Origin of the sequence: Streptomyces sp. NPDC002476 (assembly GCF_042889785.1) — a bacterium.
Classification (GTDB): Bacteria; Actinomycetota; Actinomycetes; order Streptomycetales; family Streptomycetaceae; genus Streptomyces.
Genome location: NZ_JBIARH010000020.1, coordinates 1 through 57,443, shown reverse-complemented (window position 1 = coordinate 57,443; position 57,443 = coordinate 1). Strand labels below are relative to the sequence as shown.

Here is a 57,443-nt window from a genome sequence, read left to right as displayed (position 1 = left end):
CGCCCGAGCGGGATTCGCCCATGTGGTCGCGACGGCACTGAAACTCGCCTTCCGCTCCGCACGCGGCGTCCTGGTGTGCCATCTGGCGGTGGCCCTGGTGACGGCGATCGCACCGGTCGCCGCCACCTGGCTGGTCGAGGACGTCCTGGACGTCCTGGCCACGGAACCCACGGTGCGGGCGATCGCGCGGCCCGCCTGCGCCCTGGCCGCGATCAGCGCGGTCATGGCCGTCACCCCGCAGATCGGCGGCTACCTCCGCGCCCGGCTGACCCGCGCCACCGGGCTGCGGGCGCAGGCGCGGCTGCACGCCTCGGTCGACACGTTCACCGGGCTGCGCCGATTCGAGGACCCGGCCTTCCTGGACCAGTTGAGACTGGCCCAGCAGGCCGGGGGGCTCGCGCCGTCCCAGGTGGTCGAAGGCGCGGCCGGCATCGTCCGGAGCATCGTGCTGCTGGTCGGTTTCGTCGGATCCCTCGCCGTGCTCCATCCCTTGCTGGCCGTGGTGGTGACCGTGTCCGGGGTGCCGGTGCTGTGGGCGGCACGGGCCGCCGCACAGGGCGCGATGACGGTCGGCGACGTGTCCATGCTGCTGACCGCGGTTCCGGCCGTGCAGAGCGGCATCGGCGGGCTGGCCGGCGAAGTGGGCCAGACCCACCACTCGTTGACGCTGTTCCGGCACTACGTCACCGTGGTCGGCCTCGCCCCCGACCTGCCCGCCCCGGGCCACCCGCGTCCCGCCGCCCCGTCGGCGGACGCGATCGAGTTCCAGGATGTCTGGTTCCGCTACGGGAAGGGGCTCCCGTGGATTCTGCGAGGCGTCACCCTGCGGCTGGAGCGGGGCTCCGCCGTCGCACTGGTCGGCGTCAACGGTTCCGGGAAATCCACGCGGGTCAAACTTCTGTGCCGCTTCTACGACCCCACTCGGGGCCGCATCCTGTGGGACGGCACCGATCTGCGCGACATCCCCGCGGCCGAGCTGCGGACCCGGATCGCCGCCACGTTCCAGGACCCCATGCGCTACGAACTCCCGGCTCTGGAGAACATCGCCCTCGGTGAGCCGAGCGCGCTGCGAGACCCCGGGCGCTGCGAGGAAGCGGCGCGCTTCGCCGGTGTGCACGAGGACATCGCCCGGCTGCCCCACGGCTACCGGACGCTGCTGAGCCGTACGTTCCGTACCGCCGAGGAACACGGGACGAACACCCCGGCCGGCACGGCCGGAGCGGCGGGGCGCACGGGCCCGGCGGCCGGCCGTCCGTTCACCCTTCAGTCCCGCGGCTATGTGGAGGAGCACCCCGCACCGGAGGCCGGCACGGCCGTCACCCCGGCCGCCACGGACTCTCCGGCCACCACGAGCACGGCGGAAAGCGACGGCGCGGCGCTGGCCGTTCCCGCGGCCCGCAAGTACCTCCTGCTGCCCGACGTCAGCGGCGGCAGCATGAGACCCACCTACCAGGACGGCGACCGTCTCCTGGCCATCCGGGCACCCTCGCGGCTGGTGCGCCGCGGCACCGTGATCGCCCTCCGCCTGGAGCCCGCCCCGTCGGACCGCACCGATGCCGACCGGTCCGTTCCCGACCGCCCCGCTCCCACCTGCATGATCAAGCGTGTGGCGGCACTGGGCGACGAACGGCCGCCGCCGGAGACGGCCCCGGACCACCCCGCCTCCATGGACGTCGTCCCGCCCCGCCATGTGTTCGTCGTCGGCGACAACCGGACGAGCAACTGGGACTCCCGCCACACCGGCCCGGTCCCGCTCGCCCGGCTGACCGGAATCGTGCTGTTCCGGGTACGGTCGGCCGGCCGAGCCGGTCCGGGAAGACGCTGAGGTGCTTTCTCCGCGCCGAGGGGGCCCACGGCCCCGCGCAGGCTCCGGACGCCCGCCCATTACGCTCGTAGGCATGCAGAGCCTGGCGATGATCGACAACTGGCCCGTCCCCACCGCGGCGGCTGCCGTCGTACGAGCGGACGGCACCGTCGTCGGTACGCACGGCCCGACCGCGCACCGCTTCCCGCTCGCCTCGGTCACGAAACCGATCGCGGCGTACGCGGCGCTCGTGGCGTACGAGGAGGGCGCGGTCGAGCTGGACGAACCGGCCGGTCCCGAGGGGTCGACCGTACGTCACCTGCTCGCGCACACCAGCGGGCTCGCGTTCGACGAGCACCGGACCACGGCCGCGCCCGGCACCCGCCGCCTCTACTCCAACGCGGGCTTCGAGGTGCTGGGCGACCACATCGCCAAGGCCACCGACATCCCGTTCCCGGAGTATGTGCGCGAGGCGGTGCTGGAGCCGCTGGGGATGACGTCGACGACGGTGGACGGCTCACCCGCGAAGGACGGCGTCTCGACCGTCGACGACCTCGTACGGCTCGCGGCGGAGCTCCAGGCACCCCGGCTGCTCGACCCGCGCACGGTGCTGGCCGCGCAGACCGTCCAGCACCCCGGCCTGAAGGGTGTGCTGCCGGGTTACGGCCACCAGAACCCCAACGACTGGGGGCTCGGCTTCGAGATCCGGGACCACAAGTCGCCGCACTGGACGGGAAGTTCGTCCTCGCCCGCGACCTTCGGTCACTTCGGGCAGTCCGGCACCTTCCTGTGGGTCGACCCGGTCGCGGGCGCGGCGTGCGTCGCCCTCACCGACCGGGCCTTCGGCCCGTGGGCGGTGGACGTGTGGCCGGCGTTCACGGACGCGGTGCTCGCGGAACTGCGCCCGGGCCACTGAGGCACGCCGCCGTCTCCGCCCGCTCCGCCCTCTTCACGGGCAGGCACTCGAACCACACCGTCTTCCCCGCACCGTCGCGGCGGGATTCCGCGCCCCAGCGGTCGGTGACGGCGTCGACGAGGACCATCCCCCGCCCGTCCTCGGCCAGCGCGTCACCGACTGTCACACACGGCAGTTCGGCGCACTCGTCCGCGACCTCGACGCGTACGCCCCCGTCCGGGAGCCGGAAGATGAACGTCTGGCAGATGCTGCCGGGCACGTGCCGTACCACGTTGGCGATCAGCTCGGTGAGCGCCAACTCCGCCGCGTCGGCCACGTCGAGAAGCCCCCAGTTGGTGAGGTACAGGCGCAGGATGCGGCGCAGATGCCGGGCGGAGTGCTCACTCATCGCGAACGCGGCGCGGTAGGTCGGCTCCAGCGGGTCCCCGGTTCGGGGGTCGGTTGCGTGATTCACGTCACCAGAGTGCAGTGGTGTGACTACGGTCGGCCACGTACGGAAACGAACGCCGCGAGGCGTTGAACGCCGGAGGTGCCGCCCGCCGTGGCCAACATCCAGAAACTCGACCCCTGCGCTTCCCCGTTGGACTACTACGGCTCGGAGTTGCGCCGCCTGAGAGAGGCCAACAACCTCAAGCAGGGACAGTTGGGCGACATCATCTTCTGCACGGGGTCGCTGATCGGCCAGATCGAGACGACGAAGAAGGTCCCCACCCGCGACTTCTCGGAGCGGGCGGACGCGGCGCTCGGCACGGACGGGGTGTTCTCCCGGCTGATCGGACTGGTCCTGCGCAGCCAACTGCCCACCTGGTTCCAGCCGTACGCCGAGATGGAGTCGCGCGCCGCCTACATCTCCACGTACCAGGCGCAGTTGGTGTACGGGCTGCTGCAGACGGGCGACTACGCGCAGGCCGTACTGGCCACCGGCATGCCGGACGACCTCGAAGGTCTGGTGGCAGCCAGGTTGGAACGCCAGCGCATCCTGGAACGGGAACGGCCGCCGCTCACCTGGGTCGTGCTCGACGAGGCCGTGCTGCACCGGCCGATAGGAGGTCGTGAGGTGATGCGGAAGCAACTCCAGCGGCTGTTGGACCTCGCCGACCACCGCTGGATGCGGATCCAGGTGCTGCCCTTCGCGGCCGGTGAACACGCAAGCCTCGCCGGGTCGTTCAACCTCCTGCGTTTCGACGACGATCCCGACATCGTCTACACGGAGGACGTCATCTCCGGTCATATGACCGCCAGCCCGGACACCATCAGGGAGGCCACGCTCCGTTACGCTCACTTGCAGGCCGCAGCCCTCTCCGTCGAGGATTCGGCGGCCCTGATCACACGCGTGATGGAGGAGCGTTATGCAGACCCGGCCTGACCTGAAGAACGCGCGGTGGCGCAAGTCCAGCTACAGCGGAAACACCGGCGGCGACTGCGTCGAGTGCACCGTCGTGGGCGGTGCGACCTGGCGCAAGTCGACGTACAGCGGAAGCACCGGCGGCGAATGCGTCGAAGTGGCAGACGGCCTCCCCTGCGCCGTCCCCGTCCGCGACAGCAAGAACCCCGACGGCCCCACCCTCACCATCGGGGCTGCTGCCTGGCAGCACTTCGTCGACGGGCTCCGCTGAGCCCGTCGCAAGCGCGGAACGGAAGGGGGCTCGGGTGATCAGTGGTCACCCGAGCCCCCTTTCTCGCAAGGGCAGTGAGCCGTTTCCAACCTGACGGGTGGTCGGATGGGTGACCCCGGCGGCGGGCGTGAAGAAAGCTCCTGGTAGACGGGTTCACGACCAAGATCACCAGTCCGCCAGGAGCTTCCGCGTGCTTGTCTACCCGTCCGGCATTGATCTGTCCAGCCGCGCCCTGCAACACCTCTCCGGTCTCCTCGCAGGTCATCGCCGCCGGATCGGCTCCCGGTGGCGTCGCCTCACCTGTGGCCGGCAGGCCCTGCTCGTCCTGGCACACCTGCGCTGCGGCGACACCAACGCCCGCCTCGCAGCAGGTTTCCACGTCGGGATTGCGACGGTCTACCGGTACATACGCGAGGCCGTTGACCTCCTGGCCGCTCTCGCACCCACGCTGGAACAGGCCATGACGGCCGTGCGGAAGAAGGCGTACGTGATCCTCGACGGCACCGTGCTGCCGATCGACCGCATTGCTGCCGACCAGCCCTACTACTCGGGGAAGAAGAAGCACCATGGGATGAACGTGCAGGTCCTCGCGGATCCAGCCGGCCGGCTGATCTGGGCCTCGGACGCGCTACCTGGAGCCGTGCACGATCTGACCGCGGCCCGGACCCACGGCATTCCCGCCGCCCTGACCGCCGAAGACATCAAGTGCTGGGCGGACAAGGCGTATCAGGGCGCAGGCCCTGCTGTCCGTGTCCCGTTCCGGGGCAGGATTCTGCGCGGCTGGCGCCGGCGTCACAACCGCGATCACGCCAAGATCCGCAGCGTCGGCGAACGCGCCATGGCCACCCTCAAATGGTGGCGGCTCCTGCGGAAGCTCCGCTGCAGCACCACCCGGATCACCGGCGTCGTCCGTGCTGTCGTCGCCCTCGAACTCGCCACCTGATCAAGATGAAAAGGCTCCATGACAGCCATACCCGGAACCCCTGGGCCTAGCCGATCTTACGAATGACCAGTTCAGTCCCACATCAAGAAGGTAGGGCTCCATGATCCACAAAAGCCGTGCTCGTCTCATGTCCGGGTATCGACGATCAACCGGTCAAACCGGGAGCGACGGGATTCTCCCCGGGGCCCTGGGGCGCCGCTCGTCGTTTGAACGCTGATCTATTTGACCAGCCACTCCGATCCCGTCCACGACGTGCGAAGGTATTGCTGCCCCGAGAAGACAACATATTCCTTCGGGATGTCCGGCATCTGCATCACGGCGTCGATTCCTGCCGCAAAGCTCGGGTAATGGCCGAGCCCTCCCCATTCGCTCAACGGCTTTGGTTTCTGGACCACGATATCGTCATGGTGTCCGTCGTTCACTTTGAGGCGAAGGTAATGTGAACCCGAGAAGACCCAATATTCGTTGTCGTCATCCGGCGTCCTCGTTACGGCATCAATCTTCTTGAATGATGGAGAAGTGTTGTCGAGGGAACTCCAGCCACTCAGCGGGCTTGGCTTCGAATCTTTTTTCGGAATCCTGGTATCCATATGGGGCCAATTGTTGGCCACGTTGATGCGAAGAAAACGTGAACCCGAGAATATCCAGTACTTGTTGCGGTCGTCCGGCCACTGCATCACGGCATCGATCTTCTTGAACGGTGGAGAACTTTCGCCCTCGACTGCCTGGAGGGAACTCCAGTCGGTCAAGGGTCCTGGGTTCTGCACCACTTCAGCGAGATTTCTCTCCTTGCGGGTCACCTGGATGAGGGTGAAATTTTTCCCGGAGAAGAGCCAATACCTGTCTTTTTTATCCGGCGTCTGCATTACGGCATCGATTTGTTTTGTGAACCCTGCTTTATCGAAAGGGGGAAAATCTCGATTATTGAAAGCGAACAAATCGCTCAACGGTCTCGGGCCCTGCGCCTTCTTGCCGTCCGTGCCGGTGAGGCGTACGGCGACGAGTGCGCCGGCCGTCGCGGCAAGTGTGGCGCCGCCGAGTAGGACCGTGCGGCGACTCGGTGTACGCGAGGTGCCCAGTACCTTCTTGGCGTCGGCCGCGGTACCGACGTTAATGGTGAATTCCTGCCGAAGGTCCCCGCCGACGTAGTTGCCGTCCGCGCCCTGCGTGGTCTCGGGTTGACGGGCTGTGCGCCGACGGAACGTCCCTCGGGGTTCCCTCTGCGGCTCACCCATTTTGGTCCTGCCGGAAATCTCCCTTGACGTTGTTCCGGTGCGCTTCCTGCGCTGTGGGCCCGGTGGCCGCCTGGGTCAAATTGCCGTCGATCTCGTTGTCATCGGCCCGCTGGCTTCTGCCCTGCTCCGGTGCCACAGGGAGCCACCACTGCACCACGGTCCCCACTACGAGTAACACCGCCGCAGAAGTCCACCACGCCGTTGATCGGTGATCAGTGAGGAATCCGGTGGCCACGTTTACCGCTGCGGCGACTACCACCGCCCCCACCGCTCCCACGAAACGCTGTACGACTGGAATCATTCATGCCCCCGAGCAGGACCGAACACCCCGACACGACGGTCGTGCAGGGAACCGGTCGGCCCACGGGTGCGGGCCGACAGTGCTGGACCCGGACACCCACCAGCTGTCGGCACGACTCACGTAGGGGAGGCTTCCGCCCATCCGGATCCCTATCTGCCGACTATAGGGCCACAGCAGGGGGGACGTCCGGCTGATGGAACATCTGGCCTTCGGTCATCGACTTGGCCGCCTGCGTCTACTCCCGCGCAATCGGCGAATGACGGGTCGAATCAATTCATACCCCACTCCGAACCGAACCGTCCTCGCGTCGGTACAGCGCCACGGATTCGGCCGCTGATGGTCGGCCCAGCCGGCGCCGCTTGGGCAAGACTTCGCCACAGAGCCACGAATAATTCTCTTCACTCCCCTGGTGGGGTGACCTCACGCCCCGCGAAGTGCGTCGCGTTACTGCGAGTGATCCATGGTTCGAGTCGGGCGTCGGGGATATCTGATTCCTTGGCGCCTTTCACGTGCTTGGCAATTGTCCCCAGGAGTAGGTGAGAAAGTGATCATTGGTAAGTCGGTGTCACGAATAGCATGTCAACGGAGTTCAGGTCCGATACCAACGTCACTGTCAGCGCGGAAGCCGGAGTGAAGGAGCCTTTTCATCTTGATCAGGTGGCGAGTTCGAGGGCGACGACAGCACGGACGACGCCGGTGATCCGGATGGTGCTGCAGCGGAGCTTCCGCAGGAGCCGCCAGCATTTGAGGGTGGCCATGGCGCGTTCGCCGACGCTGCGGATCTTGGCGTGATCGCGGTTGTGACGCCGGCGCCAGCCGCGCAGAATCCTGCCCCGGAACGGGACACGGACAGCAGGGCCTGCGCCCTGATACGCCTTGTCCGCCCAGCACTTGATGTCTTCGGCGGTCAGGGCGGCGGGAATGCCGTGGGTCCGGGCCGCGGTCAGATCGTGCACGGCTCCAGGTAGCGCGTCCGAGGCCCAGATCAGCCGGCCGGCTGGATCCGCGAGGACCTGCACGTTCATCCCATGGTGCTTCTTCTTCCCCGAGTAGTAGGGCTGGTCGGCAGCAATGCGGTCGATCGGCAGCACGGTGCCGTCGAGGATCACGTACGCCTTCTTCTGCACGGCCGTCATGGCCTGTTCCAGCGTGGGTGCGAGAGCGGCCAGGAGGTCAACGGCCTCGCGTATGTACCGGTAGACCGTCGCAATCCCGACGTGGAAACCTGCTGCGAGGCGGGCGTTGGTGTCGCCGCAGCGCAGGTGTGCCAGGACGAGCAGGGCCTGCCGGCCACAGGTGAGGCGACGCCACCGGGAGCCGATCCGGCGGCGATGACCTGCGAGGAGACCGGAGAGGTGTTGCAGGGCGCGGCTGGACAGATCAATGCCGGACGGGTAGACAAGCACGCGGAAGCTCCTGGCGGACTGGTGATCTTGGTCGTGAACCCGTCTACCAGGAGCTTTCTTCACGCCCGCCGCCGGGGTCACCCATCCGACCACCCGTCAGGTTGGAAACGGCTCAGTGACTGATCATTTCGGAACGAGGCTTGAAGCCGCCTCAAGCGGATGAGGCCGCAGGCGAGTTGGGGCAGACCGAAGAAGGCCGACGCATACCTCGTAGTGGGTCCGCAGTCGTTTGAATCGGCGGAGTCGGACGAAGTCGGCTCGACGACCCAGCGGTCTTTTCCAGGCCGGAACCGTGGGCGATGCCCTTGCGGGCGCTCTTGGGGCCGCAGATGCATTCCACCGCCCCACCCACAGCCAAGCTCTCACCGAAATCATTGTAAAATGATCAGTTATAGAAACGGCCTGACATGGAGAATCAGACAGGATTCACAAGCGGCGCCGATTCGAATAAGTACCACAAAAGAAGAAGGGGACACCCCGTAGGGCGTCCCCTATTCAGCAGACTTCACCCTCGGCGAACTCAGTGAATCCGGACCGAAATGACCTTGTGGACATGCCCGGGGTTCCACACGTTCCACTTCTGAATGGTGACGGTGTCGAGCCTCGGGTTGTTCATGTCCTTCTGGTACTGGAGGGTCACGACATTGTTCCCTGATTCGACCCAGTTGACGCCGTAAATGGCAACGGGCATGGATCCGGCGTTGGCGAAACAGAGCGTGTCACGGCCGTCGTTATTGTGGATCGCCAGGTAGCCACTCTCGTTGCAGGCCGTACGGTTGATCAAGGCGCCGACGCCCGAGGAAGGCGCGGCCGCGACGGGAACGGCTGTGGCGACCATCGCAGCCACAGAGGCGGCTGCGACACCGACGAAACGACGCACGGGCAGCTTCATTTCTTCCCTTTCTCCTACGGTTCAGGAGCCCCTACTCTCGCACGCGCAGCGGCCACCCGGGAGTGCGCCTCTCAGCCAATTTCACGTGCCAACGATCTCTTTCCGGCCTCCGGTCGAATCCTGCCAGTCGGTGGCACCGCAGCGAGTCCTCCAAGAAAGGAAATTTCGACCAAGAGAACCGTTTCCCCAGACTTTTCGAGCACTTGCTCAACTGGCTGATATTGACGTGTCCGGTTCCGGCCTTTACTCCCTCACCTCCCCCCCCTACGGCAGCACGCCGGGAGATCGGTTCTCGCCCGTGGCACCATCTACTTGAGGCAGTTTCAAGCCTCGTCCTGAAACAATCGGTAAGCGATGGAAGCATCCGCCCTATTCCGGTTAGGGCCCGGGTGATCGGTGGTCCCGGACCCCTTCCGCTCCCCGTGGTGCACGGGGAAGCGCGGGCACCGGACGGCGGGCGCCGCTACTCGGACGCCCACGAGCATCGGGGCCATGCCATCCCGCCGATCCGCCCCCTCCGCTGCCGGGACCATCGGGATGGGTCCGCATACGCCGACGCCGATACTGATCGGCTTCTTCGCGGCATAAGGCCGGGGGTGGGACCGTCTGTCCCGCAGGACCGCCCTGCAAGCCTCAGCCCGACGCCCCGACTTTCGGTGAGGTCACAGGAACGGCGGCTTCAGCAGACCAGAAGTCGGAGCGCACGTTGGGCGCAGGAATCTCACCCAAGGGGTACTCAAGGCCACTGGGCTTGGTCTTGGGATCGGAAACCTCAGACTTCTGCACGCACGGAGTGGCGACCTCGAAAGCGGCCTGTCCCTGGTTCCCGAAGACCAGACTGATCCCGAACCCATCACGCGACTGAGCGAAGATGGCTGGGCGCTCCTTGCTCTGCCTCACCGCAGTGATCTTGTAACCGCTCTTCTTCCAGAAGCGTTCGATCACGCCCAGAAAGTTGCCACGCCGCTGCTCGGAAATGATCGTCATGACCTTCCGGCGGCGGGACACGTCGCAACTGCCGACAGTCGTGACGTAATGAACCCACTGGATCTCGGGCACGACAGCCTTCATTGCCGCGTCCAGCATCGCATCCGCACGGTCAGCCGCACCCTGCATGTCCATGACTGCCGTATCCCTCCCGCCCTCTCGCCCGCCCTTCAGGATTCCGCACCCGGCCAGCAGCACACCTGCCAGCGCTGCCGAAAGAAACGTCCGCACAGCGCGCCTTACGTGCTTCACCTGTATTCTTCCTTGATTACGTCTTCGGGTTTCCCTGCGACGATCGCCGCAATGTTCGCCGCGGACACCATGTCTTTCTCCGGCGTGAAGTACTGGGAGTGGGCATCGAAGCCGCCCATCTCAAGAATGGGCTTGGACCCGGGATCGACTTTGAATCGCTGCGCCCCGAAAGCCTCACTGGCCGGGTCCTTGCCGAAGTAGATGTCGTCATCGCCCCTGTCGAAGACATCGCCGTACAATAAGACCCCCAAGGGGCCGGCGAGAAGAACCTCGCCCTTCGTCGGGAGATGGGTAACCGGGTCATTCTCTGCGGAGCCGACGAAAACATGCTCCTTGCCGACACTGAAATCTTGTGCCTTGTCGAAGCCGACTCCGGGACTACCCAGCAAGATGACATCGTCCACTCCTGGAATACCGTCGGCCTGCTTGGCCGCGGTTCCCACCGTGAGAGATCCATAGGAGTGGCCTATGGCGGTCAGGTGAGGGTCACCGTTCTCGTTGGCGGCTTCCAGTCCAGCCATGAAATTGTTGTAGGCGGGTGCGCCTTTCTCTGCATCGCCGGTGCTCATGACATCGAGACTTTGCGGAGCGTCGTAGCCAAGCCAGACGATCGACGCGCTGGACGGATCAGTGTCTTGAGCACCGAGGGCCGTATCCTGGGCGCGCTTCATCGTACCCTCGACAAATTCCTTGTCGAGTTTTGTCCCCAAGCCAGGAACGTACGCCGATACGTTCCGTGACGTGTCAGGGTTTCCGTAGGCGACGATCGCGCGGCCGTTTCCGTCGTCCCCGATACCCAGCAGGAACATCGGGGGATGGCTGGGTTTTTTCAGTTTTTCTTCGATCAGCCGCAGCGCGTCCAGCTTCGTACGCGCCTCATCACCATCCTGTCCCGCCAACGAGTCGATGAGCACCGGCAGGTAGTTGCGGTTGGCTTCGTCACGCGCTGTCGCCGGAACACCATCGAGACTGCCGACCAGGTCCGGGGCGATCTCCAAGTACTCCTGCCGCTGCTCGTCGCTGAGGCCGTCCCACCAAGCCTTGCTCTCGAACGGGGTCTTGCTCTGCGGAATACCTGCATCCAGGTACTTGTCCGCAGCCGTGCGCACCGCATCCGTGTCACGGAAGACGTCTTCCACCATCGCCTTCGTGACATCAAGGCCCTTGGCCGCCTTGAGCTTGTCCAGCGTCCGTGCGTACCTGCTGTCAATGTCGGCAGCAGCGCGAACAGCCCGCGCAATCCGGTCCGCGATGGCCTGCGCCTTCTCCGCGTTCGGGTTGAGCGGCTTGAGCGGCGAACGCGCATTCCCGCCCCATCCGGGTGGTTCGAGCGGAAGGCGCGCACTGCCCTGCACCTTGCCGCCGGGGGCGTCCTGCTCCCCGGTAAGCGTCTCGGCCACGGCTGCCGGGTAGCTGATGGAACCGTCCTCGTGGACGGAGAACTTCAGCGCAGCGGCGTCTTCAAGGGCCTGTTTCAGTTGGTTCTGTGGCTCGGCCAGTTCGGACACCAGGCCGTTCAGGGCCGTACGAATGAGGCCACACTCGGTGTGCAGGTACTGGAAGTTGCGGCTCAACCGCTTCAGACGCCCGATCGCCGCTTCAGCCGACTCACTCTCCTGGGTCTCGCGCAGTTTCGCCGACATCGCACTATCGACCTCTGTGCGACTGGCATCCGACCTTCCGGACACCTCGTTCCATCCGTCCCCTGCGTCATCGAATTCGGACGGCTTCAGGTCCCGTAACTGCAACCAAGTGAGTCCTGCGGCGGTCACCGATGCTCACGTCCCGCTTGGGTGGCCTTGAGAGACTTCCCCACCGCAATGTCGGTTTCACCCATTTCCTTAGCGACCTTCTGCAGAGCGCCTTCGAGGTAGTGACACTCGTCCCTCACCGCTGCGAGGCGCTCCTCCCAGGACTTCAGAACGTTCTTGAGCGAAGACGCAGAGGCAAATCCGGCCGCACCCGACACAACGCCTTCATGGCGGAGGTCGAGACTACTGCGGCTCCTCTCCGTACTCGCCCGTAATGCACTGGCGGTACTTGAAGCATTCGTCCACGGGCCACCGCTGTGCTTCAGGTTCCCGGTTCCGACACCTGCCGTGTCTGGTGTCAAGGAGGCCAGCGAGGCAAGAGTCATCCGAGCTTCACCCCCCTCCGACGTTCCCGAATGCGTCGTCGGATCGAACAGTTCCTGCCGGCCCGGCGGATAGGACACGGACGCCACCCCACTCGTCTTCCCTTATGCGAACGCGAACGGTGACACTATCTCAGCTTCCCAGTCGGCGAACACACGCAAAGCGGATTTGCGCCAGAATCAACTCCCGCTCTGTAGCAAGGGAGTACGAGCCTTCACAAGAGTTCGGCATCTCAGTTTCAGCTTTCGCGGAGCCGACGCCTGGCAGTCGGGTGGTCGTGGTCGACGCCGTAGATCCGGTGGCGCGGCATCTGCTCGTCGTGTCATCTGCGGAATCGTGAGAACCAGGTCCCGTTGGCCTTCTGCTCGGGCATGGCCTGCCCCTGCACGGAATCACCAGTAAGGGCTGTCCCGTAATCCCCGGCGGGCGCGCGACGACAGCTGCGGCACCTCGCCGTGTTGTCGGAACATCCGCATACATCCAGTATGCGAACGCCCCTCCGCCTTGCGATGCAGCACACCTGACGCCGTACGCCGGTCCACCACGGATTACGGGACAGCCCTTACCCGGGCCATGTTCGAGGCCTTCGCTCAGTGCTCCGCCGAACGGCACCGTCGGCGCGCTCACGAACTGCGGGAACGCGGGCACGCTCTGCCCGGTGCCGCGGCCGCGGTGTCGGCGCTCGCGGCGACGGACGGCGTCGTGCAGACCGTCGTCACGGGGAACATCCGGCCCGTCACCGAGACTGAACTCGTCGTGTTCGGCCTCGACACCCACGTCCTGTTCCCGTACGGCGGATACGGCGAAGACCATGACGACCGTGCCGAACTCGTCCGCACGGCCATGACCCGGAGCGCGGAAGCGCTCGGCGGCCCGATCAAAGCGGCGAATGTCCTGTTGATCGGGGAAACTCCCGCTGACGTGGCCGCCGCACGTTCCGCGGGAGTCCCCGTCCTCAGCGTCGCCACCGGCCGCTCAACACTGCACACCCTCGCCGAAGCCGGAGCCGCACACGTCATCCCGAACCTTCAGAACCTCCCGGCGCTCTTTGTCGCGCTCCGCCGATGAGGAGTTGCCGGAGGGTGTCCTTCTCCGGCGCGACGTACACCGGCCGCCGGCCCTCTGTGCGGTCGAGGGCGAACCAGCCCACGGCCTCGCGCAGGAACGCGGCCGGGTCCGGCCAGGCCGGCGGAACGTGGACCTCGCGCAGGGTGTCGATCAGGTCCGGGAAACGACTTTGGGGCCTCGGTCGGGGCGTGGTGCGGCTGGTTGGCCGCTACTGGCCGTGATTCCTGCTGGGGTGTGGAGACAGTTCCGGCGTGTTAGGTGCTCTGCGATCATGTCGAGATGTCAATCGCTGTCTCCGTACCGTGCCCGACGTGTTCGGGGCGCGCCCGCCCCGCCTGGTCGCAGAGTCCTGCGCCGCGCTGGGCCGCGCTGGCCGGCACAGCGTGTGTGGAGTGGGCGGACGGCACTCTTTGCAGCCTGCCGCTGGACTTGCGTGAGCCGTTCCCCAGGGCGGAGTCGCTGCCGCTGCCCGGCGAGGAGCGGGTGGTCAGGGTAAACGGTCCCTTCCTCGCCGATGGCCGAGCCCCGTTCTGGGCGCTGTTCGAGCCTGCTCTCGCCGCGCTGAACGGGCTGGACGAATATCCGGACTTGATGCGGAACTGTGCGATGACCGCTTGCACGCCCCTTGCCGTGCTCGCCCGGGGAAACGGGTACGCCTGGTTACGAGTCCGAGTGGAGGAGGTCACGAAGCTGGTCGAGGTCGCAGACAGATTCCCGCCCTCGACTGCCGGGTCATTGGAAAACTTACTCCCTCCGGATGGGGCCGGGCTGACGACCAGCCAGGCCGCTTCGGACGGCCTGCGCTACTACGACTGGTCGCTTCAGAGCGACATCGGGTGCTGGGCGGTGTGCACCGACGACGAGCACGGCATGGCGATCCTGCTCTACGGGCAGTGGACTTTCGATCAGGACGACGTCGCTCTTGGCCATCGCCCGCTCTCCCCGTCCGAGACCGCCCTACTGCGGGCCGCGTGGCCGGACCTGCGTCCCGGCCGCAGCTGATGATCCACTGCCCGAGGGCCAAGAGCGGCAGCCACAGCCGGGCGGCGGCACGCCATGCTGTCGCGTAACCGGGGTGCTGTTGTGCTTGCCGATTGGTTCCGCGAGCACTCCAGCACCCTGACCACCCTTGATCCCGAGCAGCCCCTCGACGACCTCGAAGTGCTCCGGGAGATCGTCGACGATGCCCGGGTTGTGGCAGTCGGTGAGGGCGCCCACTTCGTCGAAGAGTTCTCGCACGCACGCCAGCGGGTGCTGCGCTTTCTCGCCGAACGCTGTGGATTCACCGTCTTCGCCATGGAGTTCGGCTTCAGCGAAGCCTTCCCCCTCGACCGGTGGCTGCTGGGCGAGGGCGACGACGGGGACCTGGCGAAAGTATGCCGGGCCGCCGCCGAATGGAGCGCCGCAGATCTCATGCACTGGCTGCGCCACCACAACCGCACCAGCGGACACCCCTTGCGCTTCGCCGGCCTCGACATCCCCGAGGCCGGCGGGGCGCTGCGACCTGCCCTGGAGCCGGTGGCCGAATACCTGCGCGATATCGACCCCGACGCACTCCCCCTCGTCGATACGGTCCTGGAGATCAGCGACCGGTTCCTCAAGGGCTGCGGTTCCGGCGCCACGGCCGCGCCCGCATGGGCCGGCCTGGAGACCGCCGAGCACAACAAACTGACTGCCGTACTGGCACGGCTGTTGCTGCGGCTGTGCGCCGTCGAACCGCTCTACGTCTCCCGCAACAGCCAGAGCCGCTTCGACATCGCCCGGCGCCGGGTGGAAGCGGCCTGCCACACCGACTACATGTTCCAGGCGGGAAACGCGCTGATGTCCGGTCGGGGCCTGGCCGCGGACCTGTCGGTGCGAGAGATCTACCTGGCCGAGTCCCTGCGCTGGCACCTGGACCACGCCGAACCGGGGACCCGGATAGTCCTTGCGGCACGACGACAACGCGGGAGGCGGAGTCGCAGGGCGTCGGGAGCCCGCTCCCTACTGCTCCCCAGGTCGTAAGCTGCGGCGGTCCGGTAACGACCTGGGGAACAATAGGGAGTGGATCAGCGAGCGGCGTCATGCGGCTTCGAATCCAAGGCGGAGGAGGGAGGCGACGCAGAGCGTCGGTGACCGACGACAACGCGGGAGGCGGAGTCGCAGGGCGTCGGGAGCCCGCTCCCTATTGCTCCCCAGGTCGTAAGTGTGCGCGGGAGGGGTTCGTCGTGGTGCAGCCGTTGGAGCAAGGGGATCCGAGCTTCCTGGGTGACTACCGGGTGGTGGGTCGCCTGGGCGAAGGCGGGATGGGGCGGGTCTTCCTGGGGCGTTCACCGAGCGGGCGGTCCGTGGCGATCAAGATGGTGCACGCGTCGCTGGTGCACGAGCCGGAGTTCCGGGCCCGGTTCCGTAGCGAGGTTCAGGCGTCGCGAGCGGTCGGGGGAGCCTTCACCGCCCCGGTGATCGACGCCGACACGGAGGCCGAACAGCCCTGGATGGTCTCCAGCTACATCGCCGGTCCTTCGCTCCACCAGGTGATCGCCGACCAGGGGGTCCTGCCGCCGGTGACGCTGGCCGCGCTGGCTGCGGGCCTGGCCGAAGCCCTGGTCTCCATCCACCGGGCCGGGCTGGTGCACCGCGATCTGAAGCCCTCCAACGTGCTGCTCGCCGACGACGGCCCGCGCGTCATCGACTTCGGTATCGCCCGGGCGTTCGACGCCACCAGCCTCACCAGGACCGGGGTCACCATCGGCTCGGCGGGCTTCATGTCCCCCGAGCAGGTCAACGGCGGCCAGATCACCGCGGCCAGCGATGTCTTCTCCCTGGGCGCGGTGCTGGCCTTCGCAGCCATCGGCGTTGGTCCGTTCGGCGTGGGGTCGGCGCCCGTCATGCTCTACCGCATCGTGCACGAGGCCCCGGACCTGGAGGCCGTCCCGGACCCCGCGCTGCGTGCCCTGCTGGCCGACTGTCTGGCCAAGGAACCGGCGCTCCGCCCCACTCCGCAGCAGATCCTCCGGCGGGTGGCCCCGGCCGTTCCCTGGGCCGGTCACATACCGGCGGCCGACCACTCGGCCGCCGACGGACAGGCCGGCGTGCCCACGCGGCGCGCCACCCTCGCGGAGATGTTCACCCAGTACAGCGGGATGCGGCTCTCCTCGTCGGTGGCGTCCGGCGGGCAGTCACCCGCGCCGGGTGACCCCCGCTGGTCCGTACGCCGCGACGCGACGGCCCCGGCCGCCTCCCAGGTTCCGGGCAGCGCTGCCGGAGCCTACGAGAAGGTGGCGGCCCCCGTGGCTCCGTCCTCCATATCCGAGTCCGGGCCGGTGCCTGGGCCCGCGCCGGTACCTGCGGGGTCCGTGCCCGGGTACGAGTTCGAGCCCGCGCTCAGGTCCGTGCCCGGGACCGGCTCCGGGCCGGTGCCCGCGGGGCCTCGCCCCGTCGGGGCCTGGCGGCTCGACGAACGTTCCGGAGTACGGGCGATGGACATCACCGGACGCCACCACGCCACGGCCACGGCGGTCAGGTGGGGTACGAGCCACGGTGAGGGCGCCGAGTTCAACGGGTTCAGCAGTGAAGTGGCCACCGATTCCGCGGTGATCGACACCGCGCGCGGCAGCTTCACCGTCAGCGCATGGGTCCGGCTCGGTGTGATCCCCCCGCACTTCGTCACCGCGGTCAGCCAGGACGGTGAGGAGACCAGCGGCTTCTACCTCCAGTACTCCTCCGACGAAGGCCGCTGGGCCTTCGCCCGCCCGGATCTGCGCGTCACTTCGAGGACCGAGCCGGTCGCCGGTGAATGGACCCACCTGACCGGTGTCTGCGACAGCTTCGCCGGGGAGCTGCGTCTCTTCGTGAACGGCGTCCAGGAGGGTTCGGTCCGCGACAGGATCCTGATCGTGTCCGAGGGGCCCTTCGTCATCGGCCGCGCCCGATACGGCAGGAGGCCGGTCGATCACTTCCCGGGCGGCATCAAGGACGTCATGGTCTTCGACCGTGCCCTCACCGAGGCGGAGATCAGCGGCCTGCTCCGGCCGTGATCCGGCTGGAGCCCCGGCACCGGCGCGCAGGCGCTCGCGTCGGGCGGCCCGGGCGGGGACGGCTCCGGGTGATCGGCCTGACCTCCTGACCGGCCCGGGGATTCAGGCGGGCAGTTCCCAGATCAGCACCTCGGCCGGTTCCTCTTCGGTCGGGCCCGCCGTCGCCGTCAGCCCCAGACCCGTCTCGCCCGTGATCCGCGCCGCGTCGCCGACGCCGAGTTCCGGGCCCTCCTCATCGCCGATCCGGACCGTGCCGGCCACCACGTGGACGTACACCCGCGCCGCGTCCGGCACTGCCGCGCGCTCCCCCGCGGCCAGTCTGCGCACGTGCAGCCCGGCGCCCGCGGCCGGGACGGCGTACGGGGTGTCGTCGGCGAGCTCCGGGAGGGTCGTGTACGCGGGGTCGCCGCCCGGCTCCAGCGGGGTCAGCCACATCTGGATGAACGTCAGCGGCCGGTCCCGGTCGTTGCGTTCGACGTGGCGGACGCCCGCCGCGGCGCTCAGGTGCTGGAGGCCGCCGGGCCGTACGACCGTGGCACGGCCGGTCGAGTCGCGGTGGGTCAGCTCGCCCTCGACGACCCAGGTGACGATCTCCGTGTGGCTGTGCGGGTGTTCGTCGAAGCCCGCACCGGGGGCCAGCCGTTCCTCGTTGCAGGCCACGACCGGGCCGAAGCGCACGTTGTCGGGGTCGTAGAAGGAACCGAAGGAAAAGGCGTGCCGCGTCTCGATGCCGGCCGCCTCGTCCCCGCCCCGGAACCGGTCCTCGGAACGCTGTACGGAGATCACCCGCCCACGGTAGCCCGTCACGAATCACGATTCGCCCCTCCGTCCGGATGCCGGTACGCAACCCCGGTACAGAACCCCGCTACGGAAACCGGTGTTGAAGCCTGTACGGGCCGCGCCCGCCGCGCGGACCTGCGGCCTCGCGGCCCCGCCGTACGACCCGCCACCGACCCGCCACCGCCCCGGCCCTCCGAGCACGTGGCCGGATAAGGCAGTCTTGTGTGCGTGTCCCGACCCGATCCTGAGCAGCCCGCTGCGCACGACGCCCACCTGCACGCCGCGACCCTGAAGCGGCTGGAGCAGTCCTCCGGCCGCCTGGCCGCCAACGCGATCGCCCGCATGGACGAGACGCTGCCGTGGTACCGGGCGATGCCCCCGGAGAACCGGTCCTGGATCGGCCTGGTGGCCCAGGCCGGGATCGCGGCGTTCACCGAGTGGTTCCGGCATCCGGAGACCCCGCAGGCGATCTCCACCGATGTGTTCGGCACCGCGCCGCGCGAGCTGACCCGGGCAATCACCCTGCGGCAGACCGTCGAGATGGTGCGCACCACGATCGAGGTCATGGAGGCCGCGATCGAGGAGGTCGCCGCGCCCGGTGACGAGTCGGCGCTGCGTGAGGCGCTGCTCGTCTACGCGCGGGAGATCGCCTTCGCCACCGCCCAGGTGTACGCGCAGGCCGCGGAGGCCCGTGGCGCCTGGGACGCGCGGCTGGAATCGCTCGTCGTGAACGCGGTGCTGTCCGGCGAGGCCGACGAGGGTGCCGTGTCGCGTGCCGCGGCGCTCGGCTGGAACTCGCCGGAGCACGTCTGCGTCGTCCTCGGCACGGCCCCGGACGGCGACAGCGAGCTGACCGTGGAGGCCATCCGGCGCGCCGCCCGGCACGCCAAGCTCCAGGTCCTGACCGGGGTGCTGGGCAACCGCCTGGTGGTCATCGCGGGCGGCAGCGACAATCCGCTGCAGGTCGCGAAGGCGCTGATCGGGCCGTACGCGGCGGGGCCGGTCGTCGCCGGTCCGGTGGTCCCCGACCTGCTGGCGGCCACCCGGTCCGCGCAGGCGGCGGCGGCCGGGCTGAAGGCGTGCCGGGCCTGGCAGGACGCGCCGCGCCCGGTGCTCGCCGACGATCTGCTGCCGGAGCGCGCGATGGCGGGCGACCCCGCCGCGCGGGACCAACTGGTGGAGGAGATCTACAGACCGCTGGAGGAAGCGGGCTCCGCCCTGCTGGAGACGCTGAGTGTGTATCTGGAGCAGGCGAGCAGTCTGGAGGGCGCGGCACGCATGCTGTTCGTCCACCCCAACACCGTGCGCTACCGGCTCCGACGTGTGACTGACGTCACCGGATGGTCGCCATCGGATGTCCGCTCGGCGTTCACTCTGCGAATCGCCCTGATTCTGGGGCGCCTGGCTGCTGGGGATACGCAGACCTAGACTTTTGTCGAACGTCAACAATTCCCCCTACGGTTCTTCGTCCCTGTCCTCACGGGCGTGGCGAACCGTTCACAAGAGAGAGTGTGAGGGTGCTCGTACTCGTCGCTCCCGGCCAAGGCGCTCAGACGCCCGGCTTCCTGACCCCCTGGCTCGATCTCCCCGGCGCCGCCGACCGCGTCGCGGCCTGGTCCGAGGCCATCGGGCTCGACCTCGTCCACTACGGCACGAAGGCCGACGCGGAGGAGATCCGCGACACCGCGGTGGCGCAGCCGCTGCTGGTCGCAGCCGGTCTGCTCTCCGCCGCCGCGCTCGACGCATCGCCCGACATCGTCGCCGGTCACAGCGTGGGTGAGATCACCGCCGCGGCGCTCGCCGGGGTCATCGGCGACGAGGCGGCGCTCCGTCTCGTACGGGCCCGTGGGCTCGCCATGGCCGACGCCGCCGCGATCACCGAGACCGGCATGGCGGCGCTGCTCGGCGGCGACCCGGAGGTCACGGTCCCGCATCTGGAGATGCTCGGGCTGACCGCGGCGAACGTCAACGGGGGCGGCCAGATCGTCGCCGCCGGCACCGCGGAGCAGCTGGCCGCGCTGGCCGAGGACAAGCCGGAGGGAGTGCGCCGGGTGGTGCCCCTCAAGGTCGCCGGTGCCTTCCACACGTGCCACATGGCTCCCGCCGTCGAGCGGCTGCGCGAGGCGTCGCTGGAGCTGAAGATCAGCGACCCGACCGTGACGTACGTGTCGAACGCCGACGGCAGGTCCGTGGCGACCGGTGACGAGGTCGTCTCCCGGCTGGTCGGCCAGGTGGCGAACCCGGTCCGCTGGGACCTGTGCATGGAGACCTTCAGGGAGATGGGCGTCACGGCGCTCATCGAGGCTTGCCCCGGCGGCACGCTCACGGGGCTCGCCAAGCGCGCCCTGCCCGGTGTGCAGACGCTCGCGCTGAAGACCCCTGACGACCTCGAAGCGGCTCGCGCGCTCCTCATCGAGCACGCGGGCGCCTAAGGAGCCCGAGAGCATGTCGAAGATCAAGCCCGCCCAGGGCGCTCCGTACGCGCGGATCATGGGCGTCGGCGGCTACCGCCCGACCCGTGTCGTGCCCAACGAGGTGATCCTCGAGAAGATCGACTCGTCCGACGAGTGGATCCGCTCGCGCTCCGGCATCGTCACCCGCCACTGGGCGAACGACGAGGAGACCGTCTCCGCGATGTCCGTGGAGGCGGCCGGGAAGGCCCTCGCGGACGCCGGGATCGGTCCGGACCAGGTCGGTGCCGTGGTCGTCTCCACCGTCTCGCACTTCGCGCAGACGCCCGCGATCGCCACCGAGATCGCCGACAAGCTGGGCACCGACAAGGCCGCCGCGTTCGACATCTCGGCGGGCTGCGCCGGATTCGGCTACGGCCTGACGCTCGCCAAGGGCATGGTCGTCGAGGGCTCCGCGGAGTACGTCGTCGTCATCGGCGTGGAGCGGCTGAGCGACCTGACCGACCTGGAGGACCGGGCGACGGCCTTCCTGTTCGGTGACGGCGCGGGCGCCGTCGTCGTCGGTCCGTCCAAGGAGCCCGCGATCGGCCCGACCGTGTGGGGATCCGAGGGCGACAAGGCCGGCACGATCAAGCAGACCGTGCCGTGGAACGAGTTCCACATCGGCGACGTCTCCCAGCTGCCGCTCGACTCCCAGGGCAATGTCAAGTTCCCGGCCATCACGCAGGAGGGCCAGGCGGTCTTCCGCTGGGCCGTCTTCGAGATGGCGAAGGTCGCGCAGCAGGCGCTGGACGCGGCCGGGATCAGCCCGGAAGACCTGGACGTCTTCATTCCGCACCAGGCCAACATGCGGATCATCGACTCGATGGTGAAGACCCTCAAACTGCCGGAGCACGTCACGGTCGCCCGTGACGTGGAGACCACCGGCAACACGTCCGCCGCCTCGATTCCGCTCGCGATGGAGCGGCTTCTGGCGACCGGTCAGGCCAAGAGCGGCGACACCGCGCTCATCATCGGCTTCGGGGCGGGTCTCGTGTACGCCGCGACGGTCGTTACCCTCCCCTAGACACACCAGGCCATTCGGCCCGGACGTCCGAACCCCGCAGAAACATGTGAAGGAGCGCCAACATGGCCGCCACCCAGGAAGAGATCGTCAAGGGTCTCGCCGAGATCGTCAACGAGATCGCCGGTATCCCGGTCGAGGACGTCCAGCTGGACAAGTCCTTCACCGATGACCTGGACGTCGACTCGCTGTCCATGGTCGAGGTCGTCGTCGCCGCCGAGGAGCGCTTCGACGTGAAGATCCCCGACGAGGACGTCAAGAACCTCAAGACGGTCGGTGACGCTGCCGACTACATCCTCAAGCACCAGGGCTGACGGGCCCGGTACCTGTGTCGCCACCCGGCGGTGGCGCCGCTGATTCACGACCCTCTACACGTGGAGAAGATTTTCCAGTGAGCTCGACCAATCGCACCGTGGTCGTCACCGGTATCGGCGCAACCACTCCGCTGGGTGGCGACTCGGCGTCGACCTGGGAAGGTCTGATGGCCGGTCGTTCCGGCGTCAAGCCTCTTGAGGGCGAACGTTTCGCTGAACTGCCCGTCCGGATCGCGGCCGTCGCGGCCGTCGACCCGGGCGACGTCCTGCCCCGCCCGCTCGCCCGCAAGCTGGACCGCTCGGCGCAGTTCGCGCTGATCGCGGCCCGCGAGGCGTGGGCGGACGCCGGCTTCACCGGCAAGGCCGGTGAGGACGGCTCGGTCCGGCCCGAGCGGCTGGGCGCGGTCGTCGCCTCCGGCATCGGCGGCGTGACCACCCTGCTCGACCAGTACGACGTGCTGAAGGAGAAGGGCGTACGCCGCGTCTCCCCGCACACCGTGCCCATGCTCATGCCGAACGGCCCGGCGGCCAACGTCGGCCTGGAGGTCAACGCCCAGGCCGGTGTGCACACTCCGGTCTCCGCCTGCGCCTCCGGCGCCGAGGCGGTCGGGTACGCCATCGAGATGATCCGTACCGGCCGTGCCGACGTGGTCCTCGCCGGTGGCACCGAGGCCGCGATCCACCCGCTGCCGATCGCCGCGTTCGCCAACATGATGGCGATGTCCAAGAACAACGACGAGCCGCAGAAGGCGTCGCGTCCGTACGACACCGGCCGTGACGGTTTCGTGCTCGGCGAGGGCGCCGGCGTCGTCGTCCTGGAGTCCGCGGAGCACGCCGCGGCGCGCGGCGCCAAGGTCTACTGCGAGGTGCTGGGCCAGGGCCTGTCCGCGGACGCCCACCACATCGCGCAGCCCGAACCGAGCGGTCGCGGCATCGCCGCCGCGCTGCAGAACCTGCTGGACCAGTCGGACCTCAAGCCGTCCGAGGTCGTGCACCTCAACGCGCACGCCACGTCGACGCCGCAGGGCGACATCGCGGAGCTGAAGGCGCTGCGCAAGATCCTCGGCGACGACCTCGACCATGTCGCGATCTCCGCGACGAAGTCGATGACCGGTCACCTCCTCGGTGGCGCGGGCGGTGTCGAGACCGTGGCCACGGTCCTGGCGCTGCACCACCGCACGGCTCCCCCGACGATCAACGTGGACCACCTCGACGAGGAGGTGGAGGCGGACATCGTGCGCGACGAGCCGCGACCGCTGCCCGAGGGGTCCATCGCCGCGATCAACAACTCGTTCGGGTTCGGCGGCCACAACGTCGTCCTGGCGTTCCGCAGCGTCTGACCCGCGACGGTGCCCGGCCCCGGCCGGGACATACGACGAAGCCCGCCTCCCCCTGTGGGAGGCGGGCTCTCGCGTTGTACGGGTGTCCGGAGGAGACGCCCCGTCACGGATTTCCGGAAGGGGCACCCCGTCACGGACGTGCGAAGAGACCGTCCTGTCATGGGCGTCCGCAGCAGCCGTCCTGTCACAGACGTCCGGAGCAGCCGTCCCGCCACGGGCGTCCGGAGGAACCGCCTCCGGCTCGCGCGGCCGTCACACCACCTGGTGCAGCCACCGCACCGGCGCGCCCTCGCCCGCGTGCCGGAAGGGTTCCAGCTCGTCGTCCCACGGCTTGCCGAGCAGTTTGGCGATCTCTTCCTGCAGATCGCTCTCGCCCCGCATGGACCTCGCCAGCGCCGCGCGCAGCCGGTCCTCGGGCACCAGGATGTCGCCGTGCATGCCGGTGACGGCGTGGAAGATGCCCAGTTCGGGCGTGGAGCTGTAGCGCTCGCCCTCGGTCTTGGGGCTCGGCTCCGCCGTCACCTCGAAGCGCAGCATGTCCCAGCCGCGCAACGCGGAGGCCAGCTTCGACGCGGTGCCCGGCCGGGCCTGCCAGGAGAACTCGGACCGCCAGGTGCCGGGCGCGGCCGGTTGCCGGACCCAGTCCAGCTGCACGCGTACACCGAGGACACCGGCCACCGCCCATTCGACATGGGGACAGAGCGCGCGCGGTGCGGAGTGAACGTACAGGACTCCACGTGTCGTCACCGGGACCTCCAGTGTGGGACGAAGTTCGCCTTCCCCAGCTGCCTCGCGCCCGAACCGTCACTTCTCGGCCGGATCCCGAGGTTGTCATCAGTAAACAGCATCGGGGTGAATCTCCTGAAAAGGGACAGTATGTGACGTGGTGTGATTTACGGAAAGCCACCCGAGTGGAGCCGGGCGTGGGAACGCGCCGCTGGTTCGACGAGGAAAAGCTACCGCGACACGACGCCCGGGGTGTGACGTACGGTCGGTCCGGGCACATCATTCGCCCTGGCCCCGCGGGGCACCCGGGCCCGCCATCCGGTGCCACCAGGGAATGCCGGGGGCACGACCGAGGGGACCACAGCATGCAGGACCGTTCCGCCCGTCGCCGCCCGCGGATCGCGACCGCCGTCCTGGCAGCGGTCGCGGTGCTGGGCTCCGCCGTGCTGTCGGGCTGCGACTCCGACGGGGACGGTACGCCGAAGGGGGCGGCGGCCGGGAAGCGGACGCCGCCTGCGGCCGGTCCGGTCTGGGACCGCAGCCCGAAGTCGCTGGCCGCCGTCGGGGATTCCATCACGCGCGGCTTCGACGCCTGTTCGGTGCTGACGGACTGTCCGGAGGTGTCCTGGGCCACTGGCACGGACAACATGGTGCGCAGTCTCGCGGTGCGGCTGCTCGGCGAGCCGGGGGCCGCCGCGCGCAGTTGGAACCACGCCCGGACGGGGGCCAGGATCGCGCAGCTGCCGGAGCAGATGGTGCTGGCCACGAAGGAGAAGCCGGAGCTGGTGACGGTGATGATCGGCGCCAACGACGCCTGCCGGGACTCGGCCCGGTACATGACGCCGGTGGCCGATTTCCGTTCTTCTTTCGAGACGGCGATGCGCCAGTTGCGCGCCGGGGCGCCCAAGGCGCAGGTGTATGTGTCGAGCGTGCCGGATCTCATGCGGCTCTGGTCGACGGGGCGGGACAAAGAGCTGGTCAAGCGGATCTGGAGCCTGGGGGTCTGCCGGTCGATGCTGAGCGACCCGGACGACATGGGCGCGGAGGCCGTGGCCAGGCGGGCCTCGGTACGGAAGCGCGTCGTGGCGTACAACGAGGTGCTGCGGGACGTGTGCGCGAAGGACACGCGGTGCCGTTACGACGGCGGGGCGGTCTTCGCGTACCCGTTCACCGGGGCGCAGCTGAGCCAGTGGGACTGGTTCCATCCCGGGCGCGACGGGCAGGCCCGGCTGGCGGAGATCGCGTACCGGAACGTCACGGCGGAGCGGCCTCCGGCCTGAGCCCGGCAAAGGGCGCGGGGCCGGACAGGTGCTCGGGAGGGCATGCGGGGCGGAAGGGTGCGCGAGCGGCGGTCTTCGAGCCGGGAGCCCGCTCCCTCTTGCTCCCCGGGTCGTAAGGTTGGCGATCATGGACAGGAGTTCGGGCACGGTGGTCCGTGCGGAGGAGTTCGGCACCCTGGCGGACGGCACCGTCGTGCACCGCTGGACGCTGGAGCGGGACGGCACGCGGGTACGCGTGCTGACGTACGGCGGCATCGTGCAGTCGGTGGAGGTGCCCGACCGGGACGGGGTGCGGGCGGAGGTGGCGCTCGGGCTGCCGGATCCCGCCGGGTACGAGGCGTTCCCCGGTCCGTACATGGGCGCGCTGGTCGGGCGGTACGCGAACCGGATCGGCGGGGCGTGTTTCGAACTGGACGGGCGCACGCACCGGCTCACGCGCAACGAGGGGCGCAATCATGTGCACGGCGGCGCCAGGGGCTTCGACAAGCGCGTGTGGCGGGCACGGGAGGTCGCCGAGGGTGTGGAGCTGTCCCTGGTCTCGGAGGACGGCGAGGAGGGGTTCCCGGGGCGCCTGACGGTCTCGGCGGCGTACACCCTGGACGAGGGCGGGGCACTGCGGATCGCGTACCGGGCGGCGACGGACGCCCCGACCGTGCTGAACCTGACGAATCACACGTACTGGAACCTCGCGGGCGTCGGCCCGGCCACGGTCAGGGAGGCGGGTACGGGGGCAGGCACGGACGCCGAGAGCGGAGACGCGCTGGGGCAGGTGCTGCGGATCGTGGCCGGGCGGATCACGCCCGTGGACGGCGAGTCGCTGCCGACGGGCGAGTTCCTGCCGGTGGACGGGACGCGGTTCGACTTCCGCGAGCCGAAGAAGCTCGGGCCCGGCTACGACCACAACTTCGTGCTGGACGAACCCGGCGCGGGTCCGGCGGCCGAGCTGTACGACCCGAGGTCGGGCCGCTTCCTGACCGTCACCACGACGGAGCCGGGGCTCCAGCTGTACACGGCGGACCACTTCGACGGGCGGCCGTTCGGGCCGTGCGCCGGGATCGCGCTGGAGACGCAGCACTTCCCGGACTCCCCGAACCGGCCCGGGTTCCCGAGCACGGTGCTGCGGCCCGGCGAGGAGTTCGTCTCGACGACGGTGTACGGGTTCGGGGCACGCTGAGATGCCGTGACGGGAGCGGTCCGGCGGGCCCGCACACCAAGACCGCCGGAGCGCGGGCGTGCCGGAACGGGTTCCGCTACGCGTCGACGTCCACGGCGGCCGTCAGGCGTACGTCGTCGAGGGAGTGGGCCGCCCGCACCTCGTACCTGCCGGGGACGGAGTGCCAGTCGTATGCCTCCTCGTCCCAGATCTCGTACGCGCGCCGGTCGACCGGGATCACCACCTCGGCCGACTCGCCCGGCGCGGCCTCGACGCGTGCGAAACCGGCCAGCCGGCGGGCGGGGCGGTCGGCGGTGCGGCAGTGCGGGGCGACGTAGACCTGGACGGTCTCGGCGCCGGGGCGGGTGCCGGTGTTGCGGAGGCGGACGGTGACGCACTCCGGGGCGGCCGTCAGGCCCTCGTACTCCCAGGTGGTGTAGCCGAGCCCGTGGCCGAACGGGTACGCGGGCGCGGCCCCGGCCCGGTCCCAGGCCCGGTAGCCGACGAAGACGCCCTCGTCGTAGTGGAGTTCGCCGTCGGTGGGGGTGGTGTTCGAGACCGGGACGTCGGCGAGCGCGACGGGCCAGGTGGTGGGCAGGCGCCCGCCCGGCTCCTCGGCGCCGAGCAGCACGTCGGCCAGAGCGTGGCCGGCCTCCTGGCCGGGGAACCAGCCGAGCAGCACCGCGGCGACCTCGTCGCGCCACGGGAGCTCGACCGGGGAACCCGAGTTGACGATCACGACTGTGTGCGGGTTGACCGCGGCCACGGCCCTGACCAGGTCGTCCTGGTGGCCGGGGAGCTTCAGGGAGGTGCGGTCGAAGCCCTCGGACTCGACGCGTTCGGTGGTGCCGACGACGACGACCGCCGCGTCCGCCGTACGGGCCGCCTCGACGGCCTCGGCGATCAGTTCGGCCGGTTCGCGGCGCGGGCCGAGGTGGCAGAAGGAGAACGAGACGCCGGGGATGGCCGCGTCGTCGCCCAGGGTGTCGGGGACCTGCCGCAGCGAGACCTCGACGGGTTCGCCCGCGGTGAGGACGGTCCGGCCGCGCTCCAGCGGGTTGCCGAAGAACGCCTCGCCGGGGTCGGCGGAGCCGGTGACCCGGTGGACCTCGTCGTACAGGGTCTCGCCCGCGACGGTGAGGCGGAACGCCCCGGTACCGCGGGTGCCGAAGACGTGCTCGCCGCTGTCGCGCGGGACGAAGGTGCCGGTGATCTCGACACTGTGCAGCGTCTCGCGGGTGACGCCCCGGGGCAGGTCGTCGCCGGTCCACTGCACGGTGCCGTCGTGCAGCGGGGCCGCGGCGAGGATGGTGCCGGAGGCGTCGTAGCACACGGCCCTGAGCTCGAATCCCTTCGCGGCGGGGACGAGTTCGTCGTTCGGGTCGGCGCCGACGCGGTAGTCGAGGACGCCTTCGGGAAGGGCGGCGGCGAGGCCGTCCAGCGGTGGGACGACATGGCGCGGGAAGACCTGGGCGGAGCCGCCGCCGAGGACCCGGGCGTCCCGGGCGAGCGCCCCGCTGAGCGCCACCTTGCGGACGGCCGCCGGGTCGAGGGGGAGCGCGGCGCGGCCGGTGCTCGCGACGGGCTCGTTGCGCACCAGGACGAAGGAGCGGCGGGCGATCTCCCGGGCCAGCGCGTCCCCGTCGACGGGCTCGGGCCGGTCGTCCTGGCCGACGGCGGGCGGCGCGCCGTCCAGGACGCCGACGCGGGCGGCGAGCCGCAGTACGTTGCGCACCGCCCCGTCGACGACGGCCTCCTCGACCTCCCCGGCCCGTACGGCGTCGGCCAGCGCCTTGCCGTACACGGTCTTCGGCCCCGGCATGGCGACGTCGAGTCCGCCGCGGACGGCGGCGACGGTGGAGCGGGCGGCCAGCCAGTCGGAGACGATGCAGCCGTCGAAGCCCCATTCGCCGCGCAGCACCGCGTTCTGGAGGTAGCGGTGCTCGGTCATGGTGGAGCCGTTGACCTGGTTGTAGGCGGACATGATGCCCCAGGGGTGGGCGTTCTTGACGATGCGTTCGAACGGGGCGAGGTAGATCTCGCGCAGGGCTCGCGGGGAGACGACGTTGTCGACGGTGAAGCGGTCGGTCTCGGCGTCGTTGGCGACGAAGTGCTTGACGGTGGTGCCGACGCCGCCGTCCTGCACGCCGCGCACGTAACCGGTGCCGATCTCGCCGGTGAGGTACGGGTCCTCGCTGTACGCCTCGAAGTGGCGCCCGCCGAGCGGGGACCGGTGGAGGTTCACCGTCGGGGCGAGGAGGACGTGCACCCCCTTGTGGTGGGCCTCCTGGGCGAGCAGCCGGCCGGCCCGGCGGGCGAGGTCCGGGTCCCAGGTCGCGGCGAGCGCGGTGGGCGAGGGCAGCGCGACGGACGGGTCGTCGGCGCTCAAGGCGGCCCCCCGGACGCCGATGGGCCCGTCGGACATCACCAGGGAGCGCAGGCCGACGGCGGGGAGCGCGGGCAGCGACCACATGTCCTGCCCGGCCAGCAGCCGGGTCTTGTCGTCGAGGCCGAGGGCGGCCAGCGCCTTCTCGACCGCGGCCTCCCGGGCCGCGTCGGGGTGGATGGGGGCGGACGCTTCTGCCACGGCCGTACCTCTCGTCGATGTCCTGACAGTGCCGTTTTCCATCCTCGCCCCCCGACCGGTTGAGCAGTAGGTTTCGTTACTTTTCCGTGATGCGCGGGAATGGCGTACGGTCCTCGGGACGGGACCGGTACACCGGGACGGACATTCGGCACGCATGTCCGTAAAGGGCGCCGGGGCGGACGCAGCACCGAAAGGGGCCGGGGCGATGGCGCGGGCCAGGGGCGCGGAGCGGCGGGCGGAGATTCTCCGTGCCGCGTTCGAGGTGATCGCCGAGCGCGGATACCGCGGCGCCTCGCTGAACGCCGTCGCCGAGCGGGTCGGCCTCAGCCAGCAGGGGCTGCTGCACTACTTCCCGACCAAGGAGGCGCTGCTCATCGCCGTGCTGGAGGAGCGCGACCAGTGGGACCCCGGCGGCACCACCCGCAACGACGGCACCTGGCGGACCGAACTGCTGGACTCGCTCGTGGAGTACAACGCGATGCGGCCCGGGATCGTCCAGACGTTCTCGGCACTGCTCGGCGAGAGCGTGACGGAGGGCCACCCGGCCCGGGAGTTCTTCACCGTCCGCTACACGCAGACCCGCGCGACCATGGCGGCGATGCTGCGCGCGGAGTTCGGCGAGCGGCTGCCGGGCGGACTGACGCCCGAGCGCGCGGCGCCGCTGCTGGTGGCGGTGATGGACGGGCTCCAGTACCAGTGGCTGCTGGATCCGGACACGGTGGACATGCCCGCCGCGTTCCGGGACTTCCTGGCGCTGCTGCGTCCGGCGCGGGCGGACGGCGGGGAGAACGCCCGGCCATAGCACGACGCGCCAAGTCATCACCGTGACGGGGGAGTTGGGACACACCTGCGGGTGATTTCCGGGCGGCCCGCGGGCGTTCGGGACGAGGGGCGGACCAGGGTGGGCGCATGACTTCCGAACCCACCGGACTCTCCTGCGGCACGCCCGCCGGGCGCGCCTGCGGCCCGTCGCCCGCGCCGCCCTCCGAGCCGCCCTCCCGCCGCCGCGTGATCGCGGGTGCCGCGGCCGGCGCCGCCGTGCTCGCCGCGGCCGCCGGTCCCGCGAGCGCCGCCGCTCCCGCCGCCGCGGGCGCCGCGTCCGCCGTGGACGCCGCGTCCAACGCCGCGCTCGCGCCCGCGGCGGCCGGATCGGACTGGGCCACCTGCCTGGACGTCGCCCGCGCCGTCCTGGTGCGGGGCGAGGACGATCGGTCGCTGATCCCGCACTACAAGGACGTCCTGCTGTCCAAGGGCCTGCCGCGCGGTCGCAAGCCCCCCAAGAAGGTGCTGGTCGTCGGCGCGGGCCCGGCCGGGCTGACCGCCGCCCGGCTGCTCCGCGAGGCCGGGCACACCGTCACCGTGATCGAGGCGAACGGCAACCGCGTCGGCGGCCGCGTCAAAACGTTCCGCCGGGGCGGCCACGAGCACGCGAGGGCACCGTTCGCCGACCCGAAGCAGTACGCCGAGGCCGGAGCGATGCGGATCCCGGACAGCCATCCGCTGGTCACCGGGCTCATCGACGGGCTCGGGCTGAAGCGCCGCCGCTTCCATCTGGTCGACGTCGACGCCGGGGGCCGCCCGGTCAACCACACCTGGATCACCGTCAACGGCATCCGGATGCGCAAGGCGGACTACGCGGCCCGGCCACGCGCGATCAACCGCTCGTTCGGCGTCCCGGCGCCCTTCGAGGACAAGCCCGCCGCCACGATCCTGCGGGAGGCGTTCGCGCCCGTACGGAAGGAGTTCGAGGGCAAGGAGGGCCGCGCCCTCGTCGAGGGCTGGGCGCGGGTCGTCCAGCGCTACGGGCACTGGTCGATGTTCCGTTTCCTGACCGAGGCGGCCAAGCTCGACGAGCGCACCGTCGACCTCGTCGGCACGGTCGAGAACCTCACCTCGCGCCTCCACCTCTCCTTCGTGCACAGCTTCATCGGGGCGTCGCTGATCAGCCCGAACACGGCGTTCTTCGAACTGCCGGGCGGCACCGGCACGCTCGCCGACGCGATGTACGAGAAGGTCAGGGACCTGGTGCGGCTGGACCGCCGGGCCACCCGGATCAGCCACGGGAAGAACGGCGTCCGGATCGAGACGGTCTCCGAGGGCCGCGACGGCAGACCGCTGGTGCGCGAGACGTTCACCGGCGACCGGGCCATCGTCACCGTGCCGTTCTCCGGGCTGCGCCACATCCCCGTCAGCCCTCTGCTGTCGTACGGGAAGCGGCGCGCCATCACCGAGATCCACTACGACGCGGCGACCAAGGTGTTGCTCGAATTCAGCCGCCGCTGGTGGGAGTTCGAGGAGAAGGACTGGAAGAGGGAGCTGGACCGGATCAGGCCCGGTCTGTACGACGCCTACCGGCTGGGAAGGGCGCCGGCCGACGGTTCGCTGCTGGGCGCCCACCCGTCGGTGCCGTCCGGCCACCTCCCGCCCAATCAGAAGGTGCACTACGCGGCGTACCGGGCCACCGCCCGCAACCAGCCCGAGGCGGCGCACGTCATCGGCGGCGGATCGGTCACCGACAACCCCAACCGCTTCGTCTTCCAGCCGTCGCACCCGGTCGAGGGCAGTGCGGGCGGCGTGGTCCTCGCCTCGTACAGCTGGGCCGACGACGCACTGAAGTGGGACTCCCTGGACGACGACGAGCGCTACCCGCACGCGCTGGGCGGCGTCCAGGACGTGTACGGGCAGCGCGTCGAGGTCTTCTACACGGGCGTCGGCGCCACCCAGTCGTGGATGCGCGATCCGTACGCGTACGGCGAGGCGTCGGTGCTGCTCCCGGGCCAGCACACCGAACTGCTCTCGCACGTACGGTCCGTCGAGGGTCCGCTGCACTTCGCGGGCTGCCACACCTCGGTGAAGCCCGCCTGGATCGAGGGGGCCCTGGAGTCGGCGGTCAGGACCGCGCTGGAGGTGCACACCGCCTGACCGGCCCGGGGTGGCGCCCCGGGCGCCCTGGGGCGGCCCTCCCCCGTCAGCCCCGGCCGGGGGTGTGCGGGGCGGGGGCCGCCCCCGCGGCGCCGGGGCCCGCGCCCCCGCCCTCCTTCCCCGCCTCGTCCGCGCCGCCCTCGCCGTCTCCGTCGTCCTCGGGCGCCACCAGGTCCCGCACCAGCAGGGTGGCCCCGGCGACGGCGCCCGGCATCAGGAACACGGCGACGAACGGGACGAGGAAGGCCAGCCCCAGCGGCACGCCGAAGCCGAGGGCCAGCATGCGGCGGCCGCGCAGCAGGACGAGCCGGTCCTTCAGGACCATGCCGCGCCGCTGGAGCGCGACGGACGTGAGCTCCTCTGAGAGGAAGTAGCCGGTGACGCAGAAGCCGATCACCGGAACCACGGTCTGCCCGATCACCGGCACGAACCCGAGGGCGAACAGCAGCAGCGAGTACAGCCCCACCCGCACCAGGATCCGGACGCTGTCGACGGCGGAGATCCACAGGTCCCGCCACAGCGGCAGCCCGGACTCGGGGACGTCGCCGCCCTCCGTGCGGTCGACCTCCTCGGACAGGGACTCGTAGAAGGGCTGGCCGACCAGCAGCGTCACGGCGGTGAACGTGATCACGGCGAGGAAGAGACCGAAGGCGAAGACCAGCACGGTCAGGGTGTTGCGGAGCAGTCCGAGCCACGGCGAGGACCAGTCGTCGGCGAACGGGGTCGCCCATGCCACCAGGTCGTCGGCGCCGTAGCCGAGACCGACCAGGGCCGCCGCGTACAGGACGAGGGTGATGAGTCCGGGCAGCAGCCCGAACCCGAACCAGCGGCCGTGCCGGCCGACCCATCGCTGCCCCGCCACCAAGTAACCGAAACCCGCCCCGAGATCACGCATGGCGTCAGCGTACTGGTGTCCGAACGGGCCGCACCCCCCCGGCCGGGAGTGCGGCCCGTCCGTCCTGCCGGCCGTCACGCACGGCCGTGCGGCGGGGTCAGGCGACCGACAGGTCCACCTTGATGTTGCCGCGCGTCGCGTTCGAGTACGGGCACACCTGGTGGGCCTTCTCGACGAGCGCACGCGCCGTCGCCGCGTCGACGTCGGGGATGGCAGCGGTGATCGCGACCTCCAGGCCGAAGCCGCCCTCGGCGGTCTTGCCGATGGACACCGCGGCGGTCACCGTGGAGCCGGAGATGTCGGCCTTCTCCTGACGGGCCACGACGCCGAGCGCGCCCTGGAAGCAGGCGCTGTAACCGGCGGCGAAGAGCTGCTCCGGGTTGGTGCCCGCGCCGCTCCCGCCCATGGACTTGGGCGGGTTGACGACGACGTCGAGGTTGCCGTCGTCGGACGAGACCCGGCCGTCGCGGCCGTTCTCGGCGGTGGCGACGGCGGTGTAGAGAACGTTGATGTCACGCATGGTCATTCCGAGGATTCCTCCTGCTGTGCGCCGCGACTCGCGCCCACGATCGCGGCGGTCCGGATCGGGCCCGATGCCCGTGCCTGCCGGGTGCGCCGGAGCGCCCGTCAGACGAGGGAGACGATCATCTTTCCGGTGTTCTCGCCGCGCAGCAGGCCGAGGAAGGCGTCGAAGCCGTTCTCGATGCCCTCGACGACGGTCTCGCGGTACTTCAGTTCGCCCGAGGCCAGCCATCCGGCGACGTCCTCGACGAACCGCGGCTGGAGCGCCTCGTGATCGTTCACGAGCATGCCCTGGATGCGCAGCCGCTTGCCGATGATCAGGGCGAGGTTGCGCGGGGCGGGGGTCGGCTCGGTGGCGTTGTACTGGGCGATCATGCCGCAGGCGGTGATCCGGCCGTGCACGTGGAGGGAGGAGATCGCCGCCTCCAGGTGCTCGCCGCCGACGTTGTCGAAGTAGACGTCGATGCCGTCGGGAGCGGCCCGGCGCAGCTGTTCGTCGACCGGGCCGTTCTTGTAGTTGAAGGCCGCGTCGAAGCCGTACTCCTCCACGAGGAGCCGGACCTTCTCGTCGGAACCGGCCGAGCCGATGACCCGCGAGGCACCCTTGATCCGCGCCATCTGCCCGACCTGGCTGCCCACCGCGCCGGCCGCACCGGACACGAACACGGCGTCTCCCGGCTTGAACGAGGCGACCTCGAAAAGTCCCGCGTACGCGGTGAGGCCGGGCATGCCGAGCACGCCCAGGTAGGCGGAGAGCGGGGCGAGCGACGGGTCGACCTTCACCGCGTGCTTCGCCGGGACCTCCGCGTACTCCCGCCAGCCGAGGCCGTGCAGCACGTGGTCGCCGACCGCGAAGCCCGGCGCGTCCGAGGCGATGACCTCGCCGACCGCGCCGCCGTCCATGGGGCGGTCGAGCGCGAAGGGCGGGGTGTACGACTTCACGTCGTTCATCCGTCCCCTCATGTAGGGGTCGACCGAGAAGTACAGATTGCGGACGAGGACACGGCCCTCGCCGGGAGCGGCGACCGGGGCCTCCCGCAGCGCGAGGTCCTCGGCCTTCGGCCAGCCGTGCGGACGGGCGACGAGGTGCCATTCACGGCCGGTCGTGGGAAGTGCTGCGGACATGGGCTCGGGTTCTCCTCAATGCCTCACGGGATGGGGAAGGCTTCGTCCCGGGGCCGGTGGGCGACGGGAACGAAAATACTTCAGAACGTGAAACAAAGATGCTCCTGAATATTTCAGGTTGTCAAGTAAGCGGCTATCCTGGATCCCATGGCCACCACCCGTTCAGACCCTCTGACCCTCGAAGTCGTCGAGCTCATCGGCACCGTCGTGGCGCGCTACTACGAGGAGTACGACGAGGCTGCGGCCGCCCACTCGCTCACCGGCGCCCAGGCGCGCGTCCTCGGGCTGCTCGCGCTGGAGCCGATGCCGATGCGCCGGATCGCCCAGAAGCTGAAGTGCGAGCCGTCGAACGTCACCGGGATCGTCGACCGGCTGGAGTCGCGGGGCCTGGTGGAGCGCCGTCCGGATCCGGCCGACCGCCGGGTGAAGCTGGCCGCCCCGACGGAGCGGGGCACGCGCACGGCACGGGAGCTGCGCGACTCGCTCACCTTCGCGCGGGAACCGCTGGCCGAGCTGTCGGAGGCGGACCGGACGACGCTGCGGGACCTGCTGCGGCGGATGCTGGGCGAGACGGGCCCCGCGGCCGTGGCACCGTCGACCCCATGAACACGCCGATCCCGTTCGGTCCCCGTGAGTTCCAGCTCGTCCTGTTGCGCCGGATGGCCGACCATCAGCCCGGTCTCGTCGAGGAGGCCCGGAGGGAGCTGGGCGCCTCGACCGCCGAGATGCGGGAGGCGAACCGCCGTTGGCAGGCCATGGTGCGGGCGCCCCGGGGGCGGGGCGCGCTGCGTCGTTACCGTTCGGTGCTGGGCGAGCCCGAGTCGGCGGCGCGCCGCCGGCTCGGTGATCTGGAGTGCGAGGCGCTGCGGTGGCCGGTGCCGCTCTGGCCTCAGCTCCGGTTCGAGGTGATGGTCGCGCCGAACGGGGCCGTGTGGAACGAGTGGCTGGTCAGGGCAGCGGGGGCGGAGGGCCCCGAGCTGCGCGCGGTCGAGGATCTGCGTCCCTGGTCGGCCACGGTGGACGAGGTGGCGCGGGCCTTCCCGCCGGCTCGTCCGATGGAGGGCGGGGCGCCGACCCGGTGGGCGCTCGCGATCACCGCGCCGGGGACGGGCGAACGCCATGTCGCCGAATTCGCCTGGGGGCTGTTCCAGCGGCTGCTGCCCGGGTGAGCCCCGGCCCGGGGGCGCCGCAGAGGGGGCGGGCAAACCCGGCGCGCGGCGCTCTCCCGCCGCCCCGCCCCGTCACTCCACCGGCCCCGTCCCCCCTACGGCTCACCCGGCGCGCGGCCTGACTCCGAACGGCGCACGATGCGAGGAGGGCCGGCCGCCGCCGGCACCCCCACACCGTGCTCCCGGGAGAAGCCGCCGTGACCGTCAGTCTTGAGCAGTTGCGCCGTTGCCATGTCGCCGTCGACCTCGGAGCCGCCCGGACCCGTGTGTACGTCAAGGGGCTGGGGCTCGTCGTCGACGAACCGAGTGCCGCCGCCGTGAACACCCGTACCGGCTCGCTCATCGCGGTCGGCGAGCTCGCCGAGCAGATGACGGGCCGCACCCCCGACTACATCCGGGTGGCCCGTCCGGTCACCGGCGGCACCGTCATCGACATCGAGATGGCCCAGCGGATGCTCCGTCAGCTGCTCGGCGAGAAGCTCCGCCGCCAGTTGCGCCGCAAGCCCCGGCTGCGGGCCGCCGCCTGCACCCCGCACGACAGCGATCCGCTCGCCCAGCGGGCCACCGTGGAGACCCTGGTCGGGCTGGGCGCGCGGCGGGTGGAGCTGGTCGACACCCTGATCTCGGCGGCCGTCGGCTGCGGGCTCCCCGTCGAGCAGCCGACCGCCACCATGATCATGGTGTGCGGGGCGGCGACCACCCAGATCGCGGTGCTCTCGCTGGGGTCGATCGTGACCGCCGTACGCGTACCGGTCGGCGGCGACGCCATCGATCACGCGGTGATCCAGCACCTGCGGCAGCACCACGAGCTGATGCTGCCGAGCCAGTCCGTACGACCGCTCCAACTGGCGCTCAGCGGCACCGGACTGGCCGCGCGGGGCCCCTCGGTGACCGAGATCCACGGCCGGGACGTGGCAACCGGGCTGGCCCGTACGGTGCGGGTGGACACGGCCTCGATCCAGCAGGCCATCCACGCCCCGCTGACCTCGGTGCTCGACGGTCTCGGCAAGGTGCTGCGCGAGTGCCCGCCCGATCTGGTGGCCGACCTCACCGACTGCGGAATCATGATGGTCGGCGGCAGCGCGCTGCTGCCCGGTCTCGACCGGATGCTGCGGAAGGCGACGGGCGTGCCCGTGCACATCGCGGAGCGGCCCGACGTGTGCTCCGTCCTGGGGCTGGGTGCGATGCTGGACGGGAAGATCGAACCGTTGGTTCTCGACCCGATCGCCTGCTGATCAACGCAGGGGGGTGCACGCATGACCGAGAAATCAGCGAAGCCGGAGTACGCGACCGGCCGGGACCCGACCGGCCCGGGAGCCGTGGACCCGACGGCCCCGTCCGCGACCGGTCCGGGCACGGGAGTGCCGGGCGAGGGGCCGGACGCACCCTCGCCCGGCCCGGGACCGAGGGCGGCGGACGGCCCGTCGGACGGTTCGCCGTCCCCGTTGCCGACGCTCCTGGAAGCGGTGCTGAGCGTCGGCAACGACCTCGAACTGCGCGCCACCCTCCAGCAGATAGTGGACACGGCGACCGCCCTGACCGGCGCCCGGTACGGCGCGCTCGGCGTGCTCGACCCCGGATCCGGCACCATCAGCGAGCTGTTCACCTCGGGCATCGACGACGCCGGGCGCCGCCGCATCGGCGCCTTCCCGGACGGTCACACGGGGCTGCTCGGCGCCCTCGTCGCCGACCCGCGTCCGCTGCGCTCCGACGACCTGCCCGCCGACCCGCGCTCCAGCGGCGTACCGCCCGGCCATCCGGTGATGCGCACCTTCCTCGGGGCGCCGCTGCGCGTCCAGGACCGGGTCTTCGGCAATCTCTACCTCGCCGAGAAGCTCGCCGGCCGCTTCACCGACACGGACATGGCGCTGCTGCGGGTGCTGGCCTCGCGCGCCGGGACCGCGATCGGCAACGCGCGGCTGTACGAGGAGGCCCGGCAGCGGGAACGCTGGATCGAGGGGGCGGCCGCCGTCACCACCACCCTGCTGACCGGAGGCAACGCGTCCGACGCGTTGATGACCGTCGCCGAGGCGGCCCGGACGCTCGCCGATGCCAACGCCGGGGTGATCCTCCAGCCGACCGAGGAGGGCGGCATGGAGATCGTCACCGCGTCCACGCGCGACGACCCGGCCGGGATCGTCGGCGCGACCATCGAGCCCGGCTCCCCCATACTGGTCCAACTGCTGGGCGGCGAGCCGGTGTTCATCGACGACTCGGCGACCGACCCGCGGATGACGACGCATGTGCGATCGCGGTTCGGGCCCAGCATGATGCTGCCGTTGCAGAGCGGCGGGCGGCTGATCGGCACCCTCGCCCTGCCCCGGCGGCGCGGCGGCCCCCCGTACACGCCCCTGGACCGGCAGCTGGCGACGCAGTTCGCCTCGCAGGCCGCGCTCGCCCTGGTCCTGGCGGACGCGCAGCACGACCGGGAACAGCTCGCGGTGTACGAGGACCGGGACCGGATCGCCCGCGATCTGCACGACCTCGTCGTCCAGCGGCTGTTCGCGACCGAGATGATGCTGGAGTCGACCCGCCGCAGGGCTCCCTCGCCGGAGACGGACGAACTGCTCGACCAGGCCGTGGACGAACTGGACTCCACCATCCAGGAGGTGCGGACGGCGATCTTCGCCCTCCAGCAGCCACCGGCGGAGGCCCCCACCACCTTCCGCGGCCGGGTGCTGCGGGAGACCGGGGGCGCCGCCGCCGTCCTCGGCTTCCAGCCGTCGGTGCACTTCGACGGAGCCGTCGACGCGCTGGTGCGGGAGCCGGTGGAGCGAGAGCTGCTCGCCGCGCTGCGGAGCGCGCTCGCCGCCGCGCACCGGCGTACGGGGGTGTCGACGATCGAGGTCGAGGTGGACGCGACGGTCGTGGGAGCGGACGGGCGGCCCGCGGTGCGGCTGGTGGTGGCCGACGACGGCCGCGAGAAGGACGGCTCGCGCTCGCCGACCGTCACCTGGCAGGCAGCCCTCTGAGGCGAAGCGTCACCGGGCGGGCGCCGGTCCGGGCAGTCGCACCGGCCGGCGGACGAGGCCCGGACGGCGGCCTCAGCGGGCGGGCGCCGCCCTGAGCGCGACCCGGGTGTTGGAGTGCGCGACGCCGGCCTCCCGCTTGAGCCTGCGCAGCAGACCGTCCAGGGCGGCGGTGTCGGCGACGGTGGCCCGGACGAGGTAGTCGTGGCCGCCGGTCACGTGCACCACCTCGGTGATGCCGGGAAGGGCGAGCACGGCCCGTTCGAACGTCTCGTTCGTCGTGTCGATCCGCAGCGTCACGTCGATGAACACGACCAGGCCCGTGCGGGTGTCGGCGGCCGGATCGATGATCACGGTGAATCCGCGGATCACCCCGTCGCGGCGCAGCCTGCGCACCCGGTCCGCGGCGGCGTTGGCGCTGAGCCCGACCCGTACGCCCAGATCGCGGTACGAGATCCGGGCGTCCTCCTGGAGGATGCCGAGGATTTCCCTGTCCAGACGGTCCATACCGCGATTGTCCCAGGATTCGACCTGTTTGAGCCCTTTCTGAAACCTGGTATGGGTTCACGCCCACCGACGCGGGCACGAAGGCCGCCGGGTCCGCCCCGGTCACGGTGGTCCACCGGCCCTTCGGCGGCCCGCTCCCGGACCGTCTCCGTCCGGCCCCGGTCACGGCGGGGGCGCTGGGTCCGGCCGCTCTGATGGCGACGGCCTGGGGCGACAGCGAGCCCTCCGCGTGCCGCTCCCCAGGCCGTTAGGGTCGGCCGGATGACGCCTCTTCTGCCGCTGCCCGCCGACACCTCCGTACGCGAGGCCATCCGGTTCGGCGCACATTCGCTGACGTACGAACGGCTGGACGCCGCCTCTGCCCGGCTCGCCGCGCGGCTCGCCGGGGCCGGGCGGGTCGCCGTCTGGGCCACCCCCACACCACAGACCGTGGTCGCCGTCGTGGCGGCGCTGCGGGCCGGGGTGCCCGCCGTGCCGCTCAACCCGAGGACGGGGACGCGTGAACTCGGGCACATCGTGGCCGACAGCGAGCCCGGCGCGGTGCTGGCCGGGGCGGACGACACGCTGCCTCCCGTCCTGGACGCGCCGGACCGTATCGACGTGCGCATCGAGCCGTACGGCGACGACGACGCGGCACCCGGCGGCGAGGGCGGCGGCGCCGCGACCCCGTTGCCGGAACCGTCCCCCGAGTCCCCCGCGCTGATCGTCTACACCTCCGGCACCACGGGCCCGCCCAAGGGCGCGGTCCTGCCCCGGCGGGCGATCGCCGCCTCGCTGGACGCGCTGGCGGACGCCTGGCAGTGGACCGGCGACGACGTGCTCGTCCACGCCCTGCCGCTGTTCCATGTCCACGGGCTGATCCTGGGCGTGCTCGGGCCGCTGCGCCGGGGCGGATCGGTGCGGCACCTGGGGAAATTCTCCACCGACGGGGTGGCCCGGGAACTGTCGTCCGGCGGCACGATGCTCTTCGGCGTGCCGACGATGTACCACCGGCTGGCCGAGGCCCTGGACGGCTCCGGCCCGGAGGCGGCCGGGCTGGCGAAGGCACTGGCCGGGGCGCGGCTGCTGGTGTCCGGTTCGGCGGCGCTGCCGGTGCACGACCACGAACGGATCGCGGCGGCGACCGGTCGCCGGGTGATCGAGCGCTACGGCATGACGGAGACCCTGATGAACACCGGGGTCCGGGCCGACGGCGAGCCGCGCCCCGGCACGGTCGGCGCACCCCTGGCGGGTGTCGGGCTGCGCCTGGTCGACGAGGACGGCACCGTCCTCACCGGCAGCGGCCCGGACACCATCGGCGAGATCCAGGTGCGCGGCCCGAACCTCTTCACCGGCTACCTCAACCGCCCCGACGCCACGGCCGCCGCGCTCACCGCCGACGGCTGGTTCCGCACCGGCGACATGGCCACCCGGGACGCCGACGGCTATGTGCGGATCGTCGGCCGCAAGGCCACCGATCTGATCAAGAGCGGCGGCTACAAGATCGGCGCGGGCGAGATCGAGAACGCGCTCCTGGACCACCCCGGCGTCCGAGAGGCCGCCGTCACCGGGGAGCCGGACCCGGATCTGGGCGAGCGGATCGTCGCGTGGGTGGTGCCGGCCGACCCCGCCGCTCCCCCGGCGGAGGGCGAGCTCGCGGACCATGTCGCCGCGCAGCTGGCCCCGCACAAGCGCCCGCGCGCGGTCCGCTATCTGGAGGCGCTGCCCCGCAATGACCTGGGCAAGATCATGAAGCGGTCGCTGCGTCCCTGACCAACGGCCGGCGGGGGCCGTGCCCACCCGTGGGCGCGCCGTGCCCACCCGTGCGCGCGCCGGGCGCGCCGGGGCCGTGCCCGCGGCCCCGGTCCCGGTCCCGGTCCGCCGCACCGGCGCCCGGTGTCACGGCCGGGGGCTCTTCGCGTCGTACCGGGCGAATCCGCGCCACCGCAGCCCCAGCGGCGACACGGCGAGGACACAGGCGATCCCGCCCCCGCCAAGAGACCGTGTTGCCGAACCGGAGCCGCCGGTAGTCGGGATCGGGAGAGGTGCGCAGGGGCGTGAGGCCGGCAAGTGTCGACCTGGGGAGCAAGAGGGAGCGGGCTCCCTCTTGCTCCCCAGGTCGTATGCGGCGGCGGGCGGGCTCGTCGGCCGCCTCCTCGGCCTTCGGGGCTGTTTCGGCCACACAGGAGGGTAGTGATTGTCATGCACCCGTCGATCGGGGCTTCTCCTCGCGCGGGTGTGCGTGGTGCCGGAAGAGCGTGGTGTACAGCCCGTCGTAGCCGAGGAGCTGGGGGTGGGTGCCCGATTCGACCAGGCGTCCCCCGTCGAGGACGAGGATGCGGTCGGCGTCGGGGGCGAGGGCGAGGTCGTGGGTGATGACGAGCGTGGTGCGGCCGCGGGCGAGGCGTCTGAGGGGGGTGATGATGCGTCGCGCGGCGAGGGTGTCGAGGCCGGTGGTGGGTTCGTCGAGGAGGAGGACGGGGGCGTCGCGGAGCATCGCGCGGGCGATGGCGATGCGCTGGAGCTGGCCGCCGGAGAGGCGGGAGGTGCCGGGCGAGATGACGGTGTCGTAGCCGTCGGGCAGGGCGCGGATGAACCGGTCGGCGTCGGCGGCCCGCGCGGCCGCGACGATGTCGTCGTGGTGGGGCGCGCGGTCGCGTCCGCAGGCGATGTTCCTCTCGATGGTGTCGTGCAGGACGAGGGTTTCCTGGGGCAGCAGGGTGACGTTGGCACGCAGCCGGGCCAGGGGCATGCGGTCGACGGGGACGCCGTCGAGGCGGATGGTGCCGGCGTCGGGGTCGTAGAAGCGCAGGAGGAGCGCGGCGAGGGTCGATTTGCCCGCGCCGCTGGGACCGGTGATGACGACGAGTTCGCCGGGGCTCGCGGTGAACGAGAGGTCCTGCAGCACGGGTTCGCTGCCCCCGGGGTAACGGAACCGGACCCGGGACACCTCCACCTCGCCCCGCGCCCGGCCCGGGGGTACGGCGGGCAGGGGGCGGTCGGGGCCGGCGACGGGGTCGGTGACGGTGGGCGGGGTGTCGAGGATCTCCAGGAGGCGTTCGGCCCCGGCGGTCGCGGCGGTGGCGGTCAGACCGAGCTGCCCCAGGGAGCGGATGGGCGGGTAGAGGTAGCCGATGAACGCGGCGAACGCCAGCAACTGTCCCAGGGTCATCCGCCCCTCGGAGATCTCCCACGCGCCCAGGCCGATGATGGTCAGGACGCACAACGTCTCCAGGACCTCGACGAGTTGTTCGTAGAACTCGGTCAGCCGCACCGCCCGCACGGACGTCCGCAGCCGGATGAGCGCCCTGCCGAGCAGTCGTTCCTCCTCGGCGCGCTGCCGGTTGTACGCCTGTGTCATGACGACGTTGACCAGGGTCTCCTCGACCACCGCGGTGATCGCCCCGTCCGCCGCGCGTCCGCGCCGCGACACCGCGCGCAGCGGCCCGGCGAACCGGCGGGTGGTGAACCAGAACAGCGGGACCATGAGGAAGGTGGCCAGGGCCAGGTCCCAGCGCAGCCACAACGCGGCCGCCGCGTAGAAGACGGTGCTGAAGAGGGCCGAGGCCGCCCCCACGATCCCCGTCACCACCAGTGCCTCGATCGCCTCGACATCACCCGTCAGCCGTTCGACCAGGTCACCGCGCCGGTTCGCCTGGTAGAAGTGGGGCGGCAGCGTCTGCAGATGGGCGAAGACCCGTGCCCGCAGCCGGAGTACGAAGCGCTCCGCGGTCCACGCCGCCAGCGAGTTGCCCAGATATCCCGTCACGGCTCCCCCGACCGCCACCGCCAGCCACAACCCCGCGGGGCGCCAGAACGCGCTGACCGACCCCTGTCCCAGCGCCGTATCGGTCAGTTCCGCGAACAGCAGCACCGTCACCGTCTCCGCGACGGCGGACAGCACCGCGCACACGAAGACCAGCACCAGCCACCAGCGGTCCCTCCGCGTCAACGGCCAGAAACGCCGGAACGCCCTCCAGACACCGATCGGATCGGTACGGACCGGCACGTCCGACACCGCGTCCCCGCGGCCACCCGCGCCTGCGCCTGCGCCTGCGCGGAGACGATCATCGAGGGAGGATCCGTCGTCGGGAAAGGGGCCGTCGTCGGGCAGCGAACGGCCCGCGGAACCACGCAGCAGCATGAGCGTCACGTCGCACGAACACTGGGGCTATGGACCGGCTCCATAGACACGGACCCAAAAACGGGAGGCCGACCCGCGCCGGAGCACGAGCCGCCTCGTATCGGGGATGAAGGTCAGAGTTGGGGGTCGGTAACCCTAGCGGCGTCCGCCATGCCTGCCGTAGCCGCCACCATGCCTGCCGTAGCCGCCACCATGCCTGCCGTAGCCGCCACCATGCCTGCCGTAGCCGTCGCCATGCCTGCCGTAGCCGTCGCCATGGCCGTGCTCCCTGACCCTGTGGTCGAAGATGCTACGAACCTTCATCTTCGCCTCCTTCGGAGGACTTGTCGTGCCGCTCCTTGCTTCTGCAGCGGCACTACCGACACTACGACGCCCCCCCACGACCATCAAGCCATAAAGGCCACTATTCGACTAAAGGCACTAAATGCCGTACATCGCATGAATATTACCCCTGGTCAGGGCCCGCGAACGCGCCGAACCCGCGCATCGACGACCTTTCAGACACCTCATCTTCACCCAGGGCAACGTTCACCTTTGCCCAGGGCAACGTTCCGGTCGACCCCTCGCGACCGCACCCGCCCCGCCCGGACCCTCCAGCCCCCGAAATACCCCCTCCCCGTACCATGGGGACGGGTCCGGCAGCCGCAGAGCCGGACGGGCAATGGAGACCGACGTGACAGCGTGCCGAAAGCCCGCGACATGGCTGGGCCGGTGCGTGCTCGCCGTCGCGCTGCTCTTCGGCATCGTGCTGATGCACGGGCTCGGCCATCCCGGCGAGCACGCGGTCACGAAACTCTCCGGCGGTCACATCACGACCGCGTCCCACGTCTCCGCCGGGCCGGCGCACCACCCGGCCGTCGCCGAGCCGCTCCGCACCACGGATCCCGCGCCCGCGCACGGGGCGGGGGTCACCACCACGGTGTGCCTCGCCGTGCTCGGTGCGGGCATCGGTGCCCTGCTGGTCGCACGCGCCGTTCTCGGCCGGCCCGCCCGCCGCACCGGAACGGCGGTGACGCGGCGGTTCGGGTACGCGCTCCTCGCGATCCCGCCGCCCGCCCCGCCCGGATCCCTCCTGAGCCGACTGTCGCTGCTGCGCATATAGGAAGCCCGGCCGCTCCTCGCCATGAGCGGAACACCGTCTTCCTGATGTTCTTCACGCAACGACTCCTCAAGGGGTTTCACAGACATGACCGGACTCACCCGTCGTACCGTCCTCGGCGCCGGATTCGCCGCCGGTACCGGCCTGCTGACCGCCTGTTCGGATTCGACGAGCGGCATGGACCACTCCTCCGGCGCGAACGGCACGTCACCGACCGCCGACTACCTCACCCCTGACGGCAAGGAGGTCGCGGCGGCCGAGGCCCGCCGCACGCCCGGCCCCGACCGGAAGGTGCGGCTCACCGCCATGGAGACCCGGCTGGACCTCGGCGGCGGACGCACGGTCCGCTCCTGGGCGTACGGGGACGACCTCCCCGGCAAGGAAATCCGGGTCACCGCGGGCGACACCCTCGCGCTCACCCTCGCCAACAACCTGCCCGAAGCCACGAGCGTCCACTGGCACGGGCTCGCCCTGCGCAACGACATGGACGGGGTGCCGGGCCTCACCCAGCGCGGCATCGCGGCCGGCTCCTCCTTCGACTACCACTTCGCCGTCCCCCACCCCGGCACCTACTGGCTCCACCCCCACTCCGGCGTCCAGCAGGACCGCGGCCTGTACGCCCCGCTCGTCGTCGAGGACCCCAAGGAGCCGCTGGCGTACGACAAGGAGTGGGTGATCGTCCTCGACGACTGGGTCGACGGCGTCGACGGCTCCACCCCCGACGCCGTGCTCGCCGAACTTGCCAAGGGCATGGGCGACATGGACCACAGCGGCTCCGGGGGCATGGACCACGGCGATTCGGGCGGCATGGAGGGACACGACATGTCACACATGTCGCACACCTCGATGACGACGAGGAAGGCGAGGGCCACACCGCCCCCGACGCCCTCCGGCCCCTCCCGGATGCTGATGGGCGCGAGCAGCGATCTGCTGGGCGGTGACGCCGGGGACGTCGACTATCCGCACTACCTGATCAACGGCCGCACGCCGGAAGCGCCTTCGACCTTCACCGCGAAGCCGGGCGACCGGATCAGGCTCCGCGTCATCAACGCCGGAGGCGACACCGCGTTCCGGATCGCGCTCGGCGGCCACCGGTTCACCGTCACCCACGCCGACGGCTTCCCCGTCCGGCACACGCGGGCCGACGCGCTGCTGCTCGGCATGGGCGAGCGGATCGACGCCCTCGTCACCGCCGGGAACGGCGCCTTCCCGCTCACGGCACTCGCCGAGGGCAAGAACCGCACCGCCCTCGCCGTCCTGCGCACCGGCGGCGACGCCGCGCCCACCGCCTCCGTACGCCCCGCGGAACTGAAGCGCCGGGTCCTCCACGGCGGCCGGCTGAAGGCGGACGACTCCGTACGGCTGGACGCCAGGCGCCCCGACCGTACGATCGAGTTCAGGCTCACCGGCTCGATGGCGAAGTACGACTGGGCCATCAACGGCAGGACGTACGACCCGGCGCAGCGCTGTCCGGTCCGCTCCGGCGAACGCGTCCGGCTGTCGTTCGTGAACGGCACGACGATGTGGCACCCCATGCACCTGCACGGCCACACCTTCGCGCTCGCCGACGGCGGCGCCCGCAAGGACACCTCGATCGTGCTGCCGGGCAAGCGGCTCGACGTCGACTTCGACGCCGACAACCCCGGACTGTGGATGGTCCACTGCCACAACGTGTACCACGCCGAGTCCGGGATGATGACCGTCCTCGGCTACCTGAAGAAGTAACGACCTGGGGAACAACAGGGAGTGGATCAGCGAGCGGCGCCATGCGGCTTCGAATCCAAGGCGGAGGAGGAGTCGCATGACGCCGGGAGCCCGCTCCCTCTTGCTCCCCAGGTCGTAACCGGGGCCGGGAGCCGGCGACCCGCCGCAGGGCGGGTGTGTCCCGGCCGGGGATTCCCGGCCGGGACACACCCGTCGGCCGAGCGGTGCGGGTCAGGCTGTCAGTGGCCGCGCACCGGCCCCGGCCGGTGGCGCGGCGAGGCGGCCCGCCCTGTGCAGTCGGCGCAGTGCGCCGGCGCACACCAGGCCGAGCGCGGTGAGCGCGGCCCAGGGCAGGGCCGGGACCCCCGCCTCGCGGGCGGCATCGAGCGCGGCTCCGGTCAGGAGGTTGCCGACGGTGATGCCGACCCCGCAGATGGTGTTGTAGAGGCCGTAGTGCGTGGCGACGAGGCGGTCGCCCGAGAGCCGCACGACGGTGTCCATCTCGAAGGGGTAGGCGATCATCGTGCCGACCGCGAGGAGCAGCGCGGACAGGGTCGGGGGCACCGCGGCCAGGAGCCACAGGCCGATCCCTCCGGCCGGTACGGGAACGGTCGTGGCGACGAGGAGCGGCAGGAACGCCGCGGCCATCGTGAGCAGGCCCCGGACGAGGGCGTGGCCCGGTTCCATCCGGGCCCTGCACCAGGCGGTCACCCTGGTCTGGTACAGGATCGTGCCGAGTCCGGAGACGGCGAACAGGACGGCCACGGCCGCCGTGCCGAAGGCGCCCTCCCCGCCGAGCCGCCGCACCTCCAGCGGAAGTGCCAGGTAGACCTGGAACGACATCACGTACGAACCGGTCATGGCCACGGAGAACAGCAGGAACGGGCGGTTCGCGAGCATGCCCCGCCATTCGGCGAGGACGCTCCGTCCGGCCGTCCCCCCGGTCTCCGCCGCCCGACGGGCCGGCAGGGCGCGGATCTGCACCGCGCCCAGCACGGCGAAGGTGACCGCCGCGACGAGGCAGGTGACCCGGAAGCCGACGCCGGTCAGCACCATGCCCACCAGGGGGCCGAGCAGTACCCCCGCCTGGTAGAAGACGTTGAACAGGGCGAACGCCTCCACCCGGCGCTCCCCCGCGTCGAGGGCGAGATACGCGCGGGTGGCCGGGTTGAACAGGGCTCCGGCCAGCCCCGTCGCCGCGGAGGCGGCGATCAGCGCGGGAACGGAGTCCACCAGACCCAGGGTCGCGAAGCCCGCGGTGCGCAGGACGAGTCCGGTGATGATCATGGGCTTGTAGCCGAGCCGGTCCGCGAGCGTGCCGCCGACGAGGAACATGCCCTGCTGGCTGAAGTTGCGGACGCCGAGGATGAGTCCGACCAGCCAGCCCGCGAGTCCGAGGGACCCGGCGAGGTGGGACGCGAGATAGGGCATCAGCATGTAGAAGCCGAGGTTGATGGTGAACTGATTCACCATCAACAGCCGTACTCCGCTCTCGTACGAGCGGAACCGGGCGAGGGTCCCCCTCATCGGACCCGCTCCTCGGACACGTCGGCGGGTCCAGCGGCGTCGGACGCGTCGGCGTGGCCGGTGCCCTCGGAGGGGCCCGCGGAACGGGCGTCACCGGCCTGCGGCCCCTCCTCGGTGAGCGTGAGCGGGTCGACAACGGAGGCACACCGCGTCCAGCGCGTGACCTCCTTCTCGCCCAGCCGTCCGATCACGTCCGGTTCGGGTGCGGGCGGACCGGCCAGGAGGCCGTGGGCGGCGCAGTAGTCGTCGTCGTACACCGTGCCGAGGTAGCGCTGCGGGCCGTCGGGGAAGACGGCCGCGATCCTGGTCTCCCCGGGGAGCGTGCGGGCGAGCCAGCCCGCGACCAGGGCGACGGCGCCGACGCTCCAGCCACCGGTGGCGTAGTGGGAGGAGGCGAGCCGGCGGCAGGTCCACACGGCCTCGCCCGGGGCCACCCAGTGCACCTCGTCGAACTGGTCGTACGCGACGTTGCGGGGGTGGATGCTCGATCCGAGTCCTCGCATGAGGCGGGTCCGGGCGGGCTGGCCGAAGATCGTCGAGCCGATGGTGTCGACTCCGACCAGGGTCAGGTCGGGGTACAGCCGGCGCAGGACGCGTGAGACGCCCGCCGAGTGCCCGCCGGTGCCCACGCTGCACACCAGGACGTCGATGTGCCGCAGCTCGGTGGCGAGTTCGAGGGCGAGCGGCGTGTACGCGGTGGTGTTGTCCGGGTTGTTGTACTGGTCCGGGCACCAGGAACCGGGGTGGCGCGCGAGGAGCCGTGCGACCCGGTCGCGGCGGGCCTGCTGCCAGCCGCCGGTCGGGTGCGGTTCGGCGACCACGTCGACCTGGGCCCCGTACGCGGACAGCAGCCGCGTCATGGACGGTTCCAGTCCGGGATCGGTGACCAGGGTGACGGGGTGGCCGTACACCATGCCGGCGAGGGCGAGACCGAGGCCGAGCGTGCCGCTGGTGGACTCGATGATGCGGGCGCCGGGCCGCAGCTCGCCGCGGACACGGGCCCGTTCGACCATGTGCAGGGCGGGGCGGTCCTTGATGCCGCCGGGGTTGAAGCCTTCCAGTTTGGCCCAGAAGCCGTGGCCCGCCGGGGCGAGCGGCTCCGGGACCCGGAGCAGAGGGGTGTTGCCCACCAGCCCGGACAGGGCGGAGCGGGCGGATCGGACGGTGCCGGTGAGAGGGGTGACGTCGGTGGTCGAGGAATGCATGGTCGGCTCTCGTTTCGGTGATGCGCGTCAGAGGGTCGTCCGTGGGCAGCCGGAAAGCACACGGCTGCGAGCGGACGGCCTAGATGCGCCACCGGCAGACCTTGATCCGCGTCGAACGGCCGGAACCGGCTATGTCTCCGCATGCCCCGGCCGGAGCGGGGAGCCGCAGGACGGCGTACGGTGCCGGGGGCTCGACGCGGGACACGACCGGTACGGCGGAGTCGGCCACGCGTCGGGCCGCGAGGCCGAGTTCGGCGCCGAGACGGGGCGACGCACACCCCGCCCTGTGTTCGTGGTGGGGGTGGCCGGGGACCTGGTCCTCGGCCTGATCGAGGCCGGTCGTCATGGCCGCCGCGCCCGTCGGGGTTGCTCCGGCGATGTGCTGGTGCGCGGTGTCGCCGAGCGGCGGGAAGCAGTGGGCCACCGCCAGCAGGACGACGCCGACGACAGCGACGAGTAAACGGCTACGGGAGTGGCGGGGCACAGGTCCTCCGGGCGGGCTGTCCTGTTTCGGCCGCATCTCGGGAGTCCAGGGGCGGTGCGCGTCCCCCTCGCCCACACCCGGGGAGCGCGCCGACCGGCCGCTTTCACGCGGAAAGGCGGGCTACGCGGGCGTGACGGAGCCATGATCGCGCCATCATCTTAAGCGCATATTCGTGAAGGGCCGGAATCTCGCGGCACAGGGGCCGAAGAAGTCGCACGCAGAATCGATCAGCCACTCGAATCAAATGTTCGACTGCATGCCCTTGTCGGGGATTCAACAAATACATCCGCGATGTGACCACGTCTCAACTGCCTGGTCCGGGCCGCGCCGAGCGAGGGACGGCGCCCTGGAAGGGGATCGGTGCGCGTCGCGTCGGCGCCGCGCGTCGCACCGGATTCCCTCCCCTCGAATTCCGGGACGAGGAATTCCCGGCGGAAAGAAGAAATCCCGCCCGGGCACTCGCGGAATCGACTCCGGAATTCCGGGTGCGCCCGGCCGGACGCACCCGGGCGTCGCACCGATGCGGCGGTCCGGCTGTGCGACGCGGCCGTACGGCGGGGGCGCTCACCGCCGGTCCGGCCGCTCGCGCGGAGGACCGGAGGGGGTGACCGGCTCCCGCCCCGGTTTCCCACCGGCGACGGCCCCCCGGTCGTGTGACTGCCACGGCCGGCGGCCCTCGATCTCGACGATGAGTGCCGTGCTCAGGAACGTTCTGATGAGCACGATGAGCGCCAGGACACCGACACCCGCGAACGTGGGCGACACGGCGACCGACCGATGATGTCCCCGGCGACGAGGAACTCCGGGCCGAGCAGGATCGTGCGCCCCAGCCGCTGCCTTACGAGCCGGTAGTCGTCGAGGGAGTTCCTCGACCGACCGTGCGTGCCGCGCGCCGCGGCCCGCCGGGGCAACAGCCGGCAGCGCGCCCCGGCCAGACCGAACGAAAGGTCCCCGGCGCCCACGACACCATCGGCGGCCGACGCGCTTTCCCCGCGGAGAGGGATCCGCCGTCGACCTCCGACCGCCGGCGCATCCGAACGGCCCAATACGCGCGTCTGTGCGAGTGAGCCGCCCGCACGCCTCGCCGACGAGGCCGACGCGTCGGGCGAGCATGGGGCGAGCCATTGGGCCGAGGAACACGAAAGGGCCCCCGCGTCAACGGGGGCCCACGTTTCGCCAGTTCAGGAGTGGAAGGTTTCTCCAGACACCTGTGGGGCGGGTGGGACTCGAACCCACGGCCGACGGATTATGAGTCCGCTGCTCTAACCGGCTGAGCTACCGCCCCTCTTCGGCGTGGCGCGTACAAGTGTGCGCGCCGTCTGCCGCAGCATAGCCGGTCATACGATCTCTCGCTCCGGATGGTCGGCTTCGCGTGACTGGGAAGACTCCCCCGCCTCCCCGCCCGGTTCCGAATGGGACGAAGTACACGCGAAAGAGTCACGTGAGTCCCAGCCGCATCACCGGAACAAGCGACACGCCCGACCCCGGCCGACCGCCGACACGAACGGGCCGCCGCCCACGCGCACGAGCAGCCATCGGCGCGCACGGGCGCGCGGTCCGGGACGTGGGCGCGTGATGCGACCGCGGAAACACGAAAGAGGACCCCGCAGGGTCCTCCTCCGATCTGCTCCCCCGACTGGACTCGAACCAGTAACCCTCCGGTTAACAGCCGAATGCTCTGCCAATTGAGCTACAGGGGATCGCGCTCCCCCGACTGGACTCGAACCAGTAACCTGCCGGTTAACAGCCGGCTGCTCTGCCAATTGAGCTACAGGGGATTGCTACGTCTGCACCGAGCCCTGCCCACCTGGCTGCTGCCGGGCGGCGCGTGCTCGCTGCGACACATACATTAGCGCAAGCAGGGGGGTGCTTTGCCAATCGGTATCGCCCGGGGTGATCTCGGGTGCCTACGGGTAGGCGGGCAGCACACGTCGCGCCGAGCGGCGCACTGAGCCAGGAAGGGTGGCAGCCATGCGGTACCGGCTCACGTTCATCGCCGGACTCGCCATCGGATACGTGATCGGGACACGGGCCGGGCGCGAGCGTTACGACCAGATGAAGAAGTCCGCACGCCAGTTCGCCCAGAACCCCGCCGTACGCAATACCGCCGAGTCCGCGGCGCAGACCGGCCGCGATCTGGCGGGCCGGGCCTATCACTCGGTGAGCGACAAGGTCGGCGAGAAGGTGCCCGCCTCGGTGACCGCCCGGGTGCGCTCGCTGCGGGACCGGAACGGGGGACGGAACGGCGAGGACGACTGGGGCACCTCCAACACGTGATCAGGCCCGTCAACGCGTGATCGGGCACCTCCGACGCGTGATCGAGCGCGTCAGCACGTGACCGCCGTCGGCGGCGCGCGGCCGGGCCCGCCCGTCGCCCCACGTGCGCCTGCCCGGCAACCCCGTACGCCCGGCCCGCTCCGCGCGGCCGGGCCGCCGGTGTGCCGCCGCGTCGTATGGTACGGAAACGCTCCGGCGGTGCGGCAGAATCTTGGGCATGGGGATAGTCGCCGGCTTGGACAGCTCTTCCGCCTTCACTCACATCGTCGTCTGCGACACGGACACGGGCGCCGTGCTGCGCCGGGGTTACGCCGCCCACCCCGTCGAACCGAAGGCCACCGAGGTCGACCCGCAGGCATGGCTGCTCTCGCTGGGCGAGGCGGCCGGCGGGGGCCTGCTCGAAGGCGTACAGGCCATCGGCGTCTCCGCGCAGCAGCACGGGCTGGTACCGCTGGACCACCAGGGCGGCCTCGTACGCCCGGCCCTGCTCGGCAACGACAAGCGGGCGCAGGCCGCCGCGGCCGACCTGATCGACGGACTGGGCGGGCGCCAGGCGTGGGCCGAGGCCGTCGGGTCGGTCCCGCAGGCCGCGCAGCCGGTGGCGAAGCTGCGCTGGCTGGCCCGCAACGAGCCGGAGGCGGCTCAGCGGGTGGCCGAAGTGCTCCAGCCGCACGACTGGCTGGTGTGGCAGCTGCTGGGCCGGCCGGCCCGGCGGACCACGGACCGGGGCGCCGCGTCCGGCTCCGGCTACTGGTCGGCGGGCACCGGTGCGTACCGGCTCGATCTGGTGGAGCTCGCGCTGGGGCATCCGGTGGCGCTGCCCGAGGTGCTCGGTCCCTGTGACACGGCCGGGGCGACGCCCGAGGGGCTGCTGATCTCCGCGGGGACGGGCGAGACGATGGCGGCGGCGTTCGGTCTCGGTCTCGGGGCCGGTGACGCGGTGGTGTCGCTGGGCGCCTCGGGTTCGGTGATGGCGGTGCACCACGAGGCGCTGTCCGACCCGAGCGGGACGATCACGTCGCTCGCGGATGCGACCGGCATGCACCTTCCGGTGGTGTACACGTCGAACGCGGTGCGGGCCTTGCGCGGGACCGCCGAGATGCTGGCCGCGGAGAACCTGGAGGAGTTGTCCGCGCTGGCGCTGAAGTCGACGCCGGGCGCCTCCGGGCTGGTGCTCCTGCCGTACCTGGAGGGCGAGCGCACCCCGCACCTGCCGCACACGGCGGGGACGCTGTGCGGGCTGCGGCGCGAGTCGATGAAGCCGGAGCACCTGGCGCGGGCCGCGTTCGAGGGGATGCTGTGCTCGCTGGCCGACGCACTCGACGTGCTGCGCGGCCGGGGCGTCGAGGTGCGGCGGGTGTTCCTGCTGGGCGCGGCGGCCGAGCTGCCGGCCGTGCAGGCGATCGCGCCCGCGCTGTTCGGCACGCAGGTGGTCGTCCCGCAGCCGGCCGAGTACGCGGCCCTGGGCGCGGCCCGGCAGGCGGCCTGGGCGCTGGGTGTCTCGCAGGGGACGGCCGATCCGCACACTCCCCCGGCCTGGCAGGGCGCGGCGGCGCAGGTGCTGGAGCCCGGCGAGGAGCTGCCGGTGGGTCAGGCGGTCCGCCAGCAGTACGTGGCGACGAGGGACCAGATCCACCCGGGGGCGTTCACCCCGGTGTTCTGATCCGGTCCGCGCGGCGCGCGACAGCACAAACGGGACTCCGATCCGGTCCGCGCGCGGCGCACGGGACTCCGATCCGGTCCGCGCGGCGCACGGCAGCGCGCGGTCGGGGCGCGGAACGGCGCGGCCGAGTGCATGTGGCGGAGGGTTACCCTCCGCCACATGTACTCGGTCTGTTTTTTTACCCGGTCTTGAGTAAAAACGTTCGCGGCCCTCGCACGAGGTATCGGAAAATGGGTCGCCTCCCGACCTCCGCCGACTCCGAGAGACACGCGTGCTCATAAAACTCCTGCGGGCCCATCTCGGTCCGTACAAGAAACCCATCCTGCTGCTGGTCCTGCTCCAGTTCCTGCAGACCTGCGCCACCCTCTATCTGCCGACCCTGAACGCCGACATCATCGACAACGGTGTCGTGAAGGGGGACACGGGCTACATCCTGGAGTTCGGCGGCATCATGATCGCCGTCAGCATCGCCCAGGTCGCCTGCAACGTCGGTGCCGTCTTCTACGGCTCCCGCACCGCGTCCGCGCTCGGCCGCGACGTCCGGGCGGCGGTGTTCGACCAGGTCCAGTCGTTCTCCGCGCGGGAGGTCGGGCGGTTCGGCGCGCCCTCGCTGATCACGCGCACGACCAATGACGTCCAGCAGATCCAGATGCTGGTGCTGATGACGTTCACGCTGATGGTGTCGGCGCCGATCATGTGTGTCGGCGGTATCGTCCTGGCGCTCGGCCAGGACGTCCCGCTGTCGTCGGTGCTGCTCGCGGTGGTGCCGGTCCTCGGCATCGCGGTGGGCCTGATCGTGAAGCGGATGCGCCCGCTGTTCCGCACCATGCAGGAGCGGGTCGACACCGTGAACCGGGTGCTGCGGGAGCAGATCACCGGCAACCGGGTCATCCGCGCGTTCGTCCGCGACGGCTACGAGACGAAACGCTTCGGCGTCGCCAACGACGAGCTGACCGATGTCTCGCTGTCCACCGGGCGGCTGATGGCGCTGATGTTCCCGACCGTGATGACGGTGGTGAACGTGTCGTCGATCGCCGTGGTCTGGTTCGGTGCCCACCGCATCGACAGCGGCGGCATGGAGATCGGCGCGCTGACCGCGTTCCTCGCCTACCTCATGCAGATCGTCATGTCGGTGATGATGGCCACCTTCATGTTCATGATGGTGCCGCGCGCCGAGGTGTGCGCCGAGCGCATCCAGGAGGTCCTGGAGACCGAGTCCAGCGTGGTCCCGCCCGTCGCCCCGGTCCGGGAACTGCGTGCCCATGGCCATCTGGAGATCCGGGGCGCGGACTTCCGCTACCCGGGCGCCGAGGAACCGGTGCTGCGGTCGGTGGACCTGGTGGCCCGCCCCGGTGAGACCACCGCGATCATCGGGTCGACGGGCAGCGGGAAGTCGACGCTGCTCGGACTCGTACCGCGCCTGTTCGACGTGACGGACGGCCAGGTGCTGGTCGACGGCACAGACGTGCGGACGCTGGACCCGGAGCTGCTGGCGAGGACCGTGAGTCTCGTCCCGCAGAAGCCGTACCTGTTCTCCGGGACGGTCGCGAGCAACCTGAGGTACGGGAACCCGGACGCGACGGACGAGGAACTGTGGCACGCGCTGGAGGTCGCGCAGGCCAAGGAGTTCGTCGAGGCGCTGGAGCACGGCCTGGAGGCGCCGATCGCGCAGGGCGGCACCAATGTCTCGGGCGGGCAGCGGCAGCGGCTGGCGATCGCCAGGACGCTGGTGCGGCAGCCGGAGATCTACCTGTTCGACGACTCGTTCTCCGCACTCGACTACGCCACCGACGCCGCCCTGCGCGCGGCGCTGACGCGGGAGACGGCCGGGGCGACCGTGGTGATCGTGGCGCAGCGGGTGTCCACCATCCGCGACGCGGACCGGATCCTGGTGCTCGACGAGGGCCGGGTCGTGGGCCGCGGCACCCACCACGAACTGATGGACGGCAATGAGACGTACCGGGAGATCGTGCTCTCCCAGCTGACGGAAGCGGAGGCCGCGTAATGGCCGGGCCTGGCGGACGGATGATGGCGGGCGGCGCGCCGACCGACCGGTCCATGGACTTCAAGGGGTCGTCGAAGCGGCTGCTGAAGCGCTTCGGGACGGAGAAGTCCTCGCTGTACGCGATGCTGGCGGCCGGGGCGCTGAGCGTCGGCCTGTCGGTGGTCGGACCGAAGATCCTCGGCCGCGCGACGGACCTGGTGTTCGCCGGGGTCGTCGGCCGGCGGATGCCCGAGGGCGCCACGAAGGAGCAGGTCGTCGAGAACCTGCACAAGTCCGACAGCGGACTGGCCGACATGCTGTCCGGGGTGGACTTCGTCCCCGGTCACGGCATCGACTTCGGCGCCGTCGGCGACGTACTGCTGCTCGCGCTGGCGGTCTACGTCGCGGCCGGACTGCTGATGCTCGTGTCGTCCCGGCTGTCGATCCGGATCATCAACCGGGTCGTGTTCCGGCTGCGCGAGGACATCCAGGCGAAGCTGTCCCGGCTGCCGTTGTCGTACTTCGACCAGGCCAAGCGCGGCGAGGTGCTCAGCCGGGCGACGAACGACATCGACAACATCTCGCAGACGATGCAGCAGACGATGGGTCAGCTCGTCAACTCCCTGCTCACCATCGTCGGCGTGCTGATCATGATGTTCTGGATCTCGCCGCTGCTGGCACTGGTGGCACTGGTGACGGTGCCGCTCTCGGTGGTCGTGGCGACGAAGGTCGGCAAGCGCTCGCAGCCGCAGTTCGTCCAGCAGTGGAAGGTGACCGGCAAGCTCAACGCCCACATCGAGGAGATGTACACCGGGCACACCCTGGTGAAGGTCTTCGGGCGGCAGGAGGAGTCCGCGAAGGACTTCGCCGAGCAGAACGAGGCCCTGTACGAGGCCGGGTTCAAGGCGCAGTTCAACAGCGGGATCATGCAGCCGCTGATGATGTTCGTGTCGAACCTGAACTATGTACTGATCGCCGTCGTCGGCGGTCTGCGGGTCGCCTCGGGCTCGCTGTCCATCGGTGACGTGCAGGCGTTCATCCAGTACTCGCGGCAGTTCTCGATGCCGCTGACCCAGGTCGCCTCGATGGCAAACCTGGTGCAGTCGGGCGTCGCGTCGGCCGAGCGGATCTTCGAGCTGCTGGACGCCGAGGAGCAGGGCGCCGATCCGGCCCCCGGCGAGGCCGAGCGGCCGAAGGAGCTGCGCGGCAGCGTCGCCCTGGAGAAGGTGTCGTTCCGCTACGACCCGGACAAGCCGCTCATCGAGGACCTGTCGCTGAACGTCGAGCCGGGGCACACGGTCGCCATCGTCGGCCCCACCGGCGCGGGCAAGACCACCCTCGTCAATCTGCTGATGCGGTTCTACGAGGTGACCGGCGGACGGATCACCCTCGACGGCGTCGACGTGGTGAAGATGTCGCGCGACGAGCTGCGCGCGGGCATCGGCATGGTCCTCCAGGACACCTGGTTGTTCGGCGGCACGATCGCGGACAACATCGCGTACGGCGCTTCGCGCGAGGTCACCCGGGAGGAGATCGAGGAGGCGGCCCGGGCGGCCCACGCCGACCGCTTCATCCGTACCCTGCCGGACGGTTACGACACCGTGATCGACGACGAGGGCTCCGGCGTCAGCGCGGGCGAGAAGCAGCTGATCACCATCGCGCGGGCGTTCCTGTCCGACCCGGTGATCCTGGTGCTCGACGAGGCGACGAGCTCCGTCGACACCCGTACCGAGGTGCTGATCCAGAAGGCGATGGCGCGCCTGGCGCACGGGCGCACCAGCTTCGTGATCGCGCACCGGCTCTCCACCATCCGGGACGCCGACGTCATCCTGGTGATGGAGAACGGCTCGATCGTCGAACAGGGCACGCACGAGGAGCTGTTGGCGGCCGGTGGCGCGTACGCCCGGCTGTACTCGGCGCAGTTCGCGCAGGCGGTCGCCGAGGTCGACTAAGGGCTGTCCCGTAATCCCCGGCGGGCGCGCGACGACAGCTGCGGCACCTCGCCGCGTTGTCGGAACGTCCGCATACGTCCAGTATGCGGAC

49 protein-coding genes and 3 tRNA genes (1 of these 52 running past the window's edge) are annotated in these 57,443 nt (G+C 70.5%); 29 read left to right on the top strand and 23 right to left on the bottom strand.

All coding sequences use genetic code 11. The features are described from left to right. Both ACFYXM_RS22500 and ACFYXM_RS22495 read left to right on the top strand, forming a co-directional pair. Positions 1–1,825, top strand: the 3' portion of a protein-coding gene (locus ACFYXM_RS22500; RefSeq protein WP_389291734.1) for an ATP-binding cassette domain-containing protein. 26 nt of this gene lie to the left of the window's left edge; only the last 1,825 of its 1,851 coding nucleotides appear in the window; its start codon lies beyond the left edge, outside the window; the stop codon is at positions 1,823–1,825. 73 nt (positions 1,826–1,898) lie between these two features. Then, the gene (locus tag ACFYXM_RS22495; protein WP_389291732.1) at positions 1,899–2,720 is read left to right on the top strand and encodes a serine hydrolase domain-containing protein; all 822 of its coding nucleotides are present in this window, start codon (positions 1,899–1,901) and stop codon (positions 2,718–2,720) included. Here ACFYXM_RS22495 and ACFYXM_RS22490 read toward each other — a convergent pair. Continuing rightward, positions 2,680–3,174, bottom strand: coding sequence for an ATP-binding protein (locus tag ACFYXM_RS22490; RefSeq protein ID WP_389291730.1), 495 nt, complete (start codon positions 3,172–3,174; stop codon positions 2,680–2,682). The genes ACFYXM_RS22495 and ACFYXM_RS22490 overlap by 41 nt on opposite strands. Positions 3,175–3,261: 87 nt before the next feature. Between ACFYXM_RS22490 and ACFYXM_RS22485 the strand changes: the two genes are divergently transcribed. From ACFYXM_RS22485 to ACFYXM_RS22475, 3 genes are all read left to right on the top strand, one after another. Next, positions 3,262–4,086 (top strand): helix-turn-helix domain-containing protein, encoded by an 825-nt coding sequence (locus ACFYXM_RS22485; protein WP_389291729.1) that lies wholly within the window; start codon positions 3,262–3,264, stop codon positions 4,084–4,086. Then, positions 4,070–4,336, top strand: a complete 267-nt coding sequence (locus tag ACFYXM_RS22480) for a DUF397 domain-containing protein (protein ID WP_389291727.1) — start codon at positions 4,070–4,072, stop codon at positions 4,334–4,336. The genes ACFYXM_RS22485 and ACFYXM_RS22480 overlap by 17 nt, the downstream gene beginning before the upstream one ends. Positions 4,337–4,526: 190 nt before the next feature. Then, on the top strand, positions 4,527–5,279 hold the full coding sequence (locus ACFYXM_RS22475) for a transposase family protein (RefSeq protein WP_389291726.1): 753 nt from the start codon (positions 4,527–4,529) through the stop codon (positions 5,277–5,279). Between the two features lie 218 nt (positions 5,280–5,497). Here the strand turns inward: ACFYXM_RS22475 and ACFYXM_RS22470 are convergent, their stop codons facing one another. The 5 genes from ACFYXM_RS22470 to ACFYXM_RS22450 all read right to left on the bottom strand — a co-directional run bounded on the left by ACFYXM_RS22470 (position 5,498) and on the right by ACFYXM_RS22450 (position 11,995). Further along, positions 5,498–6,514, bottom strand: coding sequence for a hypothetical protein (locus ACFYXM_RS22470; protein WP_389291725.1), 1,017 nt, complete (start codon positions 6,512–6,514; stop codon positions 5,498–5,500). A gap of 954 nt (positions 6,515–7,468) precedes the next feature. Next, positions 7,469–8,221, bottom strand: coding sequence for a transposase family protein (locus ACFYXM_RS22465; RefSeq protein ID WP_389291723.1), 753 nt, complete (start codon positions 8,219–8,221; stop codon positions 7,469–7,471). A 520-nt stretch (positions 8,222–8,741) separates the two neighbouring features. Next, the gene (locus ACFYXM_RS22460) at positions 8,742–9,113 is read right to left on the bottom strand and encodes a beta/gamma crystallin domain-containing protein (protein ID WP_389291721.1); all 372 of its coding nucleotides are present in this window, start codon (positions 9,111–9,113) and stop codon (positions 8,742–8,744) included. Between the two features lie 633 nt (positions 9,114–9,746). Next, positions 9,747–10,235 (bottom strand): hypothetical protein, encoded by a 489-nt coding sequence (locus tag ACFYXM_RS22455; protein WP_389291719.1) that lies wholly within the window; start codon positions 10,233–10,235, stop codon positions 9,747–9,749. Positions 10,236–10,348: 113 nt separating this feature from the next. Beyond that, positions 10,349–11,995, bottom strand: a complete 1,647-nt coding sequence (locus ACFYXM_RS22450) for an alpha/beta hydrolase (protein WP_389291717.1) — start codon at positions 11,993–11,995, stop codon at positions 10,349–10,351. A gap of 996 nt (positions 11,996–12,991) precedes the next feature. Between ACFYXM_RS22450 and ACFYXM_RS22445 the strand changes: the two genes are divergently transcribed. From ACFYXM_RS22445 to ACFYXM_RS22430, 4 genes are all read left to right on the top strand, one after another. After that, positions 12,992–13,555, top strand: coding sequence for a haloacid dehalogenase-like hydrolase (locus ACFYXM_RS22445; protein ID WP_389291715.1), 564 nt, complete (start codon positions 12,992–12,994; stop codon positions 13,553–13,555). Between the two features lie 429 nt (positions 13,556–13,984). After that, positions 13,985–14,557, top strand: a complete 573-nt coding sequence (locus tag ACFYXM_RS22440; protein ID WP_389291713.1) for a hypothetical protein — start codon at positions 13,985–13,987, stop codon at positions 14,555–14,557. A gap of 81 nt (positions 14,558–14,638) precedes the next feature. Continuing rightward, positions 14,639–15,559 (top strand): erythromycin esterase family protein, encoded by a 921-nt coding sequence (locus tag ACFYXM_RS22435; protein WP_389291711.1) that lies wholly within the window; start codon positions 14,639–14,641, stop codon positions 15,557–15,559. A 203-nt stretch (positions 15,560–15,762) separates the two neighbouring features. Further along, on the top strand, positions 15,763–17,571 hold the full coding sequence (locus ACFYXM_RS22430) for a LamG-like jellyroll fold domain-containing protein (RefSeq protein WP_389291709.1): 1,809 nt from the start codon (positions 15,763–15,765) through the stop codon (positions 17,569–17,571). Between the two features lie 102 nt (positions 17,572–17,673). Here ACFYXM_RS22430 and ACFYXM_RS22425 read toward each other — a convergent pair whose 3' ends face one another. Continuing rightward, entirely contained in the window at positions 17,674–18,357 is a 684-nt protein-coding gene (locus tag ACFYXM_RS22425; RefSeq protein WP_389291708.1) for a pirin family protein, read from the bottom strand. A 222-nt stretch (positions 18,358–18,579) separates the two neighbouring features. Between ACFYXM_RS22425 and ACFYXM_RS22420 the strand changes: the two genes are divergently transcribed. The 5 genes from ACFYXM_RS22420 to fabF all read left to right on the top strand — a co-directional run bounded on the left by ACFYXM_RS22420 (position 18,580) and on the right by fabF (position 23,479). Further along, positions 18,580–19,779 (top strand): helix-turn-helix domain-containing protein, encoded by a 1,200-nt coding sequence (locus ACFYXM_RS22420; protein ID WP_351519913.1) that lies wholly within the window; start codon positions 18,580–18,582, stop codon positions 19,777–19,779. 89 nt (positions 19,780–19,868) lie between these two features. After that, entirely contained in the window at positions 19,869–20,783 is a 915-nt protein-coding gene (locus tag ACFYXM_RS22415; protein WP_389291840.1) for an ACP S-malonyltransferase, read from the top strand. A 13-nt stretch (positions 20,784–20,796) separates the two neighbouring features. Then, a complete protein-coding gene (locus ACFYXM_RS22410; protein WP_389291706.1) occupies positions 20,797–21,828 on the top strand; it encodes a ketoacyl-ACP synthase III in 1,032 nt (343 codons plus the stop codon). 62 nt (positions 21,829–21,890) lie between these two features. Further along, positions 21,891–22,139, top strand: a complete 249-nt coding sequence (locus tag ACFYXM_RS22405) for an acyl carrier protein (protein ID WP_072483507.1) — start codon at positions 21,891–21,893, stop codon at positions 22,137–22,139. A gap of 77 nt (positions 22,140–22,216) precedes the next feature. Further along, positions 22,217–23,479, top strand: coding sequence for a beta-ketoacyl-ACP synthase II (gene fabF / locus ACFYXM_RS22400; RefSeq protein WP_360107626.1), 1,263 nt, complete (start codon positions 22,217–22,219; stop codon positions 23,477–23,479). A 252-nt stretch (positions 23,480–23,731) separates the two neighbouring features. On the opposite strand, the gene ACFYXM_RS22395 is transcribed toward fabF, so the two are convergent. Continuing rightward, positions 23,732–24,226: a DUF3145 domain-containing protein gene (locus ACFYXM_RS22395; RefSeq protein WP_351519908.1), complete on the bottom strand. Its 495-nt coding sequence runs from the start codon at positions 24,224–24,226 to the stop codon at positions 23,732–23,734. A gap of 344 nt (positions 24,227–24,570) precedes the next feature. On the opposite strand from ACFYXM_RS22395, the gene ACFYXM_RS22390 reads away from it, so the two are divergent. Together ACFYXM_RS22390 and ACFYXM_RS22385 are read left to right on the top strand one after the other, a co-directional pair. After that, entirely contained in the window at positions 24,571–25,485 is a 915-nt protein-coding gene (locus ACFYXM_RS22390) for an SGNH/GDSL hydrolase family protein (RefSeq protein ID WP_389291703.1), read from the top strand. A gap of 127 nt (positions 25,486–25,612) precedes the next feature. Beyond that, a complete protein-coding gene (locus tag ACFYXM_RS22385) occupies positions 25,613–26,659 on the top strand; it encodes an aldose epimerase family protein (protein WP_389291702.1) in 1,047 nt (348 codons plus the stop codon). A 76-nt stretch (positions 26,660–26,735) separates the two neighbouring features. Here ACFYXM_RS22385 and ACFYXM_RS22380 read toward each other — a convergent pair whose 3' ends face one another. After that, the gene (locus ACFYXM_RS22380) at positions 26,736–29,225 is read right to left on the bottom strand and encodes a glycoside hydrolase family 3 protein (protein ID WP_389291700.1); all 2,490 of its coding nucleotides are present in this window, start codon (positions 29,223–29,225) and stop codon (positions 26,736–26,738) included. A gap of 205 nt (positions 29,226–29,430) precedes the next feature. Between ACFYXM_RS22380 and ACFYXM_RS22375 the strand changes: the two genes are divergently transcribed. Continuing rightward, entirely contained in the window at positions 29,431–30,027 is a 597-nt protein-coding gene (locus tag ACFYXM_RS22375; protein WP_389291838.1) for a TetR/AcrR family transcriptional regulator, read from the top strand. Between the two features lie 107 nt (positions 30,028–30,134). Next, entirely contained in the window at positions 30,135–32,147 is a 2,013-nt protein-coding gene (locus ACFYXM_RS22370; RefSeq protein WP_389291698.1) for a flavin monoamine oxidase family protein, read from the top strand. 46 nt (positions 32,148–32,193) lie between these two features. Here the strand turns inward: ACFYXM_RS22370 and ACFYXM_RS22365 are convergent, their stop codons facing one another. The 3 genes from ACFYXM_RS22365 to ACFYXM_RS22355 form a co-directional block, all read right to left on the bottom strand. Beyond that, positions 32,194–33,042, bottom strand: a complete 849-nt coding sequence (locus ACFYXM_RS22365; protein ID WP_389291696.1) for an EI24 domain-containing protein — start codon at positions 33,040–33,042, stop codon at positions 32,194–32,196. Positions 33,043–33,139: 97 nt separating this feature from the next. After that, a complete protein-coding gene (locus tag ACFYXM_RS22360; RefSeq protein WP_389291694.1) occupies positions 33,140–33,568 on the bottom strand; it encodes an organic hydroperoxide resistance protein in 429 nt (142 codons plus the stop codon). Positions 33,569–33,669: 101 nt separating this feature from the next. After that, a complete protein-coding gene (locus ACFYXM_RS22355; protein WP_389291692.1) occupies positions 33,670–34,689 on the bottom strand; it encodes an NADP-dependent oxidoreductase in 1,020 nt (339 codons plus the stop codon). A 147-nt stretch (positions 34,690–34,836) separates the two neighbouring features. On the opposite strand from ACFYXM_RS22355, the gene ACFYXM_RS22350 reads away from it, so the two are divergent. From ACFYXM_RS22350 to ACFYXM_RS22335, 4 genes are all read left to right on the top strand, one after another. Continuing rightward, positions 34,837–35,295, top strand: a complete 459-nt coding sequence (locus ACFYXM_RS22350; protein WP_389291690.1) for a MarR family winged helix-turn-helix transcriptional regulator — start codon at positions 34,837–34,839, stop codon at positions 35,293–35,295. Continuing rightward, complete coding sequence (locus ACFYXM_RS22345; RefSeq protein ID WP_389291688.1) at positions 35,292–35,858, top strand: hypothetical protein; 567 nt, start codon at positions 35,292–35,294, stop codon at positions 35,856–35,858. Before ACFYXM_RS22350 ends, ACFYXM_RS22345 begins: the two co-directional genes overlap by 4 nt. A gap of 197 nt (positions 35,859–36,055) precedes the next feature. Then, positions 36,056–37,093, top strand: coding sequence for a rod shape-determining protein (locus ACFYXM_RS22340; RefSeq protein WP_389291686.1), 1,038 nt, complete (start codon positions 36,056–36,058; stop codon positions 37,091–37,093). Positions 37,094–37,114: 21 nt separating this feature from the next. Continuing rightward, positions 37,115–38,830: a GAF domain-containing protein gene (locus ACFYXM_RS22335; protein WP_389291684.1), complete on the top strand. Its 1,716-nt coding sequence runs from the start codon at positions 37,115–37,117 to the stop codon at positions 38,828–38,830. Positions 38,831–38,902: 72 nt separating this feature from the next. Here ACFYXM_RS22335 and ACFYXM_RS22330 read toward each other — a convergent pair whose 3' ends face one another. Next, positions 38,903–39,334 (bottom strand): Lrp/AsnC family transcriptional regulator, encoded by a 432-nt coding sequence (locus ACFYXM_RS22330; protein ID WP_073787381.1) that lies wholly within the window; start codon positions 39,332–39,334, stop codon positions 38,903–38,905. A gap of 261 nt (positions 39,335–39,595) precedes the next feature. Here ACFYXM_RS22330 and ACFYXM_RS22325 point away from each other — a divergent pair, with 261 nt between their 5' ends. After that, on the top strand, positions 39,596–41,086 hold the full coding sequence (locus ACFYXM_RS22325) for an AMP-binding protein (protein WP_389291683.1): 1,491 nt from the start codon (positions 39,596–39,598) through the stop codon (positions 41,084–41,086). 427 nt (positions 41,087–41,513) lie between these two features. Here the strand turns inward: ACFYXM_RS22325 and ACFYXM_RS22320 are convergent, their stop codons facing one another. Together ACFYXM_RS22320 and ACFYXM_RS22315 are read right to left on the bottom strand one after the other, a co-directional pair. Next, positions 41,514–43,457 (bottom strand): ABC transporter ATP-binding protein, encoded by a 1,944-nt coding sequence (locus ACFYXM_RS22320; protein WP_389291837.1) that lies wholly within the window; start codon positions 43,455–43,457, stop codon positions 41,514–41,516. Positions 43,458–43,592: 135 nt separating this feature from the next. Continuing rightward, positions 43,593–43,760, bottom strand: a complete 168-nt coding sequence (locus ACFYXM_RS22315) for a hypothetical protein (protein ID WP_389291681.1) — start codon at positions 43,758–43,760, stop codon at positions 43,593–43,595. Between the two features lie 370 nt (positions 43,761–44,130). Here ACFYXM_RS22315 and ACFYXM_RS22310 point away from each other — a divergent pair, with 370 nt between their 5' ends. Both ACFYXM_RS22310 and ACFYXM_RS22305 read left to right on the top strand, forming a co-directional pair. Next, the gene (locus tag ACFYXM_RS22310) at positions 44,131–44,559 is read left to right on the top strand and encodes a DUF6153 family protein (RefSeq protein ID WP_389291679.1); all 429 of its coding nucleotides are present in this window, start codon (positions 44,131–44,133) and stop codon (positions 44,557–44,559) included. 84 nt (positions 44,560–44,643) lie between these two features. Beyond that, positions 44,644–46,281 carry a multicopper oxidase family protein gene (locus ACFYXM_RS22305; RefSeq protein ID WP_389291677.1) on the top strand — a complete coding sequence of 546 codons (1,638 nt, stop codon included), beginning with the start codon at positions 44,644–44,646 and terminating at the stop codon, positions 46,279–46,281. Positions 46,282–46,491: 210 nt separating this feature from the next. Here ACFYXM_RS22305 and ACFYXM_RS22300 read toward each other — a convergent pair whose 3' ends face one another. The 8 genes from ACFYXM_RS22300 to ACFYXM_RS22265 form a co-directional block, all read right to left on the bottom strand. After that, positions 46,492–47,787: an MFS transporter gene (locus ACFYXM_RS22300; protein ID WP_389291676.1), complete on the bottom strand. Its 1,296-nt coding sequence runs from the start codon at positions 47,785–47,787 to the stop codon at positions 46,492–46,494. Beyond that, the gene (locus ACFYXM_RS22295) at positions 47,784–48,992 is read right to left on the bottom strand and encodes a PLP-dependent cysteine synthase family protein (RefSeq protein WP_389291674.1); all 1,209 of its coding nucleotides are present in this window, start codon (positions 48,990–48,992) and stop codon (positions 47,784–47,786) included. The genes ACFYXM_RS22300 and ACFYXM_RS22295 overlap by 4 nt, the downstream gene beginning before the upstream one ends. 79 nt (positions 48,993–49,071) lie before the next feature. Next, the gene (locus tag ACFYXM_RS22290; RefSeq protein WP_389291672.1) at positions 49,072–49,476 is read right to left on the bottom strand and encodes a hypothetical protein; all 405 of its coding nucleotides are present in this window, start codon (positions 49,474–49,476) and stop codon (positions 49,072–49,074) included. Positions 49,477–50,040: 564 nt separating this feature from the next. Beyond that, complete coding sequence (locus tag ACFYXM_RS22285; protein WP_389291671.1) at positions 50,041–50,241, bottom strand: DUF1622 domain-containing protein; 201 nt, start codon at positions 50,239–50,241, stop codon at positions 50,041–50,043. Then, a complete protein-coding gene (locus ACFYXM_RS22280) occupies positions 50,178–50,438 on the bottom strand; it encodes a DUF1622 domain-containing protein (RefSeq protein ID WP_389291669.1) in 261 nt (86 codons plus the stop codon). Before ACFYXM_RS22280 ends, ACFYXM_RS22285 begins: the two co-directional genes overlap by 64 nt. Before the next feature lie 249 nt (positions 50,439–50,687). Further along, positions 50,688–50,761 (bottom strand) — tRNA-Ile (locus tag ACFYXM_RS22275). 342 nt (positions 50,762–51,103) lie between these two features. Then, a tRNA-Asn gene (locus ACFYXM_RS22270) sits at positions 51,104–51,176 on the bottom strand. A gap of 5 nt (positions 51,177–51,181) precedes the next feature. Continuing rightward, a tRNA-Asn gene (locus tag ACFYXM_RS22265) sits at positions 51,182–51,254 on the bottom strand. A gap of 193 nt (positions 51,255–51,447) precedes the next feature. On the opposite strand from ACFYXM_RS22265, the gene ACFYXM_RS22260 reads away from it, so the two are divergent. The 4 genes from ACFYXM_RS22260 (at position 51,448) to ACFYXM_RS22245 (ending at position 57,352) form a co-directional block, all read left to right on the top strand. Further along, positions 51,448–51,753 carry a YtxH domain-containing protein gene (locus ACFYXM_RS22260; protein WP_389291667.1) on the top strand — a complete coding sequence of 102 codons (306 nt, stop codon included), beginning with the start codon at positions 51,448–51,450 and terminating at the stop codon, positions 51,751–51,753. Between the two features lie 217 nt (positions 51,754–51,970). Next, positions 51,971–53,416 carry an FGGY family carbohydrate kinase gene (locus ACFYXM_RS22255; RefSeq protein ID WP_389291666.1) on the top strand — a complete coding sequence of 482 codons (1,446 nt, stop codon included), beginning with the start codon at positions 51,971–51,973 and terminating at the stop codon, positions 53,414–53,416. Positions 53,417–53,687: 271 nt separating this feature from the next. Then, positions 53,688–55,421, top strand: a complete 1,734-nt coding sequence (locus tag ACFYXM_RS22250) for an ABC transporter ATP-binding protein (protein ID WP_389291664.1) — start codon at positions 53,688–53,690, stop codon at positions 55,419–55,421. Further along, a complete protein-coding gene (locus ACFYXM_RS22245; RefSeq protein ID WP_389291662.1) occupies positions 55,421–57,352 on the top strand; it encodes an ABC transporter ATP-binding protein in 1,932 nt (643 codons plus the stop codon). Before ACFYXM_RS22250 ends, ACFYXM_RS22245 begins: the two co-directional genes overlap by 1 nt. Positions 57,353–57,443: the final 91 nt, after the last annotated feature.

Excerpts from the sequence above, each read along its gene's own strand:
- ACFYXM_RS22365 (WP_389291696.1), bottom strand. The coding sequence starts at position 33,042 with ATGCGTGATCTCGGGGCGGGTTTCGGTTACTTGGTGGCGGGGCAGCGA.
- ACFYXM_RS22480 (WP_389291727.1), top strand. The coding sequence starts at position 4,070 with ATGCAGACCCGGCCTGACCTGAAGAACGCGCGGTGGCGCAAGTCCAGC.
- ACFYXM_RS22255 (WP_389291666.1), top strand. The coding sequence starts at position 51,971 with ATGGGGATAGTCGCCGGCTTGGACAGCTCTTCCGCCTTCACTCACATC.
- ACFYXM_RS22385 (WP_389291702.1), top strand. The coding sequence starts at position 25,613 with ATGGACAGGAGTTCGGGCACGGTGGTCCGTGCGGAGGAGTTCGGCACC.
- ACFYXM_RS22325 (WP_389291683.1), top strand. The coding sequence starts at position 39,596 with ATGACGCCTCTTCTGCCGCTGCCCGCCGACACCTCCGTACGCGAGGCC.
- ACFYXM_RS22460 (WP_389291721.1), bottom strand. The coding sequence starts at position 9,113 with ATGAAGCTGCCCGTGCGTCGTTTCGTCGGTGTCGCAGCCGCCTCTGTG.
- ACFYXM_RS22295 (WP_389291674.1), bottom strand. The coding sequence starts at position 48,992 with ATGCATTCCTCGACCACCGACGTCACCCCTCTCACCGGCACCGTCCGA.
- ACFYXM_RS22455 (WP_389291719.1), bottom strand. The coding sequence starts at position 10,235 with ATGGACATGCAGGGTGCGGCTGACCGTGCGGATGCGATGCTGGACGCG.
- ACFYXM_RS22360 (WP_389291694.1), bottom strand. The coding sequence starts at position 33,568 with ATGACCATGCGTGACATCAACGTTCTCTACACCGCCGTCGCCACCGCC.
- ACFYXM_RS22350 (WP_389291690.1), top strand. The coding sequence starts at position 34,837 with ATGGCCACCACCCGTTCAGACCCTCTGACCCTCGAAGTCGTCGAGCTC.
- ACFYXM_RS22390 (WP_389291703.1), top strand. The coding sequence starts at position 24,571 with ATGCAGGACCGTTCCGCCCGTCGCCGCCCGCGGATCGCGACCGCCGTC.
- ACFYXM_RS22320 (WP_389291837.1), bottom strand. The coding sequence starts at position 43,457 with ATGCTGCTGCGTGGTTCCGCGGGCCGTTCGCTGCCCGACGACGGCCCC.
- ACFYXM_RS22495 (WP_389291732.1), top strand. The coding sequence starts at position 1,899 with ATGCAGAGCCTGGCGATGATCGACAACTGGCCCGTCCCCACCGCGGCG.
- ACFYXM_RS22260 (WP_389291667.1), top strand. The coding sequence starts at position 51,448 with ATGCGGTACCGGCTCACGTTCATCGCCGGACTCGCCATCGGATACGTG.
- ACFYXM_RS22245 (WP_389291662.1), top strand. The coding sequence starts at position 55,421 with ATGGCCGGGCCTGGCGGACGGATGATGGCGGGCGGCGCGCCGACCGAC.
- ACFYXM_RS22370 (WP_389291698.1), top strand. The coding sequence starts at position 30,135 with ATGACTTCCGAACCCACCGGACTCTCCTGCGGCACGCCCGCCGGGCGC.
- ACFYXM_RS22330 (WP_073787381.1), bottom strand. The coding sequence starts at position 39,334 with ATGGACCGTCTGGACAGGGAAATCCTCGGCATCCTCCAGGAGGACGCC.
- ACFYXM_RS22305 (WP_389291677.1), top strand. The coding sequence starts at position 44,644 with ATGACCGGACTCACCCGTCGTACCGTCCTCGGCGCCGGATTCGCCGCC.
- ACFYXM_RS22375 (WP_389291838.1), top strand. The coding sequence starts at position 29,431 with ATGGCGCGGGCCAGGGGCGCGGAGCGGCGGGCGGAGATTCTCCGTGCC.
- ACFYXM_RS22315 (WP_389291681.1), bottom strand. The coding sequence starts at position 43,760 with ATGAAGGTTCGTAGCATCTTCGACCACAGGGTCAGGGAGCACGGCCAT.
- ACFYXM_RS22335 (WP_389291684.1), top strand. The coding sequence starts at position 37,115 with ATGACCGAGAAATCAGCGAAGCCGGAGTACGCGACCGGCCGGGACCCG.
- ACFYXM_RS22345 (WP_389291688.1), top strand. The coding sequence starts at position 35,292 with ATGAACACGCCGATCCCGTTCGGTCCCCGTGAGTTCCAGCTCGTCCTG.
- ACFYXM_RS22410 (WP_389291706.1), top strand. The coding sequence starts at position 20,797 with ATGTCGAAGATCAAGCCCGCCCAGGGCGCTCCGTACGCGCGGATCATG.
- ACFYXM_RS22355 (WP_389291692.1), bottom strand. The coding sequence starts at position 34,689 with ATGTCCGCAGCACTTCCCACGACCGGCCGTGAATGGCACCTCGTCGCC.
- ACFYXM_RS22405 (WP_072483507.1), top strand. The coding sequence starts at position 21,891 with ATGGCCGCCACCCAGGAAGAGATCGTCAAGGGTCTCGCCGAGATCGTC.
- ACFYXM_RS22470 (WP_389291725.1), bottom strand. The coding sequence starts at position 6,514 with ATGGGTGAGCCGCAGAGGGAACCCCGAGGGACGTTCCGTCGGCGCACA.
- ACFYXM_RS22300 (WP_389291676.1), bottom strand. The coding sequence starts at position 47,787 with ATGAGGGGGACCCTCGCCCGGTTCCGCTCGTACGAGAGCGGAGTACGG.
- ACFYXM_RS22450 (WP_389291717.1), bottom strand. The coding sequence starts at position 11,995 with ATGTCGGCGAAACTGCGCGAGACCCAGGAGAGTGAGTCGGCTGAAGCG.